48 protein-coding genes and 27 pseudogenes (1 of these 75 only partly in view) are annotated in these 55,871 nt (G+C 69.9%); 26 read left to right on the forward strand and 49 right to left on the reverse strand.

The genetic code is table 11. The annotated features are described in order from the left end of the window. On the forward strand, nt 1–332 hold the 3' portion of the coding sequence (locus G7085_RS02145) for a GNAT family N-acetyltransferase (protein WP_197509816.1). The gene continues 148 nt to the left of window position 1, outside the view; the window shows 332 of its 480 coding nt (coding positions 149–480); its start codon lies beyond the left edge, outside the window; it ends in the stop codon at nt 330–332. A 59-nt stretch (nt 333–391) separates the two neighbouring features. Here the strand turns inward: G7085_RS02145 and G7085_RS02150 are convergent. The 7 genes and pseudogenes from G7085_RS02150 to G7085_RS33870 form a co-directional block, all read right to left on the reverse strand. Then, nucleotides 392–1,332 (reverse strand): annotated as a pseudogene (locus tag G7085_RS02150) (bifunctional riboflavin kinase/FAD synthetase). A gap of 11 nt (nt 1,333–1,343) precedes the next feature. Beyond that, a pseudogene (truB, locus tag G7085_RS02155) lies at nt 1,344–2,204 on the reverse strand (tRNA pseudouridine(55) synthase TruB). Beyond that, a pseudogene (gene rbfA / locus G7085_RS02160) lies at nt 2,201–2,636 on the reverse strand (30S ribosome-binding factor RbfA). The pseudogenes truB and rbfA overlap by 4 nt, the downstream one beginning before the upstream one ends. Then, nucleotides 2,636–4,474: a translation initiation factor IF-2 gene (gene infB / locus G7085_RS02165; RefSeq protein ID WP_231979146.1), complete on the reverse strand. Its 1,839-nt coding sequence runs from the start codon at nt 4,472–4,474 to the stop codon at nt 2,636–2,638. The pseudogene rbfA and the gene infB overlap by 1 nt, the downstream one beginning before the upstream one ends. Then, nucleotides 4,393–4,890 (reverse strand): hypothetical protein, encoded by a 498-nt coding sequence (locus G7085_RS33865; RefSeq protein WP_408647024.1) that lies wholly within the window; start codon nt 4,888–4,890, stop codon nt 4,393–4,395. The genes infB and G7085_RS33865 overlap by 82 nt, the downstream gene beginning before the upstream one ends. Before the next feature lie 189 nt (nt 4,891–5,079). After that, nucleotides 5,080–5,460 (reverse strand): translation initiation factor IF-2 N-terminal domain-containing protein, encoded by a 381-nt coding sequence (locus G7085_RS23450; RefSeq protein WP_331715424.1) that lies wholly within the window; start codon nt 5,458–5,460, stop codon nt 5,080–5,082. Nucleotides 5,461–5,514: 54 nt separating this feature from the next. Continuing rightward, complete coding sequence (locus G7085_RS33870; RefSeq protein ID WP_408647025.1) at nt 5,515–5,988, reverse strand: DUF448 domain-containing protein; 474 nt, start codon at nt 5,986–5,988, stop codon at nt 5,515–5,517. A gap of 47 nt (nt 5,989–6,035) precedes the next feature. On the opposite strand from G7085_RS33870, the gene G7085_RS02175 reads away from it, so the two are divergent. Then, nucleotides 6,036–6,605, forward strand: a complete 570-nt coding sequence (locus tag G7085_RS02175; protein ID WP_197509818.1) for a hypothetical protein — start codon at nt 6,036–6,038, stop codon at nt 6,603–6,605. 66 nt (nt 6,606–6,671) lie between these two features. Here the strand turns inward: G7085_RS02175 and G7085_RS02180 are convergent, their stop codons facing one another. From G7085_RS02180 to rimP, 7 genes and pseudogenes are all read right to left on the reverse strand, one after another. Next, nucleotides 6,672–6,857, reverse strand: coding sequence for a hypothetical protein (locus G7085_RS02180; protein ID WP_197509819.1), 186 nt, complete (start codon nt 6,855–6,857; stop codon nt 6,672–6,674). Continuing rightward, nucleotides 6,854–7,030, reverse strand: coding sequence for a hypothetical protein (locus tag G7085_RS02185; protein ID WP_197509820.1), 177 nt, complete (start codon nt 7,028–7,030; stop codon nt 6,854–6,856). Before G7085_RS02185 ends, G7085_RS02180 begins: the two co-directional genes overlap by 4 nt. Before the next feature lie 29 nt (nt 7,031–7,059). Then, nucleotides 7,060–7,338 (reverse strand): sulfatase-like hydrolase/transferase, encoded by a 279-nt coding sequence (locus tag G7085_RS29125; protein ID WP_197509821.1) that lies wholly within the window; start codon nt 7,336–7,338, stop codon nt 7,060–7,062. Further along, entirely contained in the window at nt 7,323–7,796 is a 474-nt protein-coding gene (locus tag G7085_RS29130) for a sulfatase-like hydrolase/transferase (protein ID WP_197509822.1), read from the reverse strand. Before G7085_RS29130 ends, G7085_RS29125 begins: the two co-directional genes overlap by 16 nt. Continuing rightward, the gene (locus tag G7085_RS02200; RefSeq protein ID WP_197509823.1) at nt 7,733–8,548 is read right to left on the reverse strand and encodes a hypothetical protein; all 816 of its coding nucleotides are present in this window, start codon (nt 8,546–8,548) and stop codon (nt 7,733–7,735) included. The genes G7085_RS29130 and G7085_RS02200 overlap by 64 nt, the downstream gene beginning before the upstream one ends. 43 nt (nt 8,549–8,591) lie before the next feature. Then, nucleotides 8,592–9,564, reverse strand: a pseudogene (nusA, locus tag G7085_RS02205) (transcription termination factor NusA). Between the two features lies 1 nt (nt 9,565). Beyond that, a pseudogene (gene rimP, locus G7085_RS31855) lies at nt 9,566–10,044 on the reverse strand (ribosome maturation factor RimP). Nucleotides 10,045–10,268: 224 nt separating this feature from the next. On the opposite strand from rimP, the gene G7085_RS02215 reads away from it, so the two are divergent. Continuing rightward, on the forward strand, nt 10,269–10,805 hold the full coding sequence (locus G7085_RS02215; RefSeq protein WP_197509824.1) for a hypothetical protein: 537 nt from the start codon (nt 10,269–10,271) through the stop codon (nt 10,803–10,805). Next, a complete protein-coding gene (locus G7085_RS02220; protein WP_197509825.1) occupies nt 10,802–11,068 on the forward strand; it encodes a DUF4439 domain-containing protein in 267 nt (88 codons plus the stop codon). Before G7085_RS02215 ends, G7085_RS02220 begins: the two co-directional genes overlap by 4 nt. 445 nt (nt 11,069–11,513) lie before the next feature. On the opposite strand, the pseudogene G7085_RS02225 reads toward G7085_RS02220, so the two are convergent. The 9 genes and pseudogenes from G7085_RS02225 to dxr form a co-directional block, all read right to left on the reverse strand. Further along, nucleotides 11,514–13,283, reverse strand: a pseudogene (locus G7085_RS02225) (proline--tRNA ligase). A 21-nt stretch (nt 13,284–13,304) separates the two neighbouring features. Next, a complete protein-coding gene (locus G7085_RS29135) occupies nt 13,305–13,436 on the reverse strand; it encodes a GNAT family N-acetyltransferase (protein WP_269451748.1) in 132 nt (43 codons plus the stop codon). Further along, nucleotides 13,418–13,759, reverse strand: a complete 342-nt coding sequence (locus G7085_RS02230; protein WP_231979147.1) for a hypothetical protein — start codon at nt 13,757–13,759, stop codon at nt 13,418–13,420. The genes G7085_RS29135 and G7085_RS02230 overlap by 19 nt, the downstream gene beginning before the upstream one ends. Further along, nucleotides 13,759–14,091, reverse strand: a complete 333-nt coding sequence (locus G7085_RS02235; protein WP_197509827.1) for a DUF4081 domain-containing protein — start codon at nt 14,089–14,091, stop codon at nt 13,759–13,761. The genes G7085_RS02230 and G7085_RS02235 overlap by 1 nt, the downstream gene beginning before the upstream one ends. Before the next feature lie 54 nt (nt 14,092–14,145). Continuing rightward, nucleotides 14,146–15,287: pseudogene (gene ispG / locus G7085_RS02240) on the reverse strand (flavodoxin-dependent (E)-4-hydroxy-3-methylbut-2-enyl-diphosphate synthase). 19 nt (nt 15,288–15,306) lie between these two features. Beyond that, nucleotides 15,307–16,428: an acyltransferase family protein gene (locus G7085_RS02245; RefSeq protein ID WP_331715907.1), complete on the reverse strand. Its 1,122-nt coding sequence runs from the start codon at nt 16,426–16,428 to the stop codon at nt 15,307–15,309. A 220-nt stretch (nt 16,429–16,648) separates the two neighbouring features. After that, nucleotides 16,649–17,296 carry a site-2 protease family protein gene (locus G7085_RS23470; protein WP_331715425.1) on the reverse strand — a complete coding sequence of 216 codons (648 nt, stop codon included), beginning with the start codon at nt 17,294–17,296 and terminating at the stop codon, nt 16,649–16,651. Further along, nucleotides 17,293–17,874 (reverse strand): site-2 protease family protein, encoded by a 582-nt coding sequence (locus G7085_RS23475; protein ID WP_231979149.1) that lies wholly within the window; start codon nt 17,872–17,874, stop codon nt 17,293–17,295. The genes G7085_RS23470 and G7085_RS23475 overlap by 4 nt, the downstream gene beginning before the upstream one ends. Then, nucleotides 17,871–19,073 carry a 1-deoxy-D-xylulose-5-phosphate reductoisomerase gene (gene dxr, locus G7085_RS02255; RefSeq protein ID WP_197509829.1) on the reverse strand — a complete coding sequence of 401 codons (1,203 nt, stop codon included), beginning with the start codon at nt 19,071–19,073 and terminating at the stop codon, nt 17,871–17,873. Before dxr ends, G7085_RS23475 begins: the two co-directional genes overlap by 4 nt. A 132-nt stretch (nt 19,074–19,205) precedes the next feature. Here dxr and G7085_RS02260 point away from each other — a divergent pair, with 132 nt between their 5' ends. Next, nucleotides 19,206–19,904, forward strand: coding sequence for a phosphotransferase (locus tag G7085_RS02260; RefSeq protein ID WP_231979150.1), 699 nt, complete (start codon nt 19,206–19,208; stop codon nt 19,902–19,904). Nucleotides 19,905–20,032: 128 nt separating this feature from the next. Here G7085_RS02260 and gdhA read toward each other — a convergent pair. The 7 genes and pseudogenes from gdhA to rpsB form a co-directional block, all read right to left on the reverse strand. After that, nucleotides 20,033–21,368 (reverse strand): annotated as a pseudogene (gene gdhA / locus G7085_RS02265) (NADP-specific glutamate dehydrogenase). Nucleotides 21,369–21,471: 103 nt separating this feature from the next. Continuing rightward, complete coding sequence (gene rlmN / locus G7085_RS02270; RefSeq protein ID WP_331715426.1) at nt 21,472–22,596, reverse strand: 23S rRNA (adenine(2503)-C(2))-methyltransferase RlmN; 1,125 nt, start codon at nt 22,594–22,596, stop codon at nt 21,472–21,474. 26 nt (nt 22,597–22,622) lie between these two features. After that, nucleotides 22,623–23,493, reverse strand: a pseudogene (locus tag G7085_RS02275) (phosphatidate cytidylyltransferase). Continuing rightward, a complete protein-coding gene (gene frr / locus G7085_RS02280) occupies nt 23,483–24,040 on the reverse strand; it encodes a ribosome recycling factor (RefSeq protein ID WP_197509832.1) in 558 nt (185 codons plus the stop codon). The pseudogene G7085_RS02275 and the gene frr overlap by 11 nt, the downstream one beginning before the upstream one ends. Nucleotides 24,041–24,074: 34 nt before the next feature. Then, nucleotides 24,075–24,783, reverse strand: a pseudogene (pyrH, locus tag G7085_RS02285) (UMP kinase). A gap of 92 nt (nt 24,784–24,875) precedes the next feature. After that, nucleotides 24,876–25,684: pseudogene (gene tsf, locus G7085_RS02290) on the reverse strand (translation elongation factor Ts). Nucleotides 25,685–25,716: 32 nt separating this feature from the next. Next, nucleotides 25,717–26,675, reverse strand: a pseudogene (rpsB, locus tag G7085_RS02295) (30S ribosomal protein S2). 199 nt (nt 26,676–26,874) lie between these two features. Between rpsB and G7085_RS33875 the strand changes: the two are divergent. Further along, nucleotides 26,875–27,273: pseudogene (locus G7085_RS33875) on the forward strand (peptidoglycan DD-metalloendopeptidase family protein); the annotation flags it as partial. 124 nt (nt 27,274–27,397) lie between these two features. Further along, nucleotides 27,398–27,889 carry a M23 family metallopeptidase gene (locus G7085_RS02305; protein WP_197509833.1) on the forward strand — a complete coding sequence of 164 codons (492 nt, stop codon included), beginning with the start codon at nt 27,398–27,400 and terminating at the stop codon, nt 27,887–27,889. Here G7085_RS02305 and G7085_RS36160 read toward each other — a convergent pair. Beyond that, nucleotides 27,868–28,760, reverse strand: a pseudogene (locus tag G7085_RS36160) (tyrosine recombinase XerC). The gene G7085_RS02305 and the pseudogene G7085_RS36160 sit on opposite strands and share 22 nt — an antisense overlap. 97 nt (nt 28,761–28,857) lie before the next feature. Between G7085_RS36160 and def the strand changes: the two are divergent. The 6 genes and pseudogenes from def (at nt 28,858) to G7085_RS02340 (ending at nt 32,291) form a co-directional block, all read left to right on the forward strand. After that, a pseudogene (def, locus tag G7085_RS02315) lies at nt 28,858–29,455 on the forward strand (peptide deformylase). Nucleotides 29,456–29,559: 104 nt separating this feature from the next. Further along, nucleotides 29,560–30,195: a lamin tail domain-containing protein gene (locus tag G7085_RS02320; RefSeq protein ID WP_197509835.1), complete on the forward strand. Its 636-nt coding sequence runs from the start codon at nt 29,560–29,562 to the stop codon at nt 30,193–30,195. 53 nt (nt 30,196–30,248) lie between these two features. Next, a complete protein-coding gene (locus G7085_RS02325) occupies nt 30,249–30,500 on the forward strand; it encodes a single stranded DNA-binding domain-containing protein (protein ID WP_197509836.1) in 252 nt (83 codons plus the stop codon). 35 nt (nt 30,501–30,535) lie between these two features. Further along, nucleotides 30,536–30,772 carry a hypothetical protein gene (locus G7085_RS02330; protein ID WP_197509837.1) on the forward strand — a complete coding sequence of 79 codons (237 nt, stop codon included), beginning with the start codon at nt 30,536–30,538 and terminating at the stop codon, nt 30,770–30,772. Beyond that, nucleotides 30,670–31,890: an endonuclease/exonuclease/phosphatase family protein gene (locus G7085_RS02335; RefSeq protein WP_197509838.1), complete on the forward strand. Its 1,221-nt coding sequence runs from the start codon at nt 30,670–30,672 to the stop codon at nt 31,888–31,890. The genes G7085_RS02330 and G7085_RS02335 overlap by 103 nt, the downstream gene beginning before the upstream one ends. After that, nucleotides 31,887–32,291 (forward strand): hypothetical protein, encoded by a 405-nt coding sequence (locus G7085_RS02340; RefSeq protein WP_197509839.1) that lies wholly within the window; start codon nt 31,887–31,889, stop codon nt 32,289–32,291. Before G7085_RS02335 ends, G7085_RS02340 begins: the two co-directional genes overlap by 4 nt. Before the next feature lie 55 nt (nt 32,292–32,346). On the opposite strand, the gene G7085_RS02345 is transcribed toward G7085_RS02340, so the two are convergent. After that, nucleotides 32,347–33,108: a TrmH family RNA methyltransferase gene (locus G7085_RS02345; RefSeq protein WP_408647026.1), complete on the reverse strand. Its 762-nt coding sequence runs from the start codon at nt 33,106–33,108 to the stop codon at nt 32,347–32,349. A gap of 527 nt (nt 33,109–33,635) precedes the next feature. On the opposite strand from G7085_RS02345, the gene G7085_RS02350 reads away from it, so the two are divergent. Continuing rightward, nucleotides 33,636–34,625, forward strand: coding sequence for a chorismate-binding protein (locus G7085_RS02350; protein ID WP_197509841.1), 990 nt, complete (start codon nt 33,636–33,638; stop codon nt 34,623–34,625). Between the two features lie 289 nt (nt 34,626–34,914). Then, nucleotides 34,915–35,769, forward strand: a pseudogene (locus tag G7085_RS02355) (bile acid:sodium symporter family protein); the annotation flags it as partial. Nucleotides 35,770–35,865: 96 nt separating this feature from the next. On the opposite strand, the pseudogene G7085_RS02360 reads toward G7085_RS02355, so the two are convergent. The 7 genes and pseudogenes from G7085_RS02360 to G7085_RS02390 all read right to left on the reverse strand — a co-directional run bounded on the left by G7085_RS02360 (nt 35,866) and on the right by G7085_RS02390 (nt 40,815). Next, a pseudogene (locus G7085_RS02360) lies at nt 35,866–37,045 on the reverse strand (SPFH domain-containing protein). A 10-nt stretch (nt 37,046–37,055) separates the two neighbouring features. After that, the gene (locus tag G7085_RS02365; protein ID WP_197509842.1) at nt 37,056–37,532 is read right to left on the reverse strand and encodes an NfeD family protein; all 477 of its coding nucleotides are present in this window, start codon (nt 37,530–37,532) and stop codon (nt 37,056–37,058) included. Beyond that, nucleotides 37,529–38,314 (reverse strand): ABC transporter ATP-binding protein, encoded by a 786-nt coding sequence (locus G7085_RS02370; protein ID WP_197509843.1) that lies wholly within the window; start codon nt 38,312–38,314, stop codon nt 37,529–37,531. The genes G7085_RS02365 and G7085_RS02370 overlap by 4 nt, the downstream gene beginning before the upstream one ends. Nucleotides 38,315–38,611: 297 nt before the next feature. After that, nucleotides 38,612–39,383 (reverse strand): annotated as a pseudogene (gene fabI / locus G7085_RS02375) (enoyl-ACP reductase FabI). A gap of 15 nt (nt 39,384–39,398) precedes the next feature. After that, nucleotides 39,399–40,102 (reverse strand): annotated as a pseudogene (fabG, locus tag G7085_RS02380) (3-oxoacyl-ACP reductase FabG). Between the two features lie 20 nt (nt 40,103–40,122). Further along, entirely contained in the window at nt 40,123–40,299 is a 177-nt protein-coding gene (locus G7085_RS02385) for a hypothetical protein (protein WP_197509844.1), read from the reverse strand. Nucleotides 40,300–40,377: 78 nt separating this feature from the next. Beyond that, nucleotides 40,378–40,815: a hypothetical protein gene (locus G7085_RS02390; protein WP_197509845.1), complete on the reverse strand. Its 438-nt coding sequence runs from the start codon at nt 40,813–40,815 to the stop codon at nt 40,378–40,380. A gap of 131 nt (nt 40,816–40,946) precedes the next feature. Here G7085_RS02390 and G7085_RS33885 point away from each other — a divergent pair. The 11 genes and pseudogenes from G7085_RS33885 to G7085_RS02430 form a co-directional block, all read left to right on the forward strand. Next, nucleotides 40,947–41,048: pseudogene (locus G7085_RS33885) on the forward strand (hypothetical protein); the annotation flags it as partial. Nucleotides 41,049–41,086: 38 nt separating this feature from the next. Beyond that, entirely contained in the window at nt 41,087–41,266 is a 180-nt protein-coding gene (locus G7085_RS23490) for a hypothetical protein (protein WP_231979152.1), read from the forward strand. A gap of 8 nt (nt 41,267–41,274) precedes the next feature. Beyond that, a complete protein-coding gene (locus tag G7085_RS02400; protein ID WP_331715427.1) occupies nt 41,275–41,802 on the forward strand; it encodes an SURF1 family protein in 528 nt (175 codons plus the stop codon). Next, nucleotides 41,784–41,927 (forward strand): hypothetical protein, encoded by a 144-nt coding sequence (locus G7085_RS02405; protein WP_197509848.1) that lies wholly within the window; start codon nt 41,784–41,786, stop codon nt 41,925–41,927. The genes G7085_RS02400 and G7085_RS02405 overlap by 19 nt, the downstream gene beginning before the upstream one ends. 129 nt (nt 41,928–42,056) lie before the next feature. Further along, nucleotides 42,057–42,170: pseudogene (locus G7085_RS31860) on the forward strand (putative RNA methyltransferase); the annotation flags it as partial. A gap of 158 nt (nt 42,171–42,328) precedes the next feature. Next, a complete protein-coding gene (locus G7085_RS02410; RefSeq protein WP_197509849.1) occupies nt 42,329–42,970 on the forward strand; it encodes a methyltransferase domain-containing protein in 642 nt (213 codons plus the stop codon). A gap of 1,123 nt (nt 42,971–44,093) precedes the next feature. Continuing rightward, the gene (locus G7085_RS29140) at nt 44,094–44,225 is read left to right on the forward strand and encodes a hypothetical protein (protein ID WP_269451750.1); all 132 of its coding nucleotides are present in this window, start codon (nt 44,094–44,096) and stop codon (nt 44,223–44,225) included. 290 nt (nt 44,226–44,515) lie between these two features. After that, nucleotides 44,516–45,037, forward strand: a pseudogene (locus tag G7085_RS23495) (ATP-binding protein); the annotation flags it as partial. Between the two features lie 367 nt (nt 45,038–45,404). Then, nucleotides 45,405–45,458 (forward strand): annotated as a pseudogene (locus G7085_RS33890) (hypothetical protein); the annotation flags it as partial. Between the two features lie 124 nt (nt 45,459–45,582). Then, complete coding sequence (locus tag G7085_RS02420) at nt 45,583–46,686, forward strand: glycoside-pentoside-hexuronide (GPH):cation symporter (RefSeq protein WP_331715909.1); 1,104 nt, start codon at nt 45,583–45,585, stop codon at nt 46,684–46,686. Nucleotides 46,687–47,117: 431 nt separating this feature from the next. Next, nucleotides 47,118–48,574 (forward strand): annotated as a pseudogene (locus tag G7085_RS02430) (alpha-amylase family glycosyl hydrolase). A gap of 43 nt (nt 48,575–48,617) precedes the next feature. On the opposite strand, the pseudogene G7085_RS02435 reads toward G7085_RS02430, so the two are convergent. The 10 genes and pseudogenes from G7085_RS02435 to G7085_RS02470 all read right to left on the reverse strand — a co-directional run bounded on the left by G7085_RS02435 (nt 48,618) and on the right by G7085_RS02470 (nt 55,742). After that, nucleotides 48,618–50,042, reverse strand: a pseudogene (locus tag G7085_RS02435) (phosphoglucomutase/phosphomannomutase family protein). 172 nt (nt 50,043–50,214) lie between these two features. Beyond that, nucleotides 50,215–51,811, reverse strand: a pseudogene (locus G7085_RS02440) (ABC-F family ATP-binding cassette domain-containing protein). A 42-nt stretch (nt 51,812–51,853) separates the two neighbouring features. Continuing rightward, on the reverse strand, nt 51,854–52,099 hold the full coding sequence (locus G7085_RS23500) for an EamA family transporter (protein WP_231979153.1): 246 nt from the start codon (nt 52,097–52,099) through the stop codon (nt 51,854–51,856). After that, a complete protein-coding gene (locus G7085_RS23505; RefSeq protein ID WP_231979154.1) occupies nt 52,099–52,350 on the reverse strand; it encodes an EamA family transporter in 252 nt (83 codons plus the stop codon). The genes G7085_RS23500 and G7085_RS23505 overlap by 1 nt, the downstream gene beginning before the upstream one ends. A gap of 40 nt (nt 52,351–52,390) precedes the next feature. Beyond that, a complete protein-coding gene (locus G7085_RS23510; RefSeq protein WP_231979155.1) occupies nt 52,391–52,732 on the reverse strand; it encodes an EamA family transporter in 342 nt (113 codons plus the stop codon). Beyond that, nucleotides 52,729–53,034 carry an alpha/beta fold hydrolase gene (locus tag G7085_RS02450; RefSeq protein ID WP_197509854.1) on the reverse strand — a complete coding sequence of 102 codons (306 nt, stop codon included), beginning with the start codon at nt 53,032–53,034 and terminating at the stop codon, nt 52,729–52,731. The genes G7085_RS23510 and G7085_RS02450 overlap by 4 nt, the downstream gene beginning before the upstream one ends. Next, complete coding sequence (locus G7085_RS02455) at nt 53,010–53,534, reverse strand: alpha/beta fold hydrolase (RefSeq protein WP_197509855.1); 525 nt, start codon at nt 53,532–53,534, stop codon at nt 53,010–53,012. The genes G7085_RS02450 and G7085_RS02455 overlap by 25 nt, the downstream gene beginning before the upstream one ends. Nucleotides 53,535–53,663: 129 nt before the next feature. Continuing rightward, nucleotides 53,664–54,056 carry a metal-sulfur cluster assembly factor gene (locus tag G7085_RS02460; RefSeq protein WP_197509856.1) on the reverse strand — a complete coding sequence of 131 codons (393 nt, stop codon included), beginning with the start codon at nt 54,054–54,056 and terminating at the stop codon, nt 53,664–53,666. Further along, the gene (sufU, locus tag G7085_RS02465) at nt 54,056–54,499 is read right to left on the reverse strand and encodes a Fe-S cluster assembly sulfur transfer protein SufU (protein WP_197509857.1); all 444 of its coding nucleotides are present in this window, start codon (nt 54,497–54,499) and stop codon (nt 54,056–54,058) included. Before sufU ends, G7085_RS02460 begins: the two co-directional genes overlap by 1 nt. A gap of 6 nt (nt 54,500–54,505) precedes the next feature. Next, nucleotides 54,506–55,742 (reverse strand): annotated as a pseudogene (locus G7085_RS02470) (cysteine desulfurase). Nucleotides 55,743–55,871: the final 129 nt, after the last annotated feature.

Below are 55,871 nucleotides of genomic sequence, written 5' to 3' on the forward strand. Positions count from 1 at the left end.
AGCCCATCGGCACCGCCCTGCTCGACCTCGAAAGCCAGGAGTACGCGCCCGAACTGCGCAACATGTACGTGTACCCCGGGGCCAGACGCCTCGGTGCCGGTCGCGCGTTGAGTGGGTTCCTCGAGGCTGAGGCCCGCTCGGCCGGCCACACCGCCGTCTATCTCGCCGTCGACCCGAACAATGAGAAGGCCGTGCCGCTGTACGTGTCGCTCGAGTACCACCCCACCGGCGAGCACCTCTTCGTGGAGGATCCCGAGGTGCAGCAGGTGGAGGAGGGCAAGGAGGCGAGCAAGCACTACGCCGTCTACAAGAAGTCGCTGACGGTGCGCTGACCCCAGAAGACTGAGAGCCCCCGGGAGGTCCCGGGGGCTCTGCCATGTCTCAGGCCGTGTCAGAGGCGCCTGGTGATCCCGAGTTCGGCACAGGCCGCCTCGACGTCGTCCTTCATCTGCGAGATGAGCCCGTCTACCCCGTCGAACCTCACCTGGCCGCGCAGCCGGGCCACGAAGTCGACGGCGATCTCCACGCCGTACAGCTCCAGATCGGTGCGGTCGATCACGTAGCTCTCGACCCGGTGGTCGGCGCCGTCGAAGGTCGGGTTCGTGCCCACCGAGATGGCGGCGGCCATCGGTTCGGCGCCGGGTTCGTCCAGGCGCGTCACCCAGCCCGCGTAGACGCCGTCGGCGGGGACGGCCAGGTCCGAGGGCACACTCAGGTTCGCGGTGGGGAAGCCGAGCTCGCGGCCCCGCTGGTCACCCACCACCACCACGCCACGGAACCGGAAGGGGCGATCCAGATGCTTGGCTGCCTCCGCCACATCGCCCGCCGCGAGCAGGTCGCGGATCCCGCTGGAGCAGCTCACCTGCTCGTCGACGGTGGCGAGCGGCATGCCGTGCACCTCGAACCGGCCCGCGCCGAGCTCGGCGAGCACCTTCACGTCGCCGGAGGCGCGGTGGCCGAACCGGAAGTTCTCCCCCACCACGACGCGCACAGGGTGCAGCGGTATCAGGAAACGTTCGACGAACTCCGCGGGTGTGAGCCCTGCGACCTCGGGACCGAACCGGACGACCCGCACCTCGTGGGCGCCCGCCTCCTTGAGCAGTTCGATGCGGGTGCGCAGGTCGGTGAGCAGCTTGGGCGCCAGATCCGGGCGCAGCACCGTGACGGGATGGGGCCAGAAGGTGACGACGACCAGCGGAAGGTGGTCCATCCCCGGGTCGCCTCCTGCAGCACGCTTCGGTGTCCGACATGGACGCCGTCGAAGTTGCCGATCACGACGACCGTTCCGGTGCTTCCGCCCGCCGCAGTTCTGGTGCTTCCCACAGCAGACAAATCTTCCACGCTCACGTCAGGACCGCAACCGGCCGCGAGCCGGTCTCCGTCGGCTCGTACAGAGCCAGCAGCGTGCCGTCGGGGCGATCATGCCCGTGGGACGCGACGGCACCCCGCGGGTGAGGGGGCGGCCGAAGCCGATGTCGGCGGCCTCCTCCCGGGTGACGTCGACGACGGGGAAGCTGAGCCGTGCCGCGTCGGCCATGGTCATGAGGGTGGGCGGCTCGTCGCCGAGGGTGACGGCGTCGTCGAGGCTGTAGTTCCCGATGCGGGTGCGGCGCAGCGCCGTCAGGTGCCCACCGACGCCGAGGGCGGCGCCCAGGTCACGCGCGATGGCACGCACGTACGTGCCGGAACTGCATTCGACGTCGAGATCGACATCGAGAAAGGCCCCTCCGGCCGGACGTCGAGGACGTCGAGCCGGGAGATCGTCACGGGGCGGGCCCTGAGTTCGACGCTCTCCCCGCCCGGGCCAGGGCGTAGGCACGCTTCCCGTCGACCTTGATGGCCGAGACGGTGGTGGGGACCTGGAGGATGTCGCCGCGCTGCGGCTCGAGCGCAGTATCGACGGTGTCACGCGTCAGCGCGGAGGCGTCAGCGACCGGGGTCACTTCCCCGTCGGCGTCGTCGGTGTTCGATGATGCGCCGAGCCGCAGGGTGGCCAGGTAGCGCTTGTCCTGGAGGGCGAGGTGCCCGAGCATCCTCGTGGCGCGGTTGACTCCGAGGATGAGCACGCCGGTCGCCATCGGGTCGAGGGTTCCGGCGTGCCCGATCTTCCGGGTACCGAGAAGGCGGCGGAGTTTACCGACCACCTGGTGGGAGGTGACCGCCGACGGCTTGTCGACGATCACCACCCCGGAAGGTGAACTCACTGGGAGTCGTCCTCGGCTTCCCGCGGCTTCCTGTACGGATCGGCTCCGCCGGCGAAGGTCTTACCCTCGGAGGCGGCCGCGACCGCGGCGTCGGTGGCCTGGACCTGCGCGAGCAGGTCCTCGATCTGGCGCACCGACTCGTTCGTCGCGTCGAGGACGAACTCCAGCGTCGGGGTGAACTTCATCCCAGCTGCTGGCCGACGGTGGAGCGGAGCAGGCCCTTGGCCGACTCCAACGCCGCCGCCGTGCCCACGCGGGCCTCGTCGTCACCGAGCACCGTGTAGAAGGCCGTCGCCTCACGGTTGTCGCCGGTGAGGCGCACCTCCGTGACGGTCATGAACCCCAGCCGGGGTCCTTGATCCTGGTCTGGATCGTCTGAGCCAGGATCACCTGGATCTGATCCGCCAGCTTGGCGTTGCGGGGTCCCACCATCATTCGCGCTCCTTCTCGACCATCTCGAACGTCTCGATGACGTCGCCGATCTTGATGTCGTTGTAGTTGGAGACGGTGATGCCACACTCGAAGCCCTCGCGGACCTCCGTGGCATCGTCCTTCTCGCGACGCAGCGACGCGATGGAGGTCTCCGCGATCACGATGCCGTCGCGCAGCAGGCGGGCCTTGGCGTTGCGACGGATGGTGCCGTCGCTGACCATGCAGCCCGCGATGTTGCCGAACTTCGACGACCGGAAGATCTCGCGGATCTCCGCGTGACCGCGGATCTCCTCGGCGTAGATCGGCTTGAGCATGCCCTTGAGCGCCGCCTCGATCTCGTCGATCGCCGAGTAGATGACCGAGTAGAACCGGATGTCCACGTTCTCCCGGTCGGCCAGCTGGGCGGCGTGCGGGGTCGGGCGGACATTGAAGCCGATGATGACGGCCTTGGATGCGGCGGCCAGCGACACGTTGGTCTCGGTGATGGCACCGACACCACGGTCGATGACGCGCAGCGACACCTCGTCGCCGACCTCGATCTTGCTGAGGGCGTCCTCGAGGGCCTCGACCGAACCTGCGCCGTCGCCCTTGAGGATGAGGAGCAGCTCCTGCGTCTCGCCCTTCTCCAGCTGCTCGAACAGCTGGTCGAGGGTCTTGCGGCGACCGGACTTCGCCTGCTGCGCCGCACGCATGCGGGCCTCACGCTTGTCTGCGATCTGGCGGGCCATGCGGTCGTCGTCGACAACGAGGAAGTTGTCGCCTGCACCCGGCACGGACGTCAGGCCGAGCACCTGGACAGGCATCGACGGCGGGGCCTCGGTGAGCGTCTCACCCTGGTCGTTGATCAGGGCGCGGACCCGGCCGTGGGCGGAGCCCGCGACGATCGAGTCGCCGATGCGGAGCGTGCCGCGGTGCACCAGGACGGTGGCAACGGGACCGCGACCCTTGTCGAGGTGCGCCTCGATGGCCACACCCTGCGCGGGCATGTCCGGGTTGGCCCGGAGATCCAGCGCGGCGTCGGCCGTGAGCACGATCGACTCGAGCAGGGTCGCGAGACCCTCACCTGTGACGGCCGAGACGTCGACAAACTGCGTGTCGCCGCCGTACTCCTCGGGGACGAGGCCGAACTCGGAGAGCTGACCGCGGACCCGCGTCGGGTCGGCAGCTTCCTTGTCGATCTTGTTCACCGCGACCACGACGGGCACGTCGGCCGCCTTGGCGTGGTTGAGCGCCTCGATCGTCTGCGGCATCACGCCGTCATCCGCCGCGACGACCAGCACCGCGATGTCCGTGGACTTCGCGCCACGGGCACGCATGGCGGTGAACGCCTCGTGACCCGGCGTATCGATGAAGGTGATCCTGCGCTCCACGTCGTCGACCTCGGTCTCGACCTGGTAGGCGCCGATGGCCTGCGTGATACCGCCGGCCTCGCGTGCCTGCACGTTCGAGTTGCGCAGCGCGTCGAGCAGCTTCGTCTTGCCGTGGTCGACGTGGCCCATGACGGTGACGACCGGCGGGCGCGACTCGAGGTCGTCCTCGTCGCCGATGTCCTCGCCGAACTCCAGGTCGAAGCTCTCGAGCAGCTCGCGGTCCTCGTCCTCGGGCGAGACGACCTCGATGCGGTAGTCGAGCTCCGCGCCCAGCACCTCGAGGGTGTCGTCGGCAACGGACTGCGTCGCGGTCACCATCTCGCCCAGGTGGAACAACACCTGCACGAGCGACGCCGCCTCCACGCCGATCTTCTCGGCCAGGTCGGTCAGGGACGCGCCGCGACGCAGGCGGACGGTCTGGCCGTCGCCCTTGCGGACGCGCACGCCGCCGATCGCCGGGGCCTCCATCTGATCGAACTCTTGCCTGCGCTGCTTCTTCGACTTGCGTCCACGCTTACCGCCGGCGCCACCGCGACCGAAGGCACCCTGTGTGCCACCACGACCGCGGCCACCGCCGCGACCACCGGCGGGACCGCCGCCCATGGGCGGGCCGCCCGCACCGGGACGGTTGCCACCGCCGCCGCCTGCGCCGCCGCGCCCACGGCCGGGGCCACCGGCTCCGGGACGCGAGGGCGGGTGCCGATGGCGGCGTTGGCCGTCTTCGGCATCATGGCCGGGTTGGGGCGCGGCATGCCGGGAAGGCCGCCGGTGCCACCGGGACGGGGCATCCGATCGGACTGGCCGGGACGCGGTGCGCCCGCGCCCTCACGACGCTGACCGCCGCCCTCGGGGCGGTTGTTCGGGCGACGCTGCTGCGTGCCCATGCCCTGAGCGGGAGCGAACGGGTTGTTGCCGGGGCGGGGCGCTCCCGGCTTGCGCGGGCCGGGGTCGGCGCACCGCCGGGGCGGGGACCCGGGGCACCGGGACGCGGGCCGGGGGTCGCACCGCCGGGGCGGGAACCGGGTGTCGCGGGGCGCGGCGCACCGGGGCGGGCCGCCGGAGCGGGCTTCGCCTCAGGCGTCGGCGCAGGGCGCGGCGCGGGCCGGGGCGCGGCCGGACGGGGAGCCTCGGCCGCCGGCGGCGCCTTCGGCTCGGGGCACCGGGGTTGCCGCGGGGCGGCGGGGCCGCCGGCGCGGTGCGGGGCTCCGGGCTTCGGTGCGCTGCCCGCCGGCTTCGGGCGGCGGGCGCAGCGGGAACCGGTGCGGGGTTGGCCGCCGGCTTCCGGGCAGCGTCGTCTCCCCGCCGAATGCTTCGCGGACGCGACGCACTACGGGTGCTTCAAGGGTTGAGGAGGGACCGCGGACGTATTCGCCCATCTCTCCCAGTTTTGCAAGAAGATCCTTGCTGGTGATCCCGATTTCCTTGGCGATCTCGTGGACTCGAGGCTTAGCCACTACTCTCCTTCGTGGGTCCGACCTGCCAAGGCCGGATTCCCTAGTTGTGCTTGGTCATCGTTGGGTACTCATCGAGTGGTCATGAGCGTTAGGCCCACCTTCTGGTTGCCGCCCCAAAGGGCGTGGAACGATGTGCCCGCGCATGCGCAGGCCGCTGACCATCATATCCCGCCGAGGCCCGAGCTTCCACCTGAGCGCGTCGCGCCGGTGGATGGGCCCCCATGCGGGGCCGACGGGGCGCCCTCGACGCCCGGGCTCACACGCTGAGCGTCGCGCCGGGGCCGAACGTGCGCCGGATCGCCTGGCGCCTCTCCGCGAGTTCGAAGCAGCCGGCGTGCAGGTAGGCGCCCCGACCCCGAGCCGCGGCGCGGTGCCGTCGACGACGACGTCACCGCGCCGCACCAGGCGGACGAGTTCGTTCTGGGGTGCGCGCGCCCGGCACGCGATGCAGGTGCGGAGGGGATCACGGGGCACGATCCTACGGGCATTCCCAGCCCGGCACAGCCCCACCACAGGTGGCGCCCGCATCGTGGGAGGGCCCGGGACACCCCGGGCCCGACGGAAGGAAGTAGGACATGGGCAAGAAGCTCATTCTGGGTATCTCTGCGGCGGCGATGGCTGCGGGGTGGGCCTCGGGCCACCCAGTTGGCCAACGCCGAGACCACCACACCCACCCCGACACCGACCAGGACCGCGTCCCGTCACCGGGAGGCACCACCTCCGACGGGGACACCCGTCATGCGGGACGCGGCGACCACCGGGGAGGTGGCATGGGGATCGACCTGTCGGCGCTGGCCACCAGGCTCGGCGTCGACGAGGACAGGCTCGAGGCGGCCGTCACGACCGTCCGCGACTCGACCCGCGACGGGGAGCGGCCGACCACACCCCCGACCGAGGCCGAACGCACCGCCCGTGGGACGGCCTTCGCCAAGGCCCTCGCGGCAGAGTTGGGCCTCGACGAGAAGGTGGTGACCGACGCATTGGACGGGCTGCGCACCGCGGCCGAGGCCGAGCGCACGGCGGATCAGAAGGAGCGCCTCGACCGGGCGGTCACCGACGGCACCCTGACCCAGGCCGAGGCCGACGCCGTCCAGAAGGCGCTCGACGAGGGCATCGTCTCGATGCGGGGAGGGAGGAACCGCTGACCTGAGCAGACGCGGCAGCAGATGACGGTGGGCCGGGGCTTCCGCTCCGGCCCACCGTCATGCAGGTCACTTCGAGGCGTGGAACGCGTCGTAGCGGTTCCCGGTCTCGACGTACCACTTCAGCGCGATGTCGACCTGCTCGTCGATCCAGGCCTGGTCGGTCTCATCGGCGAGGTCATTGGTCTCGTGCGGATCGACCGACAGGTCGAAGACCTCGTCCCTCCGGTCACCGAAGTGGTGGATCACCTTCATGTCGCCGTTGAGCGTGGCCGTGCAGCGGCCGCGGGCCCAGCATGTCGCAACGAGCGGCCCTGCTCCTCACCCGAGGCCAGGGAGGGGCGGTAGGCCAGATCGCTGATCAGGTCGAAGCCGAGCAGGTCCACCGCGGTGGGCAGCACCGCGAGCTGGTTCGCGGGTCCCTCCACCAGCTGGCCACCACGCTCTGGGTCATGGATCAGGTACGGGATCCGGATGCCCTCCTCGTAGATGGTGTTGTCGTGCTGGTAGATGCGGTGCTCGCCGAACCCTCGCCGTGGTCGCCCGTGACCACGAAGACGGTGTTCTCGTAGAGACCGAGCTCCTTGAACATGTCGATCACATGGCTCACGAACTGGTCCTGGTAGTGGATGCCGTTGAGGTACTCGTTCAGCATCGGGTTGTCGACGAAGTCGATCGGGGTGACGCCGGGGAGCTTGTAGTCGTGGTGGCCGGAGACCGTCAGCATGCCGAGCATGAACGGCCCGTCGCCGTGCTCCTCGAGCCACTCGCGCTCGGGCCGAGCATGATGTCGTCCTCGTAGCCGAAGTAGTTGGCCTTGCTGAACCCGGCCTTGCTCATCTCGTCGACCGGGAAGAAGTCACGGTAGCCGAAGTTGGCCGTGGTACCGCGCCTGCGCTCGAAGTGCTCGGTTGCTGTCTGGAAGTACGCCGTGGCATAGCCCTGCTCGGCCAGCAGTTCGGGGAGACACTTCCCGGGCAGGCTGCCGGGATCGGCCTCGGTGTTCTCGTCGTCGAGCGGCGGGGCCATTCCGCAGGTGACCGCGGTGATGGACTTCGACGTGTGCGGGAGCAGGGAATACCCGCGCTCGGGCCGCAACGATTCCTCGGCCAACGAGTCGAGGAACGGCGTCACCGGCTGCCTCGTCTCCGGCAGCGTCGAGGTTGCCCGCTGGGACTCCAACGTGATGAGCACCAGGTTGCGGGGCGCGCCCCGCGTGGGACGAGGGTGGTGGTCTCCGGTGTCGCGAGGGGCTCCTCGTCCGCGAGCGAGGCTGGGTAGGCCATCGCCTCCCGCACCGGGGTGACGGCGAGTTGTACCGGGGCGGCGAGCGCGAACGCGGCCGACACGGTCGGGGCGCTCCAGACCGAGGAGACGAGGAGCGCCACGAGTACCGCGGCGCCCGCGTACTTCAGCCCGGCCTTCGGGCGGCGCCGGATCAGTCTGGACACCAGCGGTCCGAACAGCGGCGGGAACACGGTGGCGCCCAGCACCACGAACACGAGCAGGAGGATGGTCGAGTTCGTCAACTGTGACTGGAGCAGCGCGTTCAGTTCACCCTGTTGCCGCCACGCGTACGCGATCTGGGCGAGGGTCAACGGCTGCCCGGTGCGCTTGACGTACTCGTGGCTGATGACGGTGAAGATGCCGAGCACCAGAGTCAGGACGTGCGCGACGTAGAAGGCCACGGTGCGCGCGGTCCCCTTCGTGAGCCAGCAGGCCAGCAGCCAGAGGAGCACCCAGGCCCCGCCGAAGGCGACATCCGAGGCGACCTTCACGGCCACCTCGCCGGGGCCGGCGGCAGGGAAGAACTGCCCGATCCGCTGAAGCTTCAGGCTGACGCCCAGCACCCCGACGGGCACGAGCAACACGAGGAGGCGGCCCCAGACATGCCGGGGTCGCGTAGACGATCTGTGAAACAACGGTGAACGGAACTCATCGTCCATAGATGCTACGCGACCTCCGCAAGACGGCGGAAACCGTCACGGCTCAGCCCTGGGCGGCCACGTCAGGCTGAATGTCGATCCGCCAGCCCGTGAGGCGGGCGGCGAGGCGGGCGTTCTGCCCCTCCCGGCCGATGGCGAGCGACAGCTGGTAGTCGGGCACGATGGCCCGGCAGGCGCGGGCGGACTCGTCGACCACCGTCACGGAGAGCACCTTCGCGGGCGAGAGGGCCGCCGCCACGAACCGGGCCGGGTCGTCGGAGTAGTCGACGATGTCGATCTTCTCCTCGCCCAGTTCGTTGGTTACGGCACGGACCCGCTGCCCCATGGGGCCGATGAAGGCGCCCTTCGCTGAGACGTTCGGGTCGTGCGACTGCACGGCGATCTTGGTGCGGTGGCCTGCCTCGCGGGCCACCTCCTTGATCTCGACGACGCCCTTGTCGATCTCAGGGACCTCGAGGGCGAACAGCTTGCGCACCAGGTTGGGATGCGTGCGCGACACCACGACCGACGGGCCACGCAGTTCGCGGCGGACGCTGACGACGTAGACGCGGAGCCTACGGCCGTGCGAGTAGTCCTCGCCGGGCACCTGCTCGGCAAGCGGCATGATGGCCTCGAGGGTGCCGAGATCGACGCGCACCGCGGTCGAGGCGCGGTCCTGCTGGATCGTGCCGACGAGGATGTCGCCCTCGCTGCCCGCGAAGTGGCCGAACTTCTGGTCGTCCTCGGCCTCACGGATGCGCTGGAAGATCACCTGTCGCGCGGTGGCGGCCGCGATGCGTCCGAAGTCCTCCGGGGTGTCGTCGAAGAAGCCGATCACCTCGTCGTCGTCGTCGAACTCGGGGCGAGCACGGACACCTTTCCGGTGCGGCGGTCGACCTCGACCTTGACGCCGCGCAGCGCGTGCGGGGTCTTGTTGTACGCGTTGAGGAGCGCGTCCTCCAGCGTCTTGAGGAGATAGTCCATGGGATCTCCCGATCCCGCTCGATGGCCCTGAGGGCAGCCAGATCCACATCCATGTCAGTTCTCCTCTTCGCCCTCGAACGAGCGGTTCATCTCGACCTGCACGACGGCCTTCCCGATCGAGGCGACGGCGAAGCTCCGCGCCGCGCCCTCGACATCGAGCGTGACGGTGTCGTCGGACACCTCGACGATGCGCCCCACGACCTGATCGTCCCCGACCCACAGCTTCACGAGCCGGTCGCGGTTGCGCCGGAAGTGCTTCGCCTCGGTCAGTGGCTTCGACACGCCCCTGGTGCTGACCTCGAGCGTGTAGGGGGCCTTCCCGACGGCGGGGTTCTCATCGAGGGCGATGGAGATGGCCGACGAGGCTGACGCGATGTCGTCGAGCAGGGGGCCACGCCCATCGGGCCCGTCACCGTCGACGGTGATCCGGAGCACCGACCGCTTGCCGATCGGGTCACATCGAGTCGGTCCAACTCGAGTCCGTGCTGCTCCAAGATGGGCTCAATCACGCGTGCGATCTGCGATTCCTGCATGCCGAGACCTCCATATCCGGTTGTTCGCCTTGTTGTAGGGACGCAATCATACCGGCCCAGCGAGGGGCGGCCGCCGCGGCGGGCGCGTTAGGCTGTGCCAATGCCTGTCACCCGCCGCGCCGTGCTCGTCGCGCTCACCCTCGGCGTCAGCGGGTGCGCCGCCAGCCCCGTGATCAACGGCTCCCCGCCGTCGCCCGAGCCCGCCGCCACCGACGCAGCACCCGGTGGATGCCGCGGCACAGCTGGCCGTCGCGACGCTGGCGGCCACCCTCCGCGCGGTGGGCGACGTCGAGGGATGGGCCACGGCCGGGTGGACGGCCGCCGCCTCCGCCCAGTGCGACGCGCAGCTCACGGTGCTGTCGCTCCCTGACCCGTTCGTCGCCGACCCGCAGACCCCTTCACCGTCGCGACCCCGCGGCCCGCGACCCCGCCTCCCTCGCGGAGGCCACCTCGGCGGTCGACGCCCAGCTCGCCGCGACGGTGTCCGCCCTCGAGGCCGCGGCCGCGGCCGCCGCGGAGGGGACTCCCGCCTGCTCTACGCCTCGGCCGCCACGTCGACGTCCGCGCTGACCGACCGGGCGCTGGTCCCGGCCACCTCGGACGCCGCACCGGCCCGGCTGCAGGCCACGACGCTGGAGGCATCCGTGCCCATCGCGCTGAGCCACGCCTGGGCGCTCGTGTACGGCCTGGGGTCGGTATCGGGCGGCTCGGCTCCAAGGATCCGCTGCGGGCGCTCGGCACGGCCCGGCTGGCCATCGTGAAGGGGCTGCGCAACGACCTGCGGGCGGTGCTCACGGGTGAGCCACCCGAGCAGCCGGCCGCCTTCGAACTGCCGAACCCGATGACGACACCCGATGAGATCCGCGCCGCCTGGGCACAGTTGGAGACGAACCTGCTCGACGGGTACGCCCGGTTGGTGGCGGCGTCCGACGATCCGCGGTGGCGGACCGCGATGCTCGCCCAGATCGCCCCGGTGCAGGCCCTGGGCGGACGGCTGGGGCCCTGGCCGGGCTGGATCGCCTGACACGGGACCCGATCCCGGCCAAAATGGCACCATGACAAGGGAATGGACCGGACGGGGATGGCAGGTCACCGGGGCGGTACTGCTGAGCCTCGCCGTCGCCTGGATGCTCGCCCCCACCTACCCGATGGAGTGGATGGGCAACCCCGCCACCGGCGTGGGCCACGTGACCTACCACAGCTGGTTCGACCCGATGGCCCCCGGCTACGCGGCCTTCCATGTGCCGGTGCTGCTGCTGTGCGGGCTGGTCGCCGCGGCCGGCGCCTGGTACGGGGTCTGGACCGGGGTCCCGGAGCGCTATCCCGCCTGGTGGGCGCTGGCCGGGATCGCGGCGTTCATGGGGTGGTCACTTGTGATCGGCTTCAGCGCGCTGACGCTCGTTCCGCAGCTGCTCCTCGGGCTGGCGCGGCGGGCCTCCTGCTGGCCACCCGCCGCGCGCGCCCGGCCGTCAGCGCGCCAGCAGGGCGCCGATCGAGCTGACCGCGTCGCCGACGGCGATCTCGGTCTTCTCGCCGGTGCGGCGGTCGCGCAGCTCCACCTTCCCGTCGACCAGCCCGCGGCCGATCACGAGGATCACCGGCATGCCGAGGATCTCGGCGTCGGCGAACTTCACGCCGGGGCTGGCCTTGCGGTCGTCGACGAGGACGTCGACGCCGATCGCGTCGAGTTCGCCCGCGATGCGCGCGGCCTCGTCGAAGACGGCCTGGTCCTTGCCGGTCGCCACGATGTGGACCTGGAAGGGGCAAGTGCGACGGGCCAGCACAGGCCCTTGTCGTCGGCGGTCGCCTCGGCGACGGCCGCCACGGCCCGGGAGACCCCGACGCCGTAGGAGCCCATCGTGACGACCTGCAGCTTGCCGTTCTGGTCAAGCACCTTGAGGTCCAGCGACTCGGCGTACTTCCTCCCGAGCTGGAAGATGTGGCCCATCTCGATGCCGCGGGCAAGGGTGAGCGGGCCGGAGCCGTCGGGGCGGGGTCGCCCTCGCGTACCTCCGCTACGTCCAGGACGCCGTCGGCGACGAAGTCGCGGCCGGCGGTGACGCCGGAGAGGTGCTCATCGACGACGTTTGCGCCGGTCACCCAGTGGGTGCCCTCGACCACGCGGGGTCGGTCAGGTAGGTGATGCCGGTGACGGACTCCTCACCGAGCACCCGGGTGCCGTCGAGGCTGGCCGGGGAAATGAAGCCGACGTGCAGGGCCGGGTAGGCCTCGAAGTCCTCGGCTGTGAAAGGCTCGGCGGTGGCGGGCTCGAGGGCCGCCTCGAGGCGCTTCAGGTCGACCTCGCGATCGCCCGGAAGACCCAGGGCGAGCGGGTGGCGGGTGCCGTCGGGTTCCGTGACCATCACCAGCACGTTCTTGAGCGTGTCCGAGCCGTCCCAGGGCGGTCCTCGCGGGGCAGGTTCGCGTTCAGCAGGGCGACGACGCCGGCGATGGTGCCGACATCGGGCGTCGCGACCCTCGCCATGGCGGGGCGGCGGCCGGGTCGAGCGCGGCGGGCGGCGTGACGCGGACGGCCTCGACGTTGGCCGCATAACCACCGGGCGACCGCACGAAGGTGTCCTCACCGTTGTCGGCCACGGCGAGGAACTCCTCGGAACGCGACCCACCCATGGCGCCCGCCATGGCGGCGACGATGACGAACTCGAGGCCGAGGCGCTCGAAGATGCGGATGTAGGCCGCGCGGTGGCGCTGGTACGCGGCCTCGAGGCCGTCCTGGTCGAGGTCGAAGGAGTAGGAGTCCTTCATCACGAACTCGCGGCCGCGGAGCAGGCCGGCGCGGGGGCGTGCCTCGTCGCGGTATTTCGTCTGGATCTGGAACAGCGTCAGAGGCAGGTCCTTGTACGAGGAGTACAGGTCCTTCACCAGCAGGGTGAACATCTCCTCGTGGGTGGGCCGAGCAGCATGTCGGCCCCCTTCCGGTCGACCACCCGGAACAGGTTGTCGCCGTACTCGGTCCACCGGTTGGTGAGTTCGTAGGGCTCCCGCGGCAGCAGCGCCGGGAAGTGAACCTCCTGGCCGCCGATGGCCTCCATCTCCTCGCGGACGACGGCCTCGACCTTCTGCAGCACCTTCAGGCCCAGCGGGAGCCACGTGTAGATGCCGGGCGCGGCACGGCGGATGTAGCCGGCGCGCACCAGCCACCGGTGGCTCGGCACCTCGGCCGCGGCGGGGTCGTCGCGGAGCGTGCGGACGAACAGGGAGGAAAGGTTGGAGATCACGGGGCTACTTTAGCGCCCAGCTCAGTAGTGGACCGTCGCGAGCGCCCCGACCTCGATGAACCCGAGCCGCTCATAGGCGTGGATGGCCGCGGTGTTGAAGTCGTTGACGTAGAGGCTGATGGCCGGGTAGTCGTTCATGGCGAGGCGCAGCATGCCCGAGAGCGCGGGCACACTGAGGCGCTCACCCCTGCGGTCGGGGCGACCCAGACGCCCTGGAGCTGTGCCTGCGTGCGGTACCTGGGACCGAGGTCGGCCTTGAAGATGACCCGGCCGTCCTCGACGATGCCGAAGGCCTCACCGCGGCGGAGCCGGTCCAGCACGAACCGCTCATAGCCCGGGCCGTACTTGAACGGTGAACTGCCGATCTCGTCGGTGTACATGTGCACGGAGGCGTCGAGGTAGGACTCGTAGTCCTCCTCCGTCAGGAGCCTGACCCTCGGGTCGGGCTCCGGGGCCGGTGGCTCATCGAGCAGCATCAGCGGCTGCCGCCTGCGGACGTTGGAGACGCTCCCCCACGCCCGCGCCACCGCTCCGCGAGGCCGACGAAGACACCGAGCACGGAGATCGCCGGGCCGAGGATCGACGTGCAGCGTCGGACCGGGCCGAGGTGGTTCACGTAGACCGGGAGCGCATCGGGGTCGAAGCCCGCGATGAACAGGGTGCCACCCTCGAGCAGCACGGAACTCAGCCCGTCCTCGCGTTCGAAGCCGAACAGCTTTCCGAGCCTGCGACGGTCGATGCCGTACTGGTCGACCTTTGACGCGAGGAACAGGTTCTCGACCGGGCTACGGGCCAGGAAGTCGAGCACCAGGTCCCGATCCGAAGGGCCCAATGGGCGTAGCCGGGGTTCATGCAGGAAACATTAGGAGACGCTGACCTCGGGCTGGCCGACTTCACCCATCTCGGCGGCGAGCCGGCGAGCCTCGGTGAGCAGCGTCTCGACGATCTGATCCTCCGGAACGGTCTTGATGACCTCACCCTTGACGAAGATCTGGCCCTTTCCGTTGCCTGAGGCGACACCCAGGTCGGCCTCGCGTGCCTCGCCCGGGCCGTTGACGACGCAACCCATGACGGCGACCCTGAGCGGTGCCTCCATGCCCTCGAGGCCCAAGGTGACCTGCTCGGCGAGCGTGTACACGTCCACCTGGGCCCGGCCACAGGACGGGCACGACACGATGTCGAGCTTGCGGGGCCGCAGGTTCAGCGACTCGAGGATCTTGAGGCCGACCTTGACCTCCTCTGCGGGCGGAGCCGACAGCGAGACGCGGATGGTGTCGCCGATGCCCTCAGAGAGCAGCGCTCCGAACGCGACGGAGCTCTTGATGGTGCCCTGGAACGCCGGGCCCGCCTCGGTGACGCCGAGATGCAGCGGGTAGTCGCACTTTTCGCTCAGCAGCTCGTAGGCGCGCACCATGACGATCGGATCGTTGTGCTTCACGGAGATCTTGAAGTCGTAGAAGCCGACGTCCTCGAACAGCGACGCCTCCCAGAGTGCGGACTCGACCAGCGCCTCGGGAGTCGGGGCGCCGTACTTGGCGAGCAGCCGCTTGTCGAGGGAGCCGGCGTTGACGCCGATGCGGAGGCTGACGCCCGCGTCCGCGGCCGCCTTCGCGATCTCGGCGACCTTGTCGTCGAACTGCTTGATGTTGCCCGGGTTGACCCGGACGGCGGCGCAGCCCGCGTCGATGGCCGCGAACACGTACTTCGGCTGGAAGTGGATGTCTGCGATCACCGGGATCTGCGACTTCCCGGCGATGATGGGCAGGGCATCCGCATCGTCCTGGCTCGGCACCGCGACGCGCACGATGTCGCAGCCGGTGGCGGTGAGCTCGGCGATCTGCTGCAGCGTCGCGTTGATGTCGGTGGTCTTCGTCGTGGTCATCGACTGCACGCTGATCGGGGCATCGCCTCCGACGAGCACCTTGCCCACCTTGATCTGTCGCGTCTTGCGTCGCGGAGCGAGGGTGAGGGGGCGGGCGCGGGCATACCGAGGTTCACGGACATGCTTCCAAGGTTAGTACTCTCACCCTGAAACGCTGGAAACGCGCCCCGGTGAGGCGGCCGGAGCGTGGTCGTCCGCGCCCCGCGTGTCACCTGGCCCACCGTCCCGCGGGGCCTCGTCCGCCGTCGGCCTCCGCCGCCCCGGCCTCCCCGGATCGGGCGGATGCGGGGTCAACACCCGCTCCAGCGCGGGGCGCAGCAGCCGGCGGCCGGGCCGCTCGACCCACCTTTCGATGGCCCACGCCACCACGAGGGTGAACGTGAGCGCCACCGCGAGCACGACCCACTTGTTCAGGTGCGGCGCGAGGGTCTGGATGATGGCCCAGCCCCAGTTCTCGTGGATGAGGTAGACGGGGTAGGTGAGGGCACCCGCCACCGACATCCAGCGCCAGCCGAGGTACTTCAGCGGGCTGAGGGTCACGGCAATGACCAGCCCGAACAGCGACAGCACGACGATGGTGGCCACCGACGGTGACAGTTCGAGCCCCGTGACGCGCTGCATCGTGCCCATGACGAACAGGTCGACCGTCTGCTGGGTGGCGATGGCGACGCAGTAGGCCACCAGCAGCCAGCGCAGCAACGAGTGCCCGTACCGGTGGATCAGGAAGATGGCCATGCCGCCGCAGAAGAGGGCGGCGTAGCGGGGGCTGAGCAGATCGACGAGAAGGGTGTTCTCGGCCGTGGCCGCCATCCCGGCCGCGATCGGCCACAGGACGATGAAGGCCATCAGCCGACGCTCGTTCATGCCGATGGCGATGAGGCACGCGCCCATGATGTAGAAGAGCAACTCAACCCAGAGAGTCCAGTAGACACCGTCCACGTGGCCGACGCCGAGCGCCTCCTGCATCATCGTCAGGTTCACCAGGATCTTGGTGGGGCTTGCCGGCTTGAAGACATCGACGGCGACCCAGGTGAGCAGCCCCGTGGCGAGCACAGCGACCCAGTACGCCGGGTAGAGGCGGGCGACGCGGGACGCCACGAACTGGCCGACCGTCCGGCCCTGGGCCGACAGCAGGATCACGAACCCGCTGACGATGAAGAACAATTGGACGCCCAACGCCCCGTAGCCGCTGAACTTCGAGACGAACTGGAACTCCTCGATGGCCGGTCGGCCCCAGCGCCTCCACGAACTGGGCGGTCCAATGCTAGGCGACCACGGCGAGGGCGGCGCACAACCTCAACAGGTCGAGCAGGAAGAACCGGGGTTGCGCGACCGGGGCGGAACCCGAGCGGGCCCGGGTGGAAAACGACACGGCGCACACCCTACGTCACCTGCCCGCTCCACCCGAAAACCGGGGTGTCTCCGCGTCAGAACAGCTGGATGGGGCTGATGATGTCGGCGAGAATCAGCACGAGTCCGCCGATCAGCAGGAACCCTCCCACCACGTAGGTGACGGGCAGCGCGCGCGCCGTGTCCACGGGCCCGGGATCGGGCCTGCCGAGGGCCCTTGCGATCCTGCGCTTGAGCCATTCGTAGATCGCCCCGCGATGTGTCCGCCGTCGAGCGGCAGCAACGGAACGAGGTTCAGAAGTGCGACGAACAGGTTCACCGAGCCGAGCAGGGACATCCACGTGGCGACCTTGTCGCCGGCGCTCATCTCGGTGTTGGTGCCGATCTCGCCCGCCACGCGGGAGGCGCCCACGATGGAGATGGGCGAGTTGGCGTCACGGGGCCGGCCCGTGACGAGGTCGGCCGCGACGTTGTACACGCGCACCGGGAAGCCGGCCAGAGCGACGGCCGACTGCTTCGTCATCGTCCACATCTGGTCGAGGGTGGTGAGCGGGCCGCCGTGGACAAGCTCGGTGGTCGGTGAGACGCCCAGGAAGCCGGCCTCGACGTAACGGGTCGGGTCGAGGCGGTCGGGCACGTAGTTGAGCTCGGTGTTGACGGTGGGGAGCGTGATCCGATCCCCGCCCCGCTCGACGACCACGGTGGCGGGGCCGGCGCCGTTCCTGCGGATCAGGTCGCCCATCTGCACCCAGTCGGTCAGCGCCACACCGTTGAAGCTCACCAGCACGTCACCGACCTTGATGCCCGCCTCGCTGGCGGGGTCGGCGGGTCCCCGGCGGTGCAGGTCTGGTCCTCGCGGTCGGCGCGGATGACGCACTCGGAGACGTCGGCGACGGTCAGCGTGGAGGTCCAGGTGCCGTGGATCATGTTGATGCCGAGGAAGATGGCGAACGCGAGCAGGATGTTCATCATCGGCCCGCCCAGCATGATGACGATCTTCTGCCACGTCTTCTTCTGGTACATCAGGTGGCCGTCGTCGGCCGCGGTGATCTCCTCGTACTCGTAGGCGCGCGCCTGGTCTGCGAGGTTCGTCAGCCAACCCGGCTTCGCGTTCTCCCTTGCCGGAGGGTACATGCCGACGAGCCTGACGTAGCCGCCCAACGGGAAGGCCTTGACGCCGTACTCGGTGCCGCCCTTCCTCTTCGACCAGAGCGTCCTTCCGAACCCGACGAAGTACTGCGTCACCTTGACCCCGAACGCCTTCGCGGGGACGAGGTGTCCGATCTCGTGGAGCGCGATCGACGCCATGATGAGCGCGAAGAAGAGCAGGGCGAGCAGGATCGTCAGGAACACGGTCATGCGGGCACCCCGGTGATTGCCGCGGCGCGGGCCCGGCCCCATGCGTCGGCGGCGAGCACGGCGTCGAGCGTCAGGTCGTCGTCGGTGACGTGCCCGTCGGCCAGGTGCTCGTCGAGGCAGGTGGCGATGGTGTCGGTGATGTCGAGGAAACCGATCCGGCCCGCGCAGAAGGCGTCCACACAGGCCTCGTTGGCCGCGTTGTAGACCGCGGGTGCGGTGCCGGAGGCCCTACCGGCGCGGCGGGCGAGCTCGACGGCGGGAAACACCGCGTCGTCGAGGGGCTCGAACGACCAGTTGGCGGGGCTGCCCCAGTCGCAGGCCGCCGCGGAGCCCTCCAGTCGCTCCGGCCACGTGAGGGCGAGCCCGATGGGCAGCCGCATGTCGGGCGGCGAGGCCTGGGCGATGGTGGAGCCGTCGAAGAACTCGACCATGGAGTGGACGATCGACTGGGGGTGCACGGTGACGGTGATGTCGTCGAGGGCCACGCCGTAGAGGAGCCCGGCCTCGAGCAGCTCGAGGCCCTTGTTGACCAGCGTTGCGGAGTTGATGGTGATGACGCGGCCCATGTCCCACGTGGGGTGCGCCATGGCCTGCTGCGGCGTCACGTCGCGGAGTTCCTGGCGGGTGCGGCCGCGGAACGGTCCGCCGGAGGCGGTGAGGATGAGGCGGCGCACCTCGGAGGCGCGGCCCCCGCGCAGGGCCTGGGCGAACGCGGAGTGCTCCGAGTCGACGGCGACGAGCTGCCCGGGCGCGGCGGCCTGGGTGACCAGGCGGCCGCCGATGACGAGCGACTCCTTGTTGGCCAGCGCCAGGGTGGTGCCTGCGGCCAGCGCGGCAAGGGTCGGGCGCAGCCCGGCCGCCCCCGTGACGGCGTTGACGACGACGTCGCACTCCTCGGCGGCGAGCTGGGTGGCGGCGTCGGGGCCGAGCAGCAGCTTCGGCAGCGTGTACTCCCCGTCGCTCCAGCCGTTGCGGTCGCCCTCCTCGTACAGCAGCCGCATCAGTTCCTGACCGGCCGATGCCTTCGCAAGCGCAACGGTGGCGGGCCGGAACTCGGCGATCTGACGCGCGAGCAGTGGGAGGTTCGAGCCCGAGGCCGCGAGACCGACGACGCGGAACCGGTCGCGCCTCGTGGAGACGACGTCGAGGGTCTGGGTGCCGATGGAGCCGGTGGAGCCGAGCAGGACGATGGTGCGCACCGGGCAAGTCTAGGCGTCCGCCGCGCCTCCCCGCCACCCCACGTGCGAACCGCCCCCCGTCGCACCGGCGCCGGCCCACGGCGGCCGACCGGCCGGGTGGGTCTTCTTGGCCGGGTGTGTCACGATCGGGTCATGGCATTGGCTGGACCTCCCCCTGAAGGCACCCCCGTCCCCGGTCTCATCCTCGACTGGGCCGGCAGGCACGGTCGCACCGTCGCCGAACTCGTGTGGCGCAATGAGCCCGGTGGGCTGACAGCGCGACTCGTGGCCCCCGACGCCAAGGACCTGTTCGCCAAGTGGAGCCCGATCGATCTGCTGCCCGAGGCGGAGCGGATGAGTTGGCTCTCCAGCAGGCACCCCTCCCCCAGGATGTTCGACTTCGAGGAGGGCGACGGCGAGTGGCTGATCGTCAGCGGCGCCCTCCCCGGCACGTCGGCCGTCTCGCCACGCTGGTCCGCCGAGCCTGACCGGGCCGCCGCCGCCATCGGCGAGGGGCTCGCGCTGCTCCACACCCTTGACCCGTCGATCTCGATGTTCGGGTCCGTCGACTGGGTCGGTGACCAGGACGATGTCGACCTGCTGGTCATCGCGCACGGGGACGCCTGCGCGCCCAACACGATCATCGGCGATGACGGCCGGTTCATCGGGCATGTGGACCTCGGGTCGCTCGGGGTCGCCGACCGGTGGGCCGACCTTGCGATCGCGTCGTGGTCCCTGGAGTGGGACTTCGGGCCGGGCCACGAACGGGCCTTCTGGGACGCCTACGGCATCGAGCCCGACACCGACCGGATCGCGCACTACCGGCGGCTGTGGGACGGCCCGGCCGGCTGAGCCGCCCGGGCCGACCGTGGTCGGCGCCCGGACCTGCCCGGCGCTCCTCGCCTGACGCACTCCCCTGGATGTGTGGGGCGCCCCGACCGTTGCACGGTCGGGGCGCCCCTTTTTCAGGCAGGTTCGGATCAGACCAGGCCGAACGCCTGGATCGCCTTGGCCACCTTCTCGAAACCGGCGATGTTCGCGCCGACGACGTAGTCGCCGGGGCACCGTAGCTCTCCGCCGTGGCGGCGCACTGCTCGTGGATGCCCTTCATGATCTCGGTGAGGCGCTCCTCGGTGTGTTCGAAGGTCCACGAGTCACGGCTCGCGTTCTGCTGCATCTCGAGCGCGGAGGTCGCCACGCCACCGGCGTTGGCCGCCTTGCCCGGCGCGAACAGGACGCCCGCCTCCTGGAAGATGTGCAGGCCCTCGGGCGTGGTGGGCATGTTTGCGCCCTCGGCCACGACCTTGACGCCGTTGCGCACCAGGGTGGCCGCCTGCTCACCGTTCAGCTCGTTCTGGGTGGCGCAGGGCAGCGCGACGTCGACGGGAACGTCCCAGATCGACCCGGAGGTGCCGAGTCGCGCGGCAGGTCGACGCTCGACGTAGTCGGAGACGCGACCGCGCTCGACCTCCTTGATCTGCTTCAGCAGGTCGAGATCCACCCCGGCCTCGTCGACGACGTAGCCGGAGGAGTCGGAGAAGCCGACGACGGTGGCGCCGAGCTGGTTGGCCTTCTCCGCCGCGTAGATCGCGACGTTGCCTGAGCCGGACACCATGACGCGCTTGCCGTCGAACGACTCGCCGCGGGTCTTCAGCATCTCGTTGGCGAACACGACAGTGCCGTATCCGGTGGCCTCGGTGCGCACGAGCGAGCCGCCCCAGCCGATGCCCTTGCCGGTCAGCACGCCGGACTCGTAGCGGTTGGTGATGCGCTTGTACTGGCCGAACATGTAGCCGATCTCGCGGCCACCGACGCCGATGTCACCGGCGGGAACGTCGGTGTACTCGCCGAGGTGGCGGTAGAGCTCCGTCATGAACGACTGACAGAACCGCATGACCTCGGAGTCGGACTTGCCGCGCGGGTCGAAGTCGGAGCCGCCCTTGCCGCCGCCGATGGGCAGGCCGGTCAGGGAGTTCTTGAAGATCTGCTCGAAGCCGAGGAACTTGATGACGCCCAGGTAGACGCTGGGGTGGAACCGGAGGCCGCCCTTGTAGGGGCCGAGCGCGGAGTTGAACTCGACACGGAAGCCGCGGTTGATGTGGACCTCGCCCTTGTCGTCGGTCCACGGCACCCGGAAGATGATCTGCCGCTCAGGCTCGCAGATGCGCTCGAGCATCTTCATCTCGAGGTACTCGGGTGGCGCTTGATGACCGGGCCGAGGCTCTCGAGGACCTCGCGGACGGCCTGATGGAACTCGGCCTCCCCGGGGTTCCGGGCAACGACCGCCTCGAAGACGCCCTCCAACTTCGGTTCCATCAGTTCTCCTTCGGTCTCACAGCCAAACGCGCAGAGTCTATCCCTCGCCGGTCGCGGCGCCGTTCCACGACCGTTCCGTGGGCATGTCTCCCGGCGACTTGCGTCAGGCCTGGGTGACGCTCGCGGCCAGCTGACCGCAGGCGCCGTCGATGTCCTGGCCGCGCGTGTCGCGCAGCGTCACGGGGACACCGCGGCGCTCGAGGGTCTGGATGAATGCCACCTCGTCCGCCTTGCGCGACGCCGTCCACCTGGAGCCGGGGGTCGGGTTGAGCGGGATCAGGTTCACATGCACCCAGCCCCAGTCACCGCGGCGCTTCAGCACCCTGGCGAGCAGTTCGGCCCGCTCCACGGAATCGTTGATGTCGCGCATCATCGCGTACTCGATCGACACGCGGCGCTTCGTCTTCTTCGCGTACTCCCAGGCGGCGTCGACAACCTCATCGACCTTCCACCGGTTGTTGATGGGGACGATCTCGTCGCGCAGTTCGTCGTCGGGGGCGTGCAGCGATACCGCGAGCGTCAGCGGGAGCCCCTCATCCGTGAGCCTGTTGATCTGTGGCACCAGGCCGACGGTGGACACGGTGATGTGGCGGGCGCTCATTCCGAAACCGTTGGGGCTCGGCTCGACGAAGGTGCGGATCGAACCCATCACCGCGTTGTAGTTGGCCAGCGGCTCACCCATCCCCATGAAGACGATGTTGTTGAGCCGGCCGGTGGCGCCGGGAACGACGCCTGAGGCGATCTGCTGGTCGGCGGCGAGCACCTGGGCGGTGATCTCGGCCTGGGACAGGTTGCGCTTCAGCCCGCCCTGCCCCGTGGCGCAGAAGGGGCACGCCATGCCGCAGCCCGCCTGTGAGGAGATGCACAAGGTGGTGCGGTTGGGGTAGCGCATCAGCACCGACTCCAGCAGCGACCCGTCGTGCAGCTTCCACAGCGTCTTGACGGTGCTGCCGTCGTCGGTGGCCCGGACGGTCACCTGGTCGAGAAGGTTCGGGAACAGCTGTTCGCCCAGGTCGGCGCGGATGGCGGCGGGGAGATCGGTGAAGTTCGTCGCGTCCACCTCGAGCCGGTCGAAGACGTGGCGTGAGATCTGATCTGCGCGGAACCTCGGCAGCCCGAGCTTCTCGGTGGCCTCGATCCGCTCCGCATGGTCGAGGTCGAGCCAGTGCTTCGGCGGCTTACCCCTGCGGGGCGCTTCGAAGACGAGTGGGAGGGAGGTGGGAGCCACGGGTGGGTACTTTCCGTTTGGCGGCGTCAGCTGCCGATGGTGAGGTGCAGGATGGCCCAACCGACGGGACCGCGACGAGCATCGAATCGAGTCGATCCATCACGCCGCCGTGTCCGGGAAGGAAGTTGGACATGTCCTTCAAGCCTACGTCACGCTTGATCAACGATTCAACCAGATCCCCGATGGTGCCCGCGACGCTCAGCAGCGCGCCGAGCACGAGCCCGATCGCCCAGTGGATCTCAAGCAGGTAGATCGCGCCGAGCACGCCGATGACGGCGGCGAAGACGATTCCGCCCGCGAAACCCTCCCATGTCTTGTTGGGGCTGATCACCGGGGCCATCTTGTGGCGCCCCAGGAGGACGCCGACGGTGAAGGCCCCCGTGTCGGAGGCCACGACGCAGGCGACGATGGTGAGGATCCGCAGCGCACCGTCGGGGGCGCCCATCAGCAGCGGCACGGAGGCGCCGAGCAGCGGGATGTAGCCGATGATGAAGGCGCTCGCGGAGACGTCGCCCACGAAACCGGCGGCGCCGCCGCGGAGCCGCAGCCCGAGCGACACGATCATCGTGAGGCACAGGCAGATCACCACGAACGTGATCGGCTCGAGTGGGATGAGGCCGCGCACGGCGGCGTAGCCACCGAGGCTGCTGACCGCGGTACCGACCGCGACCGGCACGATCTCGGAGGCCTGGCCCTTGCGGAGCAGCGCGCGGTGCACCTCGACGGTGCCCAGCGTGAGGCCGAGGGCCACCAGGATCGCGAAGAACCAGTGCGCCCACAGCAGCCCACCACGAGGGCGGCGAAGAGCCCGACCCCGACGCCGACTGCTGTGGGAAGATCCCGACCAGCCTTCGACTTGCGGGGCTGGCCTCTCCGACTCCGGTCATCACACCTCAGCCAGTTCGGCTTCCTTGTTCTTGAGGACCTCGTCGACGCTCTCCACGAACTTCTTGGTGGTGCCGTCGAGGGCCTTCTCGGCGCGGGAGAGATCGTCCTCGGAGATCTCGCCGTCCTTCTGGAGCTTCTTGAGCTGGTCGATGGCGTGACGGCGGATGTTGCGCACCGCGATGCGGGCGTCCTCAGCCTTGCCCTTGGCCATCTTCACGTATTCCTTGCGGCGCTCCTCGGTCAGCTGCGGCATCACGATGCGCACCGAATTGCCGTCGTTTCCCGGGTTCACACCGAGGTCGGCGTCGCGGATGGCCTTCTCGATGGCGCCGATGGCGCTGCGGTCGAAGGGGGTGATCAGCAGCGACCGCGGGTCGGGCGAGGTGAACTGCGCCAACTGCTGCAGCGGCGTCGGCGCGCCGTAGTAGTCCGCGTTGAGCTTGCTGAACATCGCGGGGTGCGCGCGCCCGGTGCGGATCGTGGCCATGTCCTCGCGGGCGTGGTCCACCGCCTGCTGCATCCTGGTGGAGGATTCCTTCTGGATTTCGGCGATCATGTGTGGTCGACTCCTCAAAGTCCTTGGGGTGGGGTTAGCGGGTGACGAGCGTGCCGATCGTCTCACCCGCGACCGCGCGGGCGATGTTGCCTGGTTCGGAGAGGCTGAAGAACACGAGGTTCAGGTTGTTGTCGCGGGCCAGCGCGATGGCGGTGGCGTCGGCCACCTTCAGGTCCTCCTTGAGGAACTGGTCGTGCGTGAGCTCCGCGAACTTGGTGGCGTCGGGTGGTGCTTGGGATCCTTGTTGTAGACCCCGTCGACACCCTGCTTGCCCATCAACAGCACCTCGGCGCCGATCTCCAGCGCGCGCTGCGCGGCGACGGTGTCGGTGGAGAAGTACGGCATGCCCGAACCCGCACCGAAGATGACGAGGCGACCCTTCTCCATGTGGCGCTCGGCGCGGCGGGGATGTACGGCTCGGCGACCTGGGCCATGTTGATGGCCGACTGGACGCGGGTCTCAATGCCGGCACGCTCGCAGAAGTCCTGCAGCGCGATGGCGTTCATCACCGTGCCGAGCATGCCCATGTAGTCGGCACGGTCGCGTGCCATGCCGCTCTTCGAGAGTTCAGCGCCACGGAAGTAGTTGCCACCTCCCACGACCACTGCGACCTGGGTGCCTCTGCGGACGACATCGGCGACCTGTTCGGCGATACCCGACACGATCACCGGATCGACGCCGAGCTTGCCTCCCCCGAACTCCTCACCGGAAAGCTTCAACAAAACCCGCTGATAGGCCACCAGACCTCCTGGACTGACTGTGGGTGGACATGGCACGTGCGCCGCGACCAGTGGTCGCGGCGCACGTAACTCTACTTCACTTGGCGCGATTGCGCTCAGGCGCCGATCGCGAAGCGCACGAAGCGCACGATCTCGGTGCCGCCGTCCTTGAGGGCGTCACCGACGGACTTCTTGTCCTCCCAGACCGCGGCCTGGTCGACGAGGACGACGTCCTTGTAGTAGCCGCCGACGCGGCCTTCGACGATGCGGGGAAGGGCGGCCTCGGGCTTGCCCTCCTCCTTGGCGGTCGCCTCGGCGATGCGTCGCTCGTTCTCGACGAGATCGGCAGGCACGTCCTCGCGGTTGACCCACTGGGCGACATCGACGCGATCTGCAGCGCGACGTGATGCGCGAGCTGCTCGTCACCCTTGTACTCGACGAGCACACCGACCTGCGGGGGCAGGTCAGCGGCGCGGCGGTGCAGGTACAGGTGGCTGTCGCCCTCGTAGTTGGCGACGGCGGCGACCGAGAGGTTCTCACCGATCTTGGCGCCGAGCTCCTGCACGGCGTCGCTGACCTTCACACCGGAGACGAGGGCTGCCTCGTTGGCCGTGGCGACATCGGTCGCGCCTGCGGTCAGCACCGCGGAGAGGATCTCCTCGGCGAGCGTGACGAACTCGGCGTTCTTGGCGACGAAGTCGGTCTCGGCTGCGAACTGGATCAGGGCGCCGTCGCGACCCGCCACGATGCCATTGGTGGCCTCGCGGTCGGCGCGCTTCGCGGCCTTCGCAAGACCCGAGATGCGCAGCAGCTCAACGGCCTTGTCGAAGTCGCCCTCGGCCTCGACGAGGGCCCTCTTGGCGTCCATCATGCCCGCGCCGGTGGCGTCGCGGAGCTTCTTCACGTCAGCGGCAGTGATTGCCATGGATGCTCGTTTCCTGTTCTTCTCTGGGGTTCTCAGTTGGCTTCGGTGGCCTCGGTGGCCTCGGTGGCCTCGGCTGCCGGGGCGACCTCGGCGACGGGAGCCTCTTCGGCGACCTCGGCCACGGGAGCCTCCTCGGCAACCTCAGCAGCCACGGGAGCCTCTTCGGCAACCTCGGCCACGGGAGCCTCTTCGGCCTGGACCTTCTCGGCGACCTCGGCGGCGGCCGGCTGATCGGCGGCGAGAAGCTCGCGCTCCCAGTCGGGCATGGGCTCGGACTCGGCCTGCTCACCGGAGCGGCCCGACGAGCGGTCGATGAGACCCTCGGCGGCGGCGTCGGCGATGATGCGGGTCAGGAGCGCGACGGAGCGGATGGCGTCGTCGTTGCCCGGCACCGCGAAGTCGACCTCGTCGGGATCGCAGTTGGTGTCGAGGATCGCGACGACGGGGATGTTCAGCTTGCGGGCCTCGTCGACGGCGAGGTGCTCCTTCTTGGTGTCCACGATCCACACGGCCTGGGGGGTCCTGACCATGTCGCGGATACCGCCGAGGGTCTTCTCCAGCTTGTTCTTCTCACGCTCGAGCTGCAGGAGCTCCTTCTTGGTGAGGCCGCTGGCGGCGACGTCGGAGAAGTCCATGCCCTCAAGCTCCTTGAGGCGCTGGATCCGCTTGGTGACGGTGTGGAAGTTGGTCAGCATGCCGCCGAGCCAGCGCTGGTTCACGTAGGGCATGCCCACGCGGGTGGCCTGCTCGGCGATGGCCTCCTGGGCCTGCTTCTTCGTGCCGACGAACAGCACCTGGCCGCCACGGGCGACGGTCGACTTGACGAAGTGGTACGCCTTGTCGATGTAGCGCAGCGAGAGCTGGAGGTCGATGATGTAGATGCCGTTGCGCTCGGTGAAGATGAAGCGCTTCATCTTGGGTTCCAACGACGGGTCTGGTGTCCGAAGTGGACGCCGGCCTCGAGCAGCTGGCGGGTGGTGACGACGGCCATGGCCGTTCCTTTCACGGCGGGCGCTGCCCGCCTGACTTCCGGTGGGCCGGTGGCCCACGTGTGGTTTGATCGGACCCGGGTGGGGCCTTTCCTGATGTGCCCGGCCGCTGCACCCGCCCGGAGGCGGGACCACGCGGCGACCGACGGATGCGAACCCGCCTCGGCACATGCGAAGTCAACCCATGATGGTTGCCCGGCCATGTTACCCCTCTGCGACGATGCGGAACAAACCGGTGGGGCGCGGTTCTCCACAGCACCGGGCGCGGATGTGACACACCCGTGCCCGCCTCCGGATAACGGGTCGTGTGAGATCCCTGACATCGGCGCTGTTCGCGCTCCTCCTGCTCCTCTCTCCCCTGCCCGCCGTCGCGGACGGGTTCGTCCTGACCCGCCCGTGCCCGGGCACACGGTGCGGGCCTTCGACCGGGTGGCCCGCTACGACGCCGGGCACCGTGGCGTCGATCTGGCGGCCACGGCCGGGGTGACGGTGCGGGCCGCGGCCGCCGGTGTGGTGCTGTTCGCGGGCGTTGTGGCGGGCACCCCGGTCGTGAGCGTCGACCACGGCAACGGGTGGCGCACCACATACCAACCCGTGCGCGCCGCCGTCTCCTCCGGCAGCGTGGTTGCAGACGGCGACGTGCTCGGCACCGTGACCGGACGGCACTGCGCCCCGTGGCCTGCCTGCACTGGGGCTGACCGACGGCACCGCCTACGCCGACCCGATGGCCTACCTCTCCGCCCGACGGGTCCGGCTGGTGCCGCAGGGCACCGGGCCGCGGGTGGCTCCCGCAATCGGGGCCGCGCGGGTGTCCATCGGCCGGCTACCGGTGGACGGCGTACGCACCTCCCCGTTCGGGATGCGGCGCCATCCGATCACCGGCGTCTGGAAGCTGCACGACGGCACCGACCTGGCCGCTCCCTGCGGAACGCCCGTCGTCACCCCGACCGGCGGAAGGGTGACCCGTGCATACTTCTCCACCGCCTACGGGTGGCGGGTGTTCGTCGAACACGACGGGGGCTGGTCACCGCCTACAACCACCTTCTCGGCCAGGAGGTGTCGGTCGGCCGGGAGCTTGCGGCCGGGAGCGGGTCGGACGGGTCGGGTCGACCGGCCTGTCGACCGGCTGCCACCTGCACTGGATGGCGTGGCGCGGCTCCCGCCTGATCGACCCGTTGACGCTGGCATGAGTCGTCAGGCGCGGGGATGGGCCTGACGGTAGGCGGAGCGCAGCCGCTCGGACGTGACGTGCGTATAGATCTGGGTGGTGGCCACCGACGCGTGGCCCAGCATCTCCTGGACGCTGCGCAGGTCGGCACCGCCCTCGATGAGGTGCGTCGCCATGGCGTGCCGCAGACCGTGCGGCCCACCTCCACCCCGGCGGCCCGGGTCGCCTCGTGCACCACGCGGCGCGCAACCCGCGGGTCCAGAGCCCCGCCCCTGGCCCCGAGGAAGACGGTGTCGGGGCTCGAGTCGAGGGCCACCTCCGCGCGGCGCGCGAGCCAGGCGTCGACCGCCCGCAGCGCGGGGCACCGATCGGCACGGTGCGTTCCCGACCTCCCTTCCCGAGCACACGCACGGAGCCGCGGCCGCGGTCGAGGTCGGGATCCGCAGGGAACAGAGTTCCGAGACGCGCAACCCGCTCGAGTAGGCCACCTCCAGCAGAGCGAGGTCGCGCACCGCGATGGGGCCCCCTCCTCGGCGACCCGGGTCTCCGCCGACGCGAACGTGACGTCCATGGCGGCCCCGGTCGGCACCTTCGGGAGCCTCCGCCCCCGCTTCGGCGCCCTGAGCCGTACCGCGGGGTCGTCGCCGATCATCCCCTCGGAGGCAGCCCAGGCGAAGAATCCGCGGGCGCTGGCCACGCGGCGCTGGACTGTGGCCTGGGCTGCGCCCGCCTCGGTCATGTCCGCGAGCCACCCCGGAGGGTGGCGAGCGTGACCCTCCCCGGTTCGGCCCCGAACCCGCCGCCAGCTCCCGCAGATCACCGCTGTAGGCGCGCACGGTATGCGCCGACAGCCCCGCTCGGCACCCAGATGCAGGGCGTACTCGGCGATGAGTCTCTCCCATCCCGGGCTCAGTTCCATGCCCCAAGTGTCGCTCACCGGGCCGGGCGAGGCGGCCGGACACACGCGGGTGCGGCATACTTGGCGCGTCTCACCGCAACGATTCTGGAGGTTCACGATGACCGAGGCCGACCTGACCCAGGGTGGCAAGGTCCTGCCCATCACGCGCTGGGGACCCGGTCATGCACGCGGTCACGCGGCCGGTGACCGAGTTCGGTGAGGAGCTGCACACACTGGTGCGCGACATGTTCGCCACGATGCGCGCCGCCGACGGCGTGGGCCTCGCGGCCACCCAGGTCGGGGTCGACCTGGCCGTGTTCATCTACGAGTGCCCCGATGCCGATGACGTGGTGCGCCTCGGTGTGATCTGCAACCCGGTGGTCACCCTGCCGGAGGGCAAGGACCGCAACCTGGAGGCCGCCGAGGAGGGCTGCCTCTCCTACCCCGGCGGCTACCAGAGCCTCGCCCGCCCCGACCGCTCGAGCTGCACCGGCCAGGACGCATTCGGCGCCGAGGTGACAGTGGACGGCACCGGCCTGCTGGCCCGCTGCCTCCAGCACGAGACCGACCATCTCAACGGAATGGTCTTCGGTGACCGGCTGTCGGGCCGCTCGCGCAGGGCCCTGGACAAGAAGGTCGGCGAGCTGGCCTACCGCTACCCCGACGACTGGCCGGTCTCCCCGAAGGTGAAGGCGGCCCCGCTCCCGGTGGCCTGACCCCGTCCGGGCGGTGAGGGTTTGCCGCCCGTTCATCGCAACCACCCACAAAGTTGGCGCGACCTCCCTAGGCTCACGAGTCCGAGCCCCTATGTGGAGGAAGCATGAAACTCAGACGCACCGCCACGATCACCGCCGCTGCAGCCCTCGTGGCCGGCCTGATCGCTCTCCCCATGCCCGCGGTGGGCGCACCGCCGTCGACCCTGATGATCAGCGCCTACATCGAGGGTTCCAGCTCCAACAAGGCCGTCGAGGTCTACAACCCGACCGACGCCGCCATCGACCTCACCGGGTACCGGCTCCTGCAGTTCTCCAACGGTTCCAGCACCGGAACGCTGATCTGGACGCTGAGCGGCAGCCTCGCCTCCGGTGGCCACCTGCGGGTCGCCGACAGCGCGGCCGTCGACACGCTCACGACAGGTGCGGCCCACACCACCAGCGCTCTGTTCAACGGCGACGACGCCATCCAACTCCAGCGCGACGGCGCCGTGGTCGATTCGCTCGGCCAGACGGGAACCGACCCGGGCACGGCATGGACCGGCTCCGGGTCTCCACCACGAACCAGTCCCTGCTGCGCACGTCGTGCGTCACCGACACCGTCGTCGACGACGCATTCGATCCGTCAGCGCAGTGGACCTCACACCCCGTCGACACGTTCGACATCCTCGGGACGTTCACCTGTGACGGCTCCGGCCCCGGGGAACCGACCGATCCGCCCGTCGAGCAGGGCGAGGTCCTGAAGATCGGCACCGTCCAGGGCACCGGGGACACCTCCCCGTACGTCGGCAAGCCGGTGACCGTCGCCGGAGTCGTCACCGGCAACTTCCAGACCGGCGGCTTCAATGGCTACTTCATCCAGGACACGGGCGACGGCCTCGCCGAGACCAGCGACGCACTGTTCATCTACGGCGCCTCCCTGGCGAACGCTCCCGTCGGTACCCGGGTGCGCGTCACCGGCACGGTCAGCGAGTTCAACGGCCAGACGCAACTCGCGCCGAGCAGCGTCCGGACCATCGGATCGGGCGAGGTCACCCCACCGAGCTGACGCTTCCGCTCGGCAATCAGGAGTCCCACGAGTCGATGCTCGTCACGTTCCCCGACGCTCTGACCATCGTCGAGTACTTCAACTTCGACCGCTACGGCGAGATCGTCTACGCCTCGACGCGCCAGAACACCCCACCGCCGTCGCCGAGCCGGGCGACGACGCGAGGGCCGTGCTGGCCGCCAACCAGGCCGACCGCCTCATCGTCGACGATGGGCGCACCGCACAGAACGCGAGCCCGGCCATCCACCCCGACGGCGATCCGGTGTCGCTGAGCAACTACTTCCGCGGCGGTGACACCGTCTCCGACCTCACCGGCATCATGACGTACAACTTCGGGGCATGGAAGCTTCAGCCCACCAGGGCGGCAACTACACTCGGGTCAACGCCCGCCCGGACGTCCCCGAGGTGGGGGCGACGTGCGCGTCGCGTCGATGAACGTGCTGAACTACTTCACCACCCTGAAGAGCCAGGACCCCGATGCCCGCGGGCCGACACCCCGGAGGAGTTCGCCCGCCAGGAGGCCAAGATCGTCGCGGCCATCGGAGAGCTGGACGCCCACGTGGTGGGCCTCATGGAGATCGAGAACAACGGCACCGCCGTCGACGCGCTGGTGGAGGCGCTGAACAAGGACCTCGGGAGCGACACGTACGCGTCGATCTCCACCGGTCGGCTCGGCAGCGACGCCATCGTCCAGGCGTTCATCTACCAACCAGCCGCCGTGACCCGGTCGGCAACTGGGCGGCCTACGACTACAAGGACAACCGCAACCGACCGACGCTCGTCCAGACGTTCGAGGAGAACGCCACAGGCGAGACCTTCAACGTCGCCGTCAACCACCTCAAGTCCAAGGGCTCGGAGTGCTCCGGCGACCCTGACCTCGGTGACGGGCGGGCAACTGCAACCAGACCCGGCTCGCGGCCGTCAGGACGATGACCGGATGGCTGGCCGCCGATCCGACGGGCCGGGCGAGGACCGCACCCTCGTGATCGGCGACATGAACTCCTACGATCACGAGGATCCGATCGACGCGTTCGCCGCGTCCGGCTACACCGACCTGCACCGCAGCTTCGAGGGCCCGGAGGCGTACGGCTACGTGTTCGACGGCATGGTCGGCTACCTCGACTACGCGCTCTCGAACGCGGCCATGACGCCGCGGGTCACCGGCGCCGCCTCGTGGCACATCAACGCCGACGAGGCCGACCTGTTCGACTACGACATGAGCTTCAAGCAGCCGGCCGAGGACGCCCTGTGGGAGGCGAGCCCGTACCGGTCCTCCGACCACGATCCGGTGCTGGTCGGCCTGTCGCTGCGCGACGCCGTGGACCCCACACCCACCCCCACGCCGACCCCGACGCCCACCCCCACGCCGACCCGACGCCGACACCGGTGAACATCTACACGACGCCCGGCTACCACACCTCGTCGGGTCGTCGCTGGTTCACCGAGTGCGAGGCGTACTCCGTGACAGAGCGCTGCTGGACCTCCATCTGGGGATCCCGGATCCAGCAGGTCGACGGGAGGTACGTCAACAGGACGGGCTGGATGTTCAACAGCCTCACCTACGTCGCCTCGCCGCGTTCGGTGTGGAGGGGCAACCCGCTCGCCACGCCCGGCCGCCACATCGTCGACGGCCGCACCTGGGTGACCGAGTGCGACACCCCGCAGACCGGCCGCAACGGCTGCCGGTCCTACATCCTCGCGACCGTGATCGTCCGGGCCGGCGGCCCGGGCCGCTACACGTACGCGTGGCAGAACCAGCTGGTGCTGAACAACATCGTGCTGTTCTCCTGACCCGACCGCGCGGCGGGTCGTCCCTTCCGGGCGGCCCGCCGTCGGCGTACCGGGGTCAACGCAGCGCGTAGGCGAGGATGGAGGCGGCGGTGGCCACGTTGAGCGAGTCGACCGCGCCGGTCATGGGGATCGTCACCACGTCGTCGGCCAGTTCCAGCCACGCGGGGCTCAAACCCGCCCCCTCGGTGCCGAGCAGCAGGGCCACGCGGTCGGGCACCCGGTAGGCGGGCAGCGGCACGGCGTCGGGCGTCAGCGCCGCGGCCACGAGGCGGAACCCCGCCTCCCCGAGCCGCCGCAGGTCCCGGGCTCCGGTCATCCGACGCCAGGGGTGGGCCAGGCTCGCGCCCATGCTCGCCTTGACCGCCCTGCGGTAGAGGGGATCGGCCCCGCCCGGCGAGACGAGGACGCCGTCCCAGCCGAGGCCCGCCGCGAGCCGGATCACGGCCCCGGTGTTGGCGTGGTCGACCAGTTCCTCACACACGATCACGCGGCGGGCGCCCTCGAAGAACTCCCAGGGTGTCTCGGCGGGCCGCTCGAACGACCCGAGGGCGCCACGGTGCACGTGGAACCCGCTGATCTCCTCGATGAGTGCCTCGGATGCGACGTGCACGGGCACGTCGGGCCAGGCCTCGAGGAGCGGGGCGAGGCCGTCGAGCCAGCGCGGCTGCAGCAGAAGCGAGCGCGGGACGCAGCCCGCCGCGAAGGCGCGCTCGATGATCTTCAGGCCCTCGGCGATGAACCGCCCGCCGGAGCGGCGGAGTTGGGCATCGCGCAGGCCGACGAAGTCACCCAGGCGGGCGTCGTTGCGGTCGGTCACCTCGATCAGCACCAGCCAAGGGTAGCCGCCCCGGCGCCGGGGCGGCCCGACCGGCCGCGGCACTAGCCTGTACGCCATGGAACCGTTCGTGGTGCTCGACGATGCACCCTCCGACAGCGTGACGGTCCTGTCAGGGCTCGCGCGGGTCGACCGGATCGACCTGGATCGACTGGATGCTGCGCTCGCCGACGGGTGGGCCGCCGGTCTGCACTGCTTCGCGTGGCTGCCTTACGACCTCGGCGAGGCGGCCATGGGGGTGGCCGACGACGCTCCGGGCGCCCTGTACTGGTTCCGCGACCGCCACCGCACCGACCGGCCCCGCACGTCACCGGTGAGGCCTGGCTCACCGGCATGGCGCCGACAGTGTCCCCGGAGGGCTTCGCGGCCGACCTGGCGCGAATCCTCGCGGCCATCGCCGCCGGATCGACCTATCAGATCAACCACACCTTCCGGATGCTCGGCCGCGCTGTCGGCGATCCCCGCAGCCTCTACGCACGGCTCCGGGAGCGGCAGGCCGTCGCGTTCGGGTGCTGGCCCACCTCCCGCCGCCAGCGGCGCCCTGGACGCTCAGCCTCTCCCCCGAACTCTTCCTGGCCGTCGACGGCGACACGGCCACGACCCGCCCCATGAAGGGCACCGCCCCGGCCGACACGGATCCGGCGGCGCTGCGCTCCGGTGGGAAGGACCGCGCCGAGAACCTGATGATCGTCGATCTGCTCCGCAACGACCTGAGCCGGGTGGCAGTCCCCGGCTCGGTGGCCGTGCCGAGCCTGTTCGACGTGGAGCGCGTCGGGAATCTGTGGCAGATGACAAGCACGGTCACCGCGCGGCTCACCCCCGCGACGACTCCGGCGGGGCTGCTGGCGGCCACCTTCCCGTGCGGCTCGATCACCGGCGCCCCGAAGCTCGCGAGCATGCGCCTGATCCGCGACCTGGAGCCCGACCGCAGGGGCATCTACACGGGCTCGCTCGGCGTCATCGAGCCGGCCGACACGCCCCTTGGATGGCGGATGAGGCTGAGCGTCGCGATCCGCACGCTCGAGATCCACGGCGACGGCGCGGCCCGGCTCGGCATCGGCTGCGGGGTGGTGGCCGACAGCACAGCCGGAGCGGAGTGGCTCGAGTGCCTGGCCAAGGCCGGGTTCGCCACCGGCGTCGGGCCCGGCGTCGAACTGCTGGAGACGATGGCCGTCATCAACGGGGTCTGTGCGCTCGGGCCGCGCCACTCGGAGCGACTCGCACACTCCGCCGCGGCCCTCGGCATCCCGGCCGCACCCGACGCCGTCACGGCCGCGGTCGCGGGCACTCCCCGGGCGCCTGGCGGGTGTCGCTCAGGGTCGGCCCCGACGGCGTCGCCACCGTCTCGCGCGGCCCGCTGCCCGACACGGCCCGACCGGTGCGCGCGGTGCTTGCCGCCGCCCCCTGGCCGCGGCATCCACTTGCGGGGCACAAGACGAGCGACCGCGCCCATCTCGACGCCGCCGTCCGACTTGCCGCGCCGGGCGCGTTCGACGTGATCGGCCACGACGCCGCGTCGCGCGTCCTCGAGGGGCCCGCAGCAACGTCTTCGCCCTCATCGACGGCCGCTGGGTGACGCCCCCGACGAGGCTGGGGCTCCTGCCCGGCACCATGCGGGCCGAGCTGCTGGCCGACCCCGCCCTGATCGGGCCGCTACCATCCACGAGGATGAGTTCACCGTCGCGCAGCTACGCGGGCGGAGCGCGTGGTCCTCACCAACGCGCTCAGAGGAATCATGGAGGCACGCGTGGAGGACGGGACGTGAAGCTGAAGCTCGACCCCAACCTGATGGTGATCCTCGGGGCGCTGGCCCTCGGGTTGCTGCTGCCGGTCAGCGGCGGCTCGGCCGAGGTGCTCGACGTCGCCACGAAGGTCGCCATCTTCGTGCTGTTCTTCGGCTACGGCGCCCGCATGTCGACGGCGGAGGCCCTGGCAGGGCTGCGCAACTGGAAGCTGCACGTCGCGATCCTCGCCACCACGTTCGTCATCTACCCGCTCGTCGCGCTGCCGATGATGTGGCTGCCCGAGTCGGTGGCCTCGGGCCCCATCCGGATGGGCCTGATCTTCCTGTGCCTGGTGCCCTCCACTGTGCAGTCGTCGATCACGTTCACCTCCCTTGCCGGCGGCAATGTCGCCTCCGCGATGGTGTCGGCGACGGCGTCCAACGTGCTGGGCGTGATCTTCACGCCGCTGCTCGTGATCCTGATGATCCCCGACGCGGGTGGAGGCACGGTCGGTTTCGCGCAGGTGTGGGACGTCGTGCTGCAGCTCCTGCTTCCGTTCATCCTCGGTCAGCTCTCCCGGTTCGCGACGGCCGGGTTCATGGCGCGGCACAGGGCGCGCCTGAAGTTCCTCGACCAGGGCATCATCTGCCTGATCGTCTACGGCGCGTTCTCCGACCTGCGCGTCTCCGGCGTGTGGCGACAACTGCAGCTGAGCGACCTGCTGGTCGTCGTCGCGCTCGTCGCCGTGCTGCTGACGTTGATGTTCTGGCTCACCTGGAGTATGGGCGGCTGGTTCGGCTTCCCCCGCGGCGACCGGATCGCGCTGCTGTTCTGCGGCACCAAGAAGTCGCTCGCCACCGGCGTGCCGATGGCGAGCGTGCTGTTCAGCGGGCCCATCGTGTCGGTGCTGGTGATCCCGCTGATGCTGTACCACCAGTCGCAGCTGATCGTCAGCTCGATCCTGGCGGGTCGGCTGCGTGCCTCCGCCCCGGAGCCCCGGGCGGGGAGGCGTGACTCAGGGCGTCCGGTAGCTGTCGGGCGCGCCGGTGCCCGGCTGGCTGCCCAGCTCCACCTCTGCAGGCGTGGCGGGTCCGGCCTGCCCGAGCGCCGGCAGGTCCGGCAACCTGCCGCCTCCGCCCTTCTCCAGCTTGCGGGCGTCGGCGATGGCCTTCTCGACACTCGCCGTCGAACGGGCCTTGTCGCGCTCGGCCTGCGCCCGGATCTCGGCGTGCACGTCGACCTTCTCGGGCGCCAGGAACCTGCCCGCCGCCTTCGAGAGATAGTCACGCACCTCGGGTGCGCCGCTGACCTGGCCGAGGCCCTTGAGTGCGTCGTTGAGCTCGGACGGCACGATCCACACCTTGTTGGCGTCACCCTGGGCGAGCCGCGGGAGCATCTGCATGTACTGGTAGGCCAGCAGCGCCTGGTCGGGTTCGGCTGCGTGGATCGCGGAGAACACCGTCGAGATGGCCTGGGCCTCGCCCTCGGCGCGCAGCATCTGCGCCTGCCGCTCGGCCTGCGCCCGCAGCACCTGGGCCTCCCGCTCACCCTGGGCGCGCAGGATGGCGGATTCGCGGTCGCCGCCGGCCGACAGGATCATGGCCTGCCGCTCGCCCTCGGCGCGCAGGATCTGGGCGCGCTTGTCGCGCTCGGCCCGTGCGCCCTTCTCCATCGCGTCGCGGATGGTGGGCGGCGGCTCGATGGCCCTCAGCTCCACCCGGTTGACCTTGATGCCCCACTTGCCGGTGGCCTCGTCGAGCACCATCCGGAGCCGCTGGTTGATCTCCTCGCGGGAGGTGAGCGCGGCCTCGAGGTCCATGCCGCCGATGATGTTGCGCAGCGTCGTCATGGTGAGCTGCTCGATGGCGGCCCGGTAGTTCTGGGCCTCGTACGCGGCGCGCACCGGGTCGACGATCTGGAAGTAGATGACCGAGTCGATGGAAACCATCAGGTTGTCCTCGGTGATCACCCCTGGGCGGGAACGGCACGACCTGCTCGCGCATGTCGAGGGTGTAGCGGATCCGGTCGAAGAACGGCACCACGAGGTGCGGGCCGGGCTCCAGCGCCTTGCGGTACTTGCCGAGGCGCTCGACGAGCGAGACCTGTTGCTGACGGATGATCTTCAGCGTCGCACCCAGGAGCAGCACGACGACGACGGCGAGTGCGATCAGGATGACGATGGACGGCTCGGGCATGGGATCCTCCTCAGCTGGTGAGCGGTCGCGACAACGGATAGACGATCAGCGTGATGCCCTCGAGGCCGAACACCTCGATCGGCTCACCGGGTTCGATCAAGACGGCGGGATCGAAGGAACGCGCCTCCCAGTCCTGGCCGTCCACCTTGACGGATCCGCCGACGGCGGTCACCGTTCCGGTGGCGATCCCGGTGGACCCGACGAGCGAGTCGAGGGAGGAACGGTAGCCGGGTGCGTTACGGACGCGGGCGAGCAGCGTCGGGCGCAGCAGGAACAGCGTGGCGATGGCGGTGACCACCGCGACGGTGATCTGGAGCCACACCAGTGCGGGGAAGATGAGGGCCACGAGGCCGCCCGCGAGGGCGCCACCGGCCACCATCAGGAGGGTGAGGTCGAGCGTGAGCAGTTCGGCCGCCGCCAGGCCGAGCGCCGCCACACCCCAGGCCGCCCAGAGGTTCGTGCGGATCCACTCGACCAGATCGCTCATCGCCTGCTCCTGGCTCCCCACCTGCCGTCGCGACGCTCCACGACGAGCGGCAGCCCGAAGGTCGCGCTCAAGTTCTCGTCGTTGAGGGTGTCGGAGATCGGGCCGGACGCCACGATCCCGCCGTCCTTCAGCAGCAACGCGTGCGTGATGCCGTCGGGGATCTCCTCGATGTGGTGCGTGACGAGCACCGTCGAGGGTGAATCGGGATCGAGGCACAGCTCCGAGAGCGTGTCGACGAGGGCCTCCCGGCCCGCCAGGTCGAGGCCGCTGGCCGGCTCGTCGAGCAGCAGCAGTTCCGGGTCGGTCATCAGGGCGCGCGCGATCTGGGTGCGCTTGCGCTCGCCCTCGCTCAGCGTCCCGAACGTCCGGTCGGCGAACTGGTCGATGCGAAGCGACGCGAGCAGCCGCTCGGCGCGGCCCAGGTCGTATCCGTCGTAGTCCTCACGCCAGCGTCCGACGATGGCGTAGGCGGCCGACAGCACCACGTCGCGGACCTTCTCGGCCCCGGGGATGCGCTCGGCCAGCGACGAGGAGGACATGCCGATGCGGGGTCGCAACTCGAACACGTCGACGGTGCCGACCACCTCACCCAGCAGGCCGACAACGCCCTCGCTGGGGTACATCTGGGCACCCAGCAACGCGATGAGCGTCGTCTTCCCGGCGCCGTTGGGGCCGATGACCACCCAGCGCTCGCCCTCATCCACGATGAGTTCGATCTCCTTGAGCAGCACCGCGTCTCCACGCCGCACCGTCACACCCGCAAGTTCAGCCACCGCCGCCATGTCGTCAAACCTACCGGAAGCCGCCAACCCGTGGCTCAGGCGCGCCCCATCGGCCGACCGACGGATCCTCCGGGGAGCGCGAGCGCCGTCTTCGAGGCGTCAGGTTCCGGCCTCGCCCAGTGGGAGGCCCTCGCACGGGCACGGCGGCGGGGCCGGGTGGCGTTCGTCGGCGAGCCCACCGTCGACGTCAGCCGGCACATCATCGACAAGCAGCTGACCAACCACGGCTCGTGGGTGACGTCGACGCGGCGGCCGACTGGGGACGACCCGGAAAGTTCGCGATCACCTGGTGAGGCGTCAGGCCCCGGTCGAATGCAGGCCGCCGTCGACGTGGACCATCTCACCCGTGGTGGAGGGGAACCAGTCGCTCAGCAGGGCGACGATCGCCTTCGCCGAGGGACGGCGTCGGACGGATCCCAGCCGAGCGGGGCCCGACCCGCCCAGATGTCGTTGAACGACGAGGCGCCGGGGATCGCCTTCTTGGCGACCGTGTCGACGGGGCCGGCGGCCACCAGGTTGCAGCGGATACCGTCGGGCCCGAGGTAGCGCGCGAGGTAGCGCGACGTCGACTCCAGCGCGGCCTTCGCAACGCCCATCCAGTCGTAGGTGGGCCATGAGACGGTCGCGTCGAACGTGAGGCCGACGACGCTGGAGCCCGGAGGCATCATCGGCTTGGCCGCCATCGTCAGCGACTGCAGCGAGTACGCGGAGATGTGCAGGGCCGTGGAGACGGCGTCCCACTGGGTGGAGAGGAACTTGCCGCCGAGCGCGGATTCGGGGTCGGCATAGGCGATCGAGTGGACGATGCCGTCGAGGCGGTCGCCGAAGTGCTCCGACAGCTTCTCGGGCAGCGCGGCGAGGTGCCCGGGGTCGGTGACGTCGAGCTCGATCAGCGGGGCACCGTGTCGAGCTTGGCGATGGCGCGCTGCGCCGGCGCGACGGCACGGCCGGCGGCCGAGACGACGACGTTGGCGCCCTCACGGGTCGCGATGTCGACCACCGCGTACGCGATGGAGGTGCGCATCGTCACGCCGGTGACGAGGATGTTCTTGCCTTCGAGGATTCCCATGCTGGTTTGCCTTTCTCAGTGACCCATGCCGAGGCCGCCGTCGACAGGCAGCACCGCACCGGAGATGTAGGAGGCGCCGTCTCCGGCGAGGAACAGTGCGGCGGCGGCGACGTCGTCGACCGAGCCGAGCCGGCCCGCGGGGATGCGGGCCTTGTAGCCGGCGATCACGTCGTCGCCGAGCACCGCGGTCATGTCGGTCTCGATGAACCCGGGGGCGATCACGTTGGCGGTGACGTTGCGGGTGCCGAGCTCGCGGGTGAGGCTGCGGGCCATGCCGACGAGCGCCGACTTGCTGGACGAGTAGTTGATCTGGCCGGCCGACCCGAGGAGGGCGACGACCGAGGAGACGAGGATCACCCGGCCGAAGCGGGCGCGCATCATCGCGCGGCTCGCGCGGCGCACGACGCGGAAGGTGCCGGTGAGGTTGGTGTCGATGACGGTGTTCCAGTCGTCGTCGGACATGCGCAGCAGCAGGGTGTCCTTCGTCACGCCCGCATTGGCGACGACGATCTCGACCGGGCCGAGTTCCGCCTCGATCGTGGCGAACGCCTCGTCGACCTGGCCCTGGTCGGTGATGTCGCACACCACCCCGAGGACCCTTCGGGCACGTCTCCCGAACGGTAGGTCGCCGCGACGCGGTAACCGGCGTCGCGGAACTGTTCTGCGATGGTGCGCCCGATGCCTTTGGAGCCACCGGTGACCAGGACTACTCGTGAAATATCTGCCACGGGAGCCAAACTTACCGCAGCGGGTCAGTTGCACCGCGATGCGACGAAACCGGTGATCCCCTTGTCCGGGCGGTCCGTCTCCAGGTTCCAGGACTCCTTGGTGCGGGCCCCATCAGGTGGCAGGCCAACTGGTTGATCGAGGTGGCCGTGTCGAGAACGTCGGTGCGCCTCGGGTGCAGCGCCAGCACCTCCTCCATCATCCTGGGGCAAGGGCGACGGCGCCGACCGGGTCGGCGGGGCCAGATCGCGGGCCAGCCGGGTGGGCGTCACGAGGATCCTGGTGTCCGACTCCCACTGCGCCGACTCCACGAGCCGGGTACCCGCGTCGAACGTGACGGCGGTGGCGCCGTCGGGGACGTCGACGACCAGTGTCGCTCCCCGTCCACGAACGGCGCCCGGGCCAGGTCGCCGTCGGCCAGCGTCGCGATGGGTCGGGTCAGCAGGCCTCCATCGGCGAGCAGCACCCGGCCCGCCACCTCCTGCCGGTCGGCGCCGTCGACACCGACGAGGGCGGCACCGACCGGGAGGGTGACTGTGAGCGACCCGTCGGGGTGAACCGCGATGGTCGCCCCCGCCGGCATCCACAGGTTCGCCCCGCCGAGCGTGATGCCCTCGGTCAGGGCCGGGGTCGACGCCGTCGCAGACGGCGTGGTCGACGGCCACCTCACCGGCGTCGGCACCGGGCTCAGCACCGGCGTGGGCACCGGCACCGGTCCGGGTACGCAGGCCCGAGCGCGAGGGTCGCGGCTACGGAGACGACGACGGCGGAGAGGCGTGCCATCCCGCGAGGATATCGGGCGGCGCCGAGCGGCGCGGGCGGCACTAAGCTGTGCCCATGGCACGCAACAGCGACGCGACGCTGATCACGAACGCGGGTCACAGCCAGTCCCTGGCGCTCGCCGAGCGTCAGAAGCGCTACCTCATCACGATGGGGGTCCGCACCGGCTGTTTCCTCGCGTTCCTGGTGGTGCCCGGATGGTGGAAGCTCGTGGCACTGGGGCGGCGGCGCTGCTGCCCGCATTCGCGGTGCTGTTCGCCAACAACCAGGACCATCGGGCGCCCTCTACGGTGCCCGGGGACCAACCGGCGTCGTCGCTCGCGATCACGTCGGGCGAGGTGGTGCAGGGCACCGTTGAGGAGGAGTCCGACAAGTGAGTCGCCAGGTGAAGCGGTGGATCGCGATGGGCGTGTTCGTCGCTGTCCTCGTCGTGACGTTCATCCAACTGGGCGAGTGGCAGTTGCGACGCCTGGATGAGCGGAGGGCCTCCAACGCGACGGTCCAGACGCACGAGGCGCTGCCCGTGCAGCCGTACCAGGACGTGATGACCGGGGAGATCGGCGACGCCGACCAGTGGTACCGCGTCTCGGCCACCGGTGCCTACACGGGCAGCCAGTTCCAGGTGCGGTACCGCTCCCTGGACGGCGCCTACGGCAGCGAGGTCGTCGCCGTCCTGAAGACGGACCGGGGCGACAACCTGCTGGTCAACCGCGGGTTCCTGACCCGTGAGCCGGGGCACCCCGACGGCGTGATGCCCGACACCACCCCGGGACGGTCACCGTCACCGGGTACGTGCGCCGCAACGACCGTGGCGATGCGGACGCGATGGTGCCGCACGAGGACCAGATCCGGTTGCTCAACTCGGATGCCATCGCCACCGCCGTCGGAGAGCCTGTGGTCAACGGCTACCTGACGCTGATCGCGTCCGACCCGGAGGAGACGGCCGGCCTCCTGACGATCCGCCGCCGAACCTGCTGGATGAGGGGCCGCACCAGAGCTACGCATTCCAGTGGTTCGCGTTCACCGCCATCGCCGTGATCGGGCTCGGGGTGCTGATCCGCGCCGACGTGCGTGACCGGAAGAAGGCCAGGGCGAAGGAGACCGTTGCGGAGGCGGCTGAGGCGGGGCGGCCGAGGACTCCCCTGTCGCCACCCCGGAGGAGGTGCGGTGAGCGGTCTGGGCTGGACCCGCTGCCCGCACTGCCATCTCCCGCTCGAGCCCGTCGGCCGCACGCTGCGCTGCGCCGCCGGCCACAGCTTCGACCTTGCCCGGCAGGGGTACGTGAACCTGCTCGGACGCACGCCGCCCGTCAACGCGGACACCGCGGAGATGCTGGACGCGCGGGCCCGGTTCCTCGGGGCCGGTCACTACGACGCGATCGCCGATGCGGTGGCCTCCGCCGTCGAGGCCGCCGTCGCGGGGCTGCGCTCGCCCCGCCGGTGGAGAAGGGCGGCCCCACACCGACCGACCCCACGACGGTCAGCCGCTCCCCCACCCTGTGCAGAAGGGCGACCCCACGACGGTCAGCCGCTCCCCCACCTGGTGGAGGTGGGGCGGGCACCGGCTTCTACCTCGCCCATGCGCTCGAGCGGTGCCCGGAGGCTGAGGGCCTCGCCAGCGACGTCTCCGTGCCCGCGGCGAAGCGCGCGGCGAGGGCCCACCCGCGGGCGGCGTCGATCGTGGCGGACACCTGGGCCGGGCTGCCGCTCATCGACGGGGTCGCCGACGCGATCATCTGCGTGTTCGCTCCCCGGAACCCAACCGACTTCGCCCGCGTGCTCCGCCCCGGCGGCGGCCTGATCGTCGCCCAGCCGGCGCCTGAGCACCTGGGTCGGCTGCGCTCGACGCACGGGCTGCTCGCAGTCGGTGAGGACAAGGCCGAGCGGTTGGGCGCGGCGTTCCCCGGTTGGGAGACCGCCGGAACGACACGGGTCCGCCGGACCGCATCGCTCACGGCCGACGAGGTGCGTGACCTGATCGCGATGGGTCCCAACGCATTCCACCGCGTGCCCGCCGAGATTGCGGCGACCGAGGTCGAGATCGCGGTCGACGTGGTGCACCTGGTCCGCCCCGTTCCCTGACCCGCCCTCCGTCACCCCACCCCGACCGTCCCTCGCGAGCCGGGCATCCTGGAAAAATGGGCCAGTAGCCGATTCTGATCGGTCTGCCTGGAAGAAGTGACCACTGACCCGCCCCTCCCCCTGCCGAACCCCACGGAAAAATCGGCCAGTAGCCGATTCTGAACGGTCTGCCAGAAAGAAGTGACCACTAGCCGGACGTGCTCGGGATCCTTGGCAGCAACGGGGACGGCGAGGTGCTCGCCAAGTTGCACAGTCGGGCCCGGGTCCGAAGGCACCCTGTTGCGGAGACCACCGTCATCGTCTGTCACCAGCCGTAGAGCACGGGGTGCCTCGTGTTCAGGTTGGTTGTCGCCGGCTCGACTGCTGAGACGGCGTCGTTACGGCTCTTGCCAGGGACGCGGACGGTCAGGCATTTGTCGGGTCGCACTGCCGGGTGCCGGTTGGCCGGGCGTTGAGATTCTTGGCAACAACCCGGACGGCGGAGCCCCCGACCGGTTGCGCTGCCGGCTCCACATCCCGGGCGTCGGGTTAACAGACACCTGCCGTGCCGATGGCAGCGTTGTTCCTTGTCACCTGCGGTAGAGCACAGGCGCCGGGTGTGGGTTGGTATCCGCGGCGACGGGTGGGTGTCGATGACGGGGGTGTCTGTGGGCGGGCCGGGACGAGGGTCAATGGCCACTATTTCCAGCAGGACCGATCAGAATCGGCTACTGGCCGATTTTCCCGACGGGACCGGGGCTGTGCGTCGGGACCCCGGGTGAGCATGACAGGGCAGGCCGGGACGAGGGTCAGTGGCCAGTATTTCCAGCAGGACCGATCAGAATCGGCTACTGGCCGATTTTTCCGGGTCGGCGCGGCTCTCCGGCGGCCCGGGCTCACCGGGCACCAGTTTCGCGCCGGCGTGTCGGCCGTTCGGCGCAACGGCCCCCCGCGACCCGGTGCGCACCCCGGCGCCCCCTACGCTGGGGGTCATGGACATCGACGACGATCTGCGCGACTTTCTCCGCCAGTTCAGCCGCATCGGGGAACTGGCGAACATCGCACAGCAGCTCGACGCCCCGGCGAGACCCTCGACGAGGCCCTGTCCGCGCATCTCGGCCGCCCGGCCGAGGGCATCGCGACGGTGTCGAAGGAGATCGCGGCCTACCGGTTCGCCGACTACGACGTCGCCTTCGAGCTCCTCGGCGGCCCGACGCCACCCTCCTCGGCATCGGCGGCGGCGACATGCGCCACCACAACTCGCTCTCCGACATGATCGGTAACCGCTGGAACCGGCTCCCCGTCGGACAGGTCGACTGGGCCGACGTCGCCGTCGGCCCCACCGAGACCCGCCGCGTGGTCGCCCTGGGCATCCGCCTCTTCCGCTTCCGCGACCAACCCGTCGCGGTGCTCACCCGCCGGAGCTCCCGCATGCACGGCAACGGCACCGGCGTCGTCGAGGTGCTCTGCCCCGACAGCCAGGCCGCGAGCGACCTGATCGCCGAGGCGACCCGGCTCGCCACCGAGCACTCGGTGCTCCGCGGCCACGTCGTCAGCCTCGAGATGATGGGGTACGAGGGCGAGGGCGACGGCTACCGGTTCCACGTGCGACCCGACCTGCCCGCCGAGGCCGTCGTGCTCCCGGAGGGCACCCTCGAGCGGGTCACCGGGCACGTGCTCGGCGTCGCCACCCACGCCGACACCCTCCGCCGCTACGGTCAGCACCTCAAGCGGGGCGTCCTGCTCTACGGCCCACCCGGCACCGGGAAGACCCACACCGTCCGACACCTGCTGTCGGCGGCGCGCGACCACTCGGTGATCCTGCTCTCCGGCCAGACCCTCGCCCTCATCCGGCAGGCCACCTCGATCGCCCGGCACCTGCAGCCCGCCATCGTGGTGCTGGAGGACTGCGACCTCGTCGCCATGGAGCGCGGCTTCGACCCCTCCGGTCAGCCCCTGCTGTTCGAACTCCTCGATGCGCTCGACGGCCTCGACGCCGACACCGACATCGCCTTCGTGCTGACCACCAACCGGGTCGACGTGCTCGAGGAGGCCCTCACGCAGCGGCCGGGGCGGGTCGACCTCGCAGTCGAGATCCCGCCACCCGACGAGGAGGCCCGGCGCAGGCTGCTGGACCTCTACCAGGGAGGCGTCACGTTCTCCGAGTCGGCGCTCGATGAGGTGGCGCGGCGCAGCAGCGCCCGCACAGCGTCGTTCTTCAAGGAGCTGATCCGTCGGGCCGTGCTCTACGCCGCCGAGGACGGCCTCGAGCCCACCGACGTGCACCTCCTGTCGGCGCTCGGAGCGCTGCAGTCAGATCAGGAGACGCTCTCGCGCAACCTCGTCAGCGGCTTCATCGACCCCACCCCGAAGGGTTCTGATGGGAAATCGGCTGGGCTTCGGGCTCGGCACCCTCGGCCGCGATGCGCTCGCGGCGATGGTGTCGATGTTCCTCATGTTCTACCTCACCGACGTGCTCGAGATCTCCGGCGTGCAGTTCGTGGCGGTGAGCGTCGTGATGGTGGTCATGCGCGCCTTCGACGCCATCAACGACCCGTTCATGGGGTCGTCGTCGACAACACCCGCACCCGGTGGGGCAAGTTCAAGCCGTGGATCCTGCTCGGCGCCGTGGCGTGGGCGGCACAAGCCTCCTGATGTTCGCCGACTTCGGCGTGCGCGGCTGGGGCTTCGTGGTGCTGTTCACGATCGTGTATCTCGTCTACGAGATCTCCTACACCATCAACGACATCTCGTTCTGGTCGATGTTGCCTGCGCTGACCGACGATCAGGCCGAGCGTGAGCGGATCGGAGCGCTCGCCCGCGTCTTCGCCAACATCGGCCTCTTCGCGGTCGTGGTGGGCATCCTCCCCGTCACGAACGCGCTGACGGAGGTGCTCGGCTCGGACGAGGCCGCCTGGTTCGCCGTGGTGGTCGTGCTGGCCATCGCCATGCTGGCCTTCCAGTCCCTGACGCTGCTGTTCGCCCGCGAGCAGGTCAACGCCCCCCAGGAGAACACCCGGGTCATCGAGCTGTTCAAGGTGATCGGCCGCAACGACCAGCTGCTCTGGGTGACGCTCGCCATGGTGCTGTTCATGACCGGCTATGGCATCACCACCTCGCTCGGCGTCTACTACTTCAAGTACATCGTCGGCGACGAGGGCGCCTACTCGATCTTCGCCGCCATCCTCGCCGTGGCCCAGATCGGCGCCCTGCTGTGCTTCCCGCTGATCTCGAAGAGGTTGCGACGCGGCCAGATCCACCTGCTCGCCACCTCGCTGATGGTGCTCGGCTACATCATCTTCCTGTTCTCCGCCGGGTCGCTGGTGGTCACCGGCGTCGCCGGTGTGCTGATGTTCTCCGGCCAGGGCATGATCCAGCTGCTCATGGTGATGTTCATCGCCGACAGTGTCGAGTACGGCGAATGGAAGCTCGGCCGCCGCAACGAATCGGTGACGTTCTCGCTGCAGCCGTTCATCTACAAGCTCAGCAACGCCATCGCCGTCGCCGTGGTCAGCGGCACCGTGCTCATGACCGGCATCGACGGCGCGGCCTCGGCCGCCGACATCGACACGCAGGAGGCCTGGCTCTTCCGGCTCTCGATGATGGTCGTGCCCGCCCTGCTGGTCGCGGTCAGCTTCGTGGTGATGCGGCTGAAGTACGTGATCGACGAGGAACGCTACGGCCGGATCCTGGCCGACCTGACCGTGCGGAGGGCCGCCCATGTTGACGAGGAATAGCACCGTCTCCGACGTCTACGCGACGCCGCTCGGGCACGACGCGATCGACAAGATCCTGCTCCAGTCGGCCGCCCCGCGCGCGCTCGTGAAGGCGATCGGACGGCTCCGGCTCTCGACGCTGGACCGCCTGGCCCGCCGCTTCACCGGCCCAGGGTTCGTCGACGCGTTCATCGACCTGGTCAACTCCGAGCCGGAGCGACCTGTGGTCGCGCCGGCCCCCGACCCGGCCCCGTGGTGGATGGAGGCCGTCTTCTACCAGGTCTATCCGCGCTCGTTCGCCGACTCCGACGGCGACGGCATCGGCGACCTGCGGGCATCATCGACCACCTCGACCACCTGGCCGACCTCGGCGTCGACTGCCTCTGGCTCTCCCCATCTTCGACTCCCCCAACCAGGACATGGGCTACGACGTCTCCGACTACCGGGCGGTGATGGCCGAGATGGGAACCCTGGCCGACCTCGACGAGCTGATCGCGGGCTGCCACGAGCGTGGCATGCGGATCATCCTCGACCTGGTGGTCAACCACACCTCCGACCGGCACCGGTGGTTCCAGGAGGCGGTCCGCGACCCCGACGGCCCTACGGCGACTACTACTTCATGGTGCCGGGCACCCGGAGACGCCACCGAACAACTGGACCTCCTTCTTCTCGGCCCCGCCTGGCGGTGGATCCCGGAGGCGCGGCGGTGGGCGCTGCACCTGTTCGCCGACGGCCAGATGGATCTGCGCTGGGACAACCCGGCCGTGCGGCGCGAGGTGGCCGACATCGTCGCCTGGTGCAGGACCGCGGCATCGACGGCTTCCGGCTCGACGTCATCAACTACATCTCCAAGCCTGACGGTCTCCCCGACGGTAACCCGTTCGTGGGCGGCCTGATGGGTTTCGTGGGCGTCGAGCACTACTTCTACGGCCCGCGGCTCGGCGAGTTCCTGCGCGGCCTGCGGCGCGACGGCTTCACCCGACGCGCGGCCCCACCTCGACCCCGCGCGTCAGGCTGGCCGACGGCTCGCTCGGCGATCCCTGCCCCGGATCCGGTGGGCGTCATGGTCGGCGAGACGCCGGGCATCGGCATCCAGCTCGGCCGCATGCTGAGCGGCGGCGGCCGCGACCAGCTCGATCTGATCTTCAACTTCGACATTCTCGACACCCCGGGCCACACGCGCTGGGACGACTACCGCTTCGATCCCGAGTACCTCAAGCGCTTCTACCGCGCCTACACCGGCGAGCTCGGCCCCAACGACTGGATCGCCGTCTTCCTGGACAACCACGACAATCCGAGGATGCTCAGCAAGCTGGCCGACGGCGCCGAGTCGGATCCCGCGGTGCGCACCGCCGTCGGGAAGCTGCTCGCCACGCTCCAGCTCACGATGCGGGGCACCCCGTTCCTGTTCCAGGGCAGGAACTGGCGGCGGTCAACCAGCCCTTCCGGGGCCTGGACGACCTGCGCGACGTGGAGTCGGTCAACCGGTACGCCCAGCTGCTGGGCGAGGCCGTGGGGCCGGCCGCGGCGTGGCGCCAGATCCTGGCCGGGGCCCGCGACCACGCACGGGTGCCGATGCGCTGGACGCCGGAGGGCGGCTTCACCGCCGGCACCCCCTGGCTGCCGGGTCACGATGATGCCCCGGGTTCTCCGCCGCGGAGCAGGCGGCCGACCCCGACTCGGTGTACTCGTGGCACCGCGCCCTCATCGGGCTGCGCCGCCGCCACCGTGCCCTGACCCTGGGCGACCTGGCCTGGGTCAGGCCCGAGGCGAGGGCTACCTCGCCTACACCCGCTCCCTGGGCGACGAGCGGTTCCTCATCGAGTGCAACGTGACGCCCGAGCCGCTGCGCCGCCCCGGCACGGGCTCGACGCCACCCCGCTGCTGGGCGGGAACGCGGACGCGCTGATGGCCCCTGGGAGGCGACCATCAGCGCGATCGGTTGATCCGGGTCAGAGGCCGAGGAAGGCCCTGAACTCCTCACAGCAGCGCTCGGCGCGCTCCCGGTCTGGCATCTCGCAGAAGATGCGCAGCAGCGGCTCGGTGCCGGAGAAGCGGGCGATGATCCAACCCTCCTCGAAGTACACCTTGCAGCCGTCCTCGTAGGACGTGCGCACGACCGGTTCGCTGAAGGTCGGGAGGTCCTTCTCCACCATCAGGGTGTCGAGGATCTCCGCCTTGCGCTCCGGGTCGAACGGGAAGTCGGTCTCGGCCATGTAGTGCGGCGGGAACTGGCCGACGATCTCCTCGTAGATCTGGCTCATGGGCTTGCCGACGACGGCGATCATCTCGACCAGCAGCGCGGCGGCGTAGATGCCGTCCTTGCCGGAGATGTGGCCGCGCACCGTCAGGCCGCCGGAGCTCTCGCCACCGATGACGGCGTCCGTCTCGAGCATCTTCCCCGAGATCCACTTGAAGCCGACCGGCACCTCGTAGGCGTTCTCACCAAACATCGCGGCGACGTCGTCGAGCAGCGACGTGGTGGCCACGTTGCGCACAACGGCGCCCTTCCAGCCCTTGTACTTGAGCAGGTAGTAGTAGAGGATCACCAGCAACTGGTTGGGGTGCAGGAAGTTGCCCTTGTCGTCGATGATGCCGATCCGGTCGGCGTCACCGTCGGTGGCGATCCCGAGGTCGCACCTGTGCTCGACGACGTAGCGGGAGAGGGCCCGCAGCGTGTGCGAGGTGGGTGAGGGCAGCCGGCCGCCGAACAGGGTGTCGTGGCGGTCGTTGATCACCTCGACGTCGGCACGCGCCGTCATGAGGATCGTCTGCAGCGAGGTCTTCGACACGCCGAACATGGGATCGAGCGCGATCTTGAGGCCTGCCTCCCTGATCGCCTCCATGTTGACCTGCGCGATGATCGAGTCGATGTAGCCGTTGAAGGTGTTGATCTCCTCGATCTGGCCGGTGGAGATCCCCTTCGGGTACGCGACCGACGCGATGTCGGCCTCCGCGGCCCCTCGAGGCCCTCCATGCGGCGCTCGACGTCGAGCGTCACGTCCTCGTCGGCGTCCTTGCCGCCGCGTGTGAACACCTTGATGCCGTTGTAGAGCGCGGGTTGTGGGAGGCGGTGATCGCCATGCCGTAGGGCAGGTTCTGGTCCTTGACGGTCCACATGATGAGCGGGGTCGGCGCCTGGGCGACCTTGATCACCTTGGTGGGGATGCCGTAGCCCGCGAACACCTCCGCGGCCCAGCCGGCGGCCACGTCGGACAGGAAGCGCCGGTCGTAACCGATCACGATCCCTCCGCCGCTACGCCCTCGTCCACCATCCGCGTCGCGAGGGCCGCGCTGAGCAGCCTCACGTTCGCCCGGATGAACTCGTCACCGATGATCGCCCGCCATCCGCCGGTCCCAAAACTGATTCGCGCCATGTGCTCAACACTAGACCCGTGCCCACCCTGGGACCCTCACCGGAGCGAGCGAATGCGCAGAGTTGCTGCGCGGCGCGCTCATCCGGTTTGCGCGCATCGGGCACGCACCTGACCGGGCGTCGCCGCCCCGGCCACCCCGCCTGCGGGCGCGGCCACCGGCGGCGTCGGAGGGCTAGGCGAGGTCGACGAGCTCCGCGTAATCCTCCGACCACAGGTCCTCGACGCCGTCGGGCAGCACGAGCACGCGGTCGGGCTGCAGCGCCTCCACGGCACCGGGGTCGTGCGTCACCAGGACGACGGCGCCCGCGTAGGTGCGGATCGCGTTGAGCACCTCGGCCCGCGAGGCGGGGTCGAGGTTGTTGGTCGGCTCGTCGAGCAGCAGCACGTTGGCGGCCGAGACCACCAGCATCGCGAGCGCGAGCCTGGTCTTCTCTCCACCGGAGAGCACCTTGGCGGGCTTCTCGACGTCGTCGCCGGTGAATAGGAACGAGCCCAGCACCTTGCGCACGTCGGTGTCGTTCAGGTTGGGCGACGCGGAGACCATGTTGTCGAGCACCGAGCGGGTGACGTCGAGCGTCTCGTGTTCCTGCGCGTAGTAGCCGAGCCGTGCGCCGTGGCCGAGCTCGACGCGGCCCGAGGTCGGGTCCTCCATGCCGGAGAGGATCCGCAGCATCGTCGTCTTGCCCGCGCCGTTCAGGCCGAGGATGACGACCTTCGAGCCGCGGTCGATCGCGAGGTCGACGGCGGTGAACACCTCGAGCGACCCGTACGACTTGCTGAGGTCGAAGCCACGCAGCGGCGTCTTCCCGGACGGCGACGGATCGGGGAAGCGGATCTTGGCGACCTGGTCCTGGGCGCGCTCCCCTCCACCCCGGCGAGCAGCCTCTCGGCGCGCTTGGCCATGTTCTGGGCGGCGACGGCCTTGGTGGCCTTCGCGCGCATCTTGTCCGCCTGCGCCATCAGCTGGGCGGCCTTGCGCTCGGCGTTGGCCAACTCGCGCCTCCGGCGCTTCTCGTCGGTTTCACGCTGCAGCAGGTAACGCTTCCAGTCCATCGAGTAGAGGTCCATCTCGGCCCGGTTGGCGTCGAGGTGGAACACCTTGTTGACGACGGCGTTCAGCAGTTCCGTGTCGTGGGAGATGATGATCAGCCCGCCGGAGAAGCCCTGCAGGTAGCTGCGCAGCCACACGATGGAGTCCGCGTCTAGGTGGTTGGTGGGCTCATCGAGGAGCAACGTGTCCGCGTCGGAGAACAGGATGCGCGCCAGCTCGATGCGGCGCCGCTGGCCGCCGGAGAGCGTCTTGAGGGGCTGGCCCAGCACACGGTCGGGCAGGCCGAGGTTGGACGCGATGCGCGCCGCCTCCGACTCGGCAGCGTATCCGCCCGCGGCCAGGAACGCGGCCTCGGCGCGGGCGTAGGCCGCCATCGCCTCATCGCGCTCCGCGTCATCGGCCGAGGCCATCGTCTCCTCGGCGCGACGCATCCGGCGCATGGCCTGATCGAGGCCACGGGCGCCGAGAACACGGTCGCGTGCGATCTGCTCCGGATCTCCCGAGCGGGGTCCTGCGGCAGGTAGCCGAGCTGTCCGCTGCGCGTGACGGCGCCGCCTGCGGGCTGCGACTCACCGGCGAGGATCCGGGTAAGGGTCGTCTTGCCCGCGCCGTTCCGGCCAACGAGACCGATCCGGTCGCCGTCGATCACCTGGAAGCTGATGGGAGACAGCAGCAACCGGGCCCCTGCCCGCACCTCGATATCCTTGACCTGTAGCACCGACCCATCTTCGAGGGTCGCGACCGAATAACCAAACCCGGCTCAGCCGCGGCGGCGCCGTCCGAGCAGCACCGCGTCGACGGCGAACGCGGCGATGGCGACCCAGACGAGAGCGAACCCTGCCCACCGGCTGGCCGGCATCGGCTCGTGGAACACCAGCCAGCCGAGCAGGAACTGCCCGACCGGCGCGATGTACTGCAGCATCCCGAGCGTCACCATCGACACCTTGCGGGCCGCGTCGGCGAACAGCAGCAACGGGATCGCGGTGACGATCCCGGTGGTGGCCATCAGGAACCAGTAGCCGCTGAACGGCGCGACGGTCGATTCCCCGGTGGCCCGAGCCAGATCAGGAACCCCAGCGCGATCGGCAGCACCGCGCCCGTCTCGAACGCGAGGCCGGGGGTCGGCTCGACCGACCGGCCCGCGAGCTTCTTCACGAGCGAGTAGGTGCCGAAGCTCAGCGCGAGACCCAACGCGATGAACGGCACCTGGCCGTACCCGACGATCAGCACGACGACGGCGAGCGCCCCGAAACCCATCGCGATCCACTGCCCGGGCGGAGTCGCTCCCGCAGCACGATCACCCCAGCGCGGTCACCGCGAGGGGGTTGATGAAGTAGCCGAGCGCGGCGTCCAGCGTGCGGCCGGTGTTGACGCCGTAGACGTAGAGGCTCCAGTTGGTGGCGATCAGGACGCCCGCCACCGGGAGGGTGAGCCGCATCCTGCGATCGCGCCAGATGCGCAACAGCCCGTCGAGCCTGCGCAGCGCCGCCAACAGCAGCAGGCAGAACACGAACGACCACAGCGCGCGGTAGGCCACCACCTCGAGCGCATCGGAGCGGGCGAACAGCGCGAAGTACAGCGGGAACAATCCCCACAACGCGTACGCCGCGAATCCGCTGCCAAGGCCGTCCCGTCTCACCCGATGAGGCTATCCGGCCGACGCTGCCGACCCCAATCGGCCACGGGCCTCAGCCGAGACGCCCCACGAAGTCGACGATGGCGCCCTCCCACAGGGCGGCGTGTGAGTCGTTGGCCCGTGCGGGCGCCCTCGAGGACGACGAGGTCGGCGTGACGCACCAGCCCGGGCATCCTCGCCCCGGAGGCGCCGATGGGGACGTTCTGGTCGCCGTCGCCGTGCAGCACGAGGCAGGGCACCTCGATGGCCGCCACCTGGGCGCGCAGGTCGGTGGCCCAGATCAGGATGCACGCCGGGCCGGCCACGGGGCTCGACCGGTGTGCGATCTCCAGCGCCCGGGCGCGGACCTCGCCCGGCACCTGCAGCCCGCCCTCGGCGGTCGAGAAGAAGGTGGTGATGAACGAGTCGAGGAACCCGTCCCGGTCGTCGGTGCAGGCCCGCGACATCTCCTCGAACGCGGCCCGCGGCATGGCGCCGTCCGGGTTGTCGTCGGTGATGCACAGCGCGGGGTGATGCCACCGGAGAAGATCACCGCCGCGACCCGCTCGTTGTGCCCGCCCGCGAGGTGGGCCGCCTCACCCGCGCCCATCGAGAAGCCGAGCACGACCGCGTCGTGCAGGTCGAGTTGCTCGAGCACGGACGCGGCGTCGGCCGCCAACGTGCGGTAGTCGTAGCCGGTGGCCGGCTTGTCGGACGCGCCGAAGCCCCTCCGGTCGTAGGTGACGACGCGCAGGCCCGCGGCGGTCAACGCCGGGATGTTGCGGTCGAAGGCCGCACCGGAGAGCGGCCAGCCGTGGATGAGCACCAGCGGCCGACCCTCTCCCCGGTGTCGGTGTAGTGAAGGGAGACGCCGTCGGGCGTTGTCAACTGTGGCATCGCGCTCCTCCTTGAGTACTGGGCCTCAGCCTAGCCCCGACGCGCTGCCCGGGAGGGGTTACAGGTTGTACCCGATGGCGCGCAGCTGCTCGCGGCCGTCCTCCGAGATCATCTCGAGCGTCCACGGCGGCAGCCACACCCAGTTGATGGTCACCGAGTCGGTCAGCGGGTCGAGCACGTACTTGGTGTCGTACTCGATCTTGTCGGTGAGCGGGCAGGTGGGCGAGGTGAGCGTCATGTCGATCGTGACGTCGCCGGCCTCGTCGACCTGCACGCCGTAGACGAGGCCCAGGTCGACCACGTTGACCATCAGCTCGGGATCGACGACGTCCTTCATGGCCTCCAGGATCTCGTCCTCGCTTGCGATCACGCGCTGCGGCGCGGAACCGAGGTCGACGTCGGGCAGGTCGTCCCTGACGAGGTCGCTCGGCCTCTGTTCGTGCGTGTACATCAGTTCTCCTTGGTGGTGGCTTGCAGGGTGGCGTCGCGCATGGCTGACCACCCGAGGAGGGCGCACTTGACGCGCGCCGGGAACTTGGAGACGCCCGCGAACGCGATGGCGTCCTCGAAGACGTCCTCGTCGGGCTCGATGCGGCCCTGGGACTGCATCATCTCCAGGAAACTGTCGTGCAGTTCCAACGCGTGCGCGGTGGAGCCGCCGATCAGCAGGTCGCCCATCACCGAGGTGGAGGCCTGGGAGATGGAACAGCCCTCGGCGTGGTACGAGATGTCGGTGATGGTGTCGCCGTCGATGTGGACCCGGAGCGTCAACTCGTCGCCGCAGGACGGGTTCACGTGGTGCACCTCGGCGTCGAACCCGTCGCGCAGCCCCGCGTGGTGCTTCTCGCGGTAGTGGTCGAGGATGATCGTCTGGTAGAGCTCGTCGATGTTCATGGTTCCTCAGAACTTCGGTGCGAAGTAGTTGCGGGTGAAGACCAGCGCGTCCGCGAGCGCGTCGATCTCCGCCGTTGTCGTGTACAGGTAGCTGGACGCCCTCGTGGAGCTCTGGTGCCCGAGCCGCTTGTGCAGCGGGCGGGCGCAGTGGTGGCCGCCCCGGATCGCGACGCCGCGCGAGTCGAGCACCTGCATCACGTCGTGCGGGTGCACGCCGGCCAGGTTGAACGACAGCGCGCTGCCGCGCTCGACGGTGTCGGTCGGGCCGAGCATGACGAGCCCGTCGATCGCCGTGAGCTTGGCCAGCGCATAGGCGGTCAGCTCCTCGTCGTGGGCCGCGACGGCGTCCATGCCGAGCCCCATGAGGTAGTCGACGGCGGCGCCGAGACCGACGGCCTGCGCGATCGGAGGGGTGCCCGCCTCGAAGCGGTGTGGAGGGCGGCGTAGGTCGAGCGCTCCATCTCGACGACCTCGATCATCTCGCCGCCGCCCAGGAACGGCGGCAGCTCGGCGAGCAGGTCGTAGCGGCCCCAGAGGACGCCGATGCCGGTGGGACCGACCATCTTGTGGCCGGTGAAGGCGACGAGGTCGGCGCCGAGCGCGACCACGTCGGTGGCCTGGTGCGGAACCGCCTGCGACGCGTCGACCACCATCACGGCACCCACGGCGTGGGCCTTCGCCGCGATGTCGGCCACCGGGTTGCGGGTTCCGAGCACGTTGGAGACCCAGGTCAGCGACACCACCCTGGTGCGCTCGTTGATGAGCCCCTCCCGCTCGGCCTTCCCGAGGTCGAGGCGGCCCTCGTCGGTGACGTCGAACCAGCGGAGCGTGGCCCCGCTGCGCTGGCAGGCGAGCTGCCACGGCACGATGTTGGAGTGGTGCTCCATGACGGAGATGACGACCTCGTCGCCGGGCCGAAGCCGCGAGCCGAGCGTGGCGGCCGCCAGGTTCAGGGCCTCGGAGGCGTTCTTGGTGAAGACGATCTCCTCGGCGCGCGGGGCTCCGATGAACGCCGCGACCTTGCCGCGGGCGCCTTCGAACGCCTCGGTCGCCTCGGCGCCCAGTAGGTGCATGGCGCGGGCGACGTTGGCATTGTGCTCGAGGTAGTGCGCCGCCATCGCGTCGACGACCTGGCGGGGCTTCTGCGAGGTGTTGGCCGAGTCGAGGTAGGCGAGGGGTACCGCCCCACCCTGCGCTGCAGGATCGGGAAGTCGTTGCGCACCGTTTCGACGTCGTAGCTCATGGTTCCTTCTCGCTGGTGGGCATCCGGTGCCCGGGGAGGGTCACCGACAGTCCGGTTCAATTATCGTCGACGGGTCCGGCGACGGCACCGCTGTCCTCCGCTGGCGCAACCGCCGCAGTCCTCCGGCGG

The organism is Tessaracoccus coleopterorum (assembly GCF_011174705.1).
Classification (GTDB): domain Bacteria; phylum Actinomycetota; class Actinomycetes; order Propionibacteriales; family Propionibacteriaceae; genus Arachnia; species Arachnia coleopterorum.

Excerpts from the sequence above, each read along its gene's own strand:
- infB (WP_231979146.1), bottom strand. The coding sequence starts at position 4,474 with ATGGAGGCCCCGGCGATCGGCGGCGTGCGCGTCCGCAAGGGCGACGGC.
- G7085_RS33865 (WP_408647024.1), bottom strand. The coding sequence starts at position 4,890 with ATGGGCACGCAGCAGCGTCGCCCGAACAACCGCCCCGAGGGCGGCGGT.
- G7085_RS33870 (WP_408647025.1), bottom strand. The coding sequence starts at position 5,988 with ATGCGGGCGCCACCTGTGGTGGGGCTGTGCCGGGCTGGGAATGCCCGT.
- G7085_RS02175 (WP_197509818.1), top strand. The coding sequence starts at position 6,036 with ATGGGCAAGAAGCTCATTCTGGGTATCTCTGCGGCGGCGATGGCTGCG.
- G7085_RS02180 (WP_197509819.1), bottom strand. The coding sequence starts at position 6,857 with ATGAAGGTGATCCACCACTTCGGTGACCGGAGGGACGAGGTCTTCGAC.
- G7085_RS29125 (WP_197509821.1), bottom strand. The coding sequence starts at position 7,338 with ATGCTCGGCATGCTGACGGTCTCCGGCCACCACGACTACAAGCTCCCC.
- G7085_RS02200 (WP_197509823.1), bottom strand. The coding sequence starts at position 8,548 with ATGGACGATGAGTTCCGTTCACCGTTGTTTCACAGATCGTCTACGCGA.
- G7085_RS29135 (WP_269451748.1), bottom strand. The coding sequence starts at position 13,436 with ATGCTGCGCCTCGCCATGAACGACTACCCGGCCATCAGCCTCTACGTC.
- G7085_RS02230 (WP_231979147.1), bottom strand. The coding sequence starts at position 13,759 with ATGCTGCTCGATGAGCCACCGGCCCCGGAGCCCGACCCGAGGGTCAGG.
- G7085_RS23475 (WP_231979149.1), bottom strand. The coding sequence starts at position 17,874 with ATGACCGTGTTCCTGACGATCCTGCTCGCCCTGCTCTTCTTCGCGCTC.
- G7085_RS02260 (WP_231979150.1), top strand. The coding sequence starts at position 19,206 with ATGGCATTGGCTGGACCTCCCCCTGAAGGCACCCCCGTCCCCGGTCTC.
- frr (WP_197509832.1), bottom strand. The coding sequence starts at position 24,040 with ATGATCGCCGAAATCCAGAAGGAATCCTCCACCAGGATGCAGCAGGCG.
- G7085_RS02305 (WP_197509833.1), top strand. The coding sequence starts at position 27,398 with ATGGCCTACCTCTCCGCCCGACGGGTCCGGCTGGTGCCGCAGGGCACC.
- G7085_RS02320 (WP_197509835.1), top strand. The coding sequence starts at position 29,560 with ATGAAACTCAGACGCACCGCCACGATCACCGCCGCTGCAGCCCTCGTG.
- G7085_RS02330 (WP_197509837.1), top strand. The coding sequence starts at position 30,536 with ATGCTCGTCACGTTCCCCGACGCTCTGACCATCGTCGAGTACTTCAAC.
- G7085_RS02365 (WP_197509842.1), bottom strand. The coding sequence starts at position 37,532 with ATGAGCGATCTGGTCGAGTGGATCCGCACGAACCTCTGGGCGGCCTGG.
- G7085_RS02370 (WP_197509843.1), bottom strand. The coding sequence starts at position 38,314 with ATGGCGGCGGTGGCTGAACTTGCGGGTGTGACGGTGCGGCGTGGAGAC.
- G7085_RS23490 (WP_231979152.1), top strand. The coding sequence starts at position 41,087 with ATGGTGGAAGCTCGTGGCACTGGGGCGGCGGCGCTGCTGCCCGCATTC.
- G7085_RS23500 (WP_231979153.1), bottom strand. The coding sequence starts at position 52,099 with ATGGCCACCACCGGGATCGTCACCGCGATCCCGTTGCTGCTGTTCGCC.
- G7085_RS23505 (WP_231979154.1), bottom strand. The coding sequence starts at position 52,350 with ATGGGTTTCGGGGCGCTCGCCGTCGTCGTGCTGATCGTCGGGTACGGC.
- G7085_RS02460 (WP_197509856.1), bottom strand. The coding sequence starts at position 54,056 with ATGTACACGCACGAACAGAGGCCGAGCGACCTCGTCAGGGACGACCTG.
- sufU (WP_197509857.1), bottom strand. The coding sequence starts at position 54,499 with ATGAACATCGACGAGCTCTACCAGACGATCATCCTCGACCACTACCGC.